Source organism: Variovorax sp. SRS16, assembly GCF_901827165.1.
Lineage (GTDB): Bacteria > Pseudomonadota > Gammaproteobacteria > Burkholderiales > Burkholderiaceae_C > Variovorax.
Genome location: NZ_LR594667.1, coordinates 56,698 through 109,872 on the forward strand (window position 1 = coordinate 56,698; position 53,175 = coordinate 109,872).

General features: G+C 61.1%; 52 protein-coding genes, 42 tRNA genes and 1 pseudogene (2 of these 95 cut by a window edge). 13 read left to right on the top strand and 82 right to left on the bottom strand.

Features of this window, described 5'->3' with window-relative positions; translation table 11 throughout:
• Positions 1-658, top strand: the 3' portion of a protein-coding gene (locus E5P2_RS28010; protein ID WP_162570717.1) for a choice-of-anchor D domain-containing protein. The gene continues 404 nt to the left of window position 1, outside the view; the window shows 658 of its 1,062 coding nt (coding positions 405-1,062); the start codon falls outside the window, past its left edge; it ends in the stop codon at positions 656-658.
• Positions 659-804: 146 nt separating this feature from the next.
• Here the strand turns inward: E5P2_RS28010 and E5P2_RS28015 are convergent, their stop codons facing one another.
• The 4 genes from E5P2_RS28015 to E5P2_RS28030 all read right to left on the bottom strand — a co-directional run bounded on the left by E5P2_RS28015 (position 805) and on the right by E5P2_RS28030 (position 2,433).
• On the bottom strand, positions 805-1,068 hold the full coding sequence (locus E5P2_RS28015; protein WP_068673485.1) for a hypothetical protein: 264 nt from the start codon (positions 1,066-1,068) through the stop codon (positions 805-807).
• 19 nt (positions 1,069-1,087) lie between these two features.
• Positions 1,088-1,531 (bottom strand): hypothetical protein, encoded by a 444-nt coding sequence (locus E5P2_RS28020; RefSeq protein ID WP_162570718.1) that lies wholly within the window; start codon positions 1,529-1,531, stop codon positions 1,088-1,090.
• A gap of 111 nt (positions 1,532-1,642) precedes the next feature.
• Positions 1,643-1,719, bottom strand: a tRNA-Met gene (locus E5P2_RS28025).
• Between the two features lie 231 nt (positions 1,720-1,950).
• Complete coding sequence (locus E5P2_RS28030) at positions 1,951-2,433, bottom strand: hypothetical protein (protein WP_162570719.1); 483 nt, start codon at positions 2,431-2,433, stop codon at positions 1,951-1,953.
• 168 nt (positions 2,434-2,601) lie between these two features.
• Here E5P2_RS28030 and E5P2_RS28035 point away from each other — a divergent pair, with 168 nt between their 5' ends.
• A complete protein-coding gene (locus E5P2_RS28035; RefSeq protein WP_197908634.1) occupies positions 2,602-3,138 on the top strand; it encodes a hypothetical protein in 537 nt (178 codons plus the stop codon).
• 590 nt (positions 3,139-3,728) lie between these two features.
• Here the strand turns inward: E5P2_RS28035 and E5P2_RS28040 are convergent.
• From E5P2_RS28040 to E5P2_RS28065, 5 genes are all read right to left on the bottom strand, one after another.
• Positions 3,729-4,160 (bottom strand): hypothetical protein, encoded by a 432-nt coding sequence (locus E5P2_RS28040; protein ID WP_162570720.1) that lies wholly within the window; start codon positions 4,158-4,160, stop codon positions 3,729-3,731.
• 136 nt (positions 4,161-4,296) lie between these two features.
• Entirely contained in the window at positions 4,297-4,740 is a 444-nt protein-coding gene (locus E5P2_RS28045; protein WP_162570721.1) for a protein-export chaperone SecB, read from the bottom strand.
• Between the two features lie 82 nt (positions 4,741-4,822).
• Complete coding sequence (locus E5P2_RS28050; protein ID WP_162571144.1) at positions 4,823-5,341, bottom strand: peptide chain release factor-like protein; 519 nt, start codon at positions 5,339-5,341, stop codon at positions 4,823-4,825.
• Positions 5,342-5,356: 15 nt separating this feature from the next.
• Positions 5,357-5,527 carry a hypothetical protein gene (locus E5P2_RS28060; protein ID WP_162570722.1) on the bottom strand — a complete coding sequence of 57 codons (171 nt, stop codon included), beginning with the start codon at positions 5,525-5,527 and terminating at the stop codon, positions 5,357-5,359.
• Positions 5,528-5,642: 115 nt separating this feature from the next.
• A complete protein-coding gene (locus E5P2_RS28065; RefSeq protein WP_162570723.1) occupies positions 5,643-6,230 on the bottom strand; it encodes a hypothetical protein in 588 nt (195 codons plus the stop codon).
• Between the two features lie 151 nt (positions 6,231-6,381).
• Between E5P2_RS28065 and E5P2_RS28070 the strand changes: the two genes are divergently transcribed.
• Positions 6,382-6,699, top strand: a complete 318-nt coding sequence (locus E5P2_RS28070; RefSeq protein WP_068673467.1) for a hypothetical protein — start codon at positions 6,382-6,384, stop codon at positions 6,697-6,699.
• 41 nt (positions 6,700-6,740) lie between these two features.
• On the opposite strand, the gene E5P2_RS28075 is transcribed toward E5P2_RS28070, so the two are convergent.
• The 33 genes from E5P2_RS28075 to E5P2_RS28235 form a co-directional block, all read right to left on the bottom strand.
• A tRNA-Leu gene (locus E5P2_RS28075) sits at positions 6,741-6,818 on the bottom strand.
• Between the two features lie 95 nt (positions 6,819-6,913).
• Positions 6,914-7,528 carry a hypothetical protein gene (locus E5P2_RS28080; protein WP_068673465.1) on the bottom strand — a complete coding sequence of 205 codons (615 nt, stop codon included), beginning with the start codon at positions 7,526-7,528 and terminating at the stop codon, positions 6,914-6,916.
• 79 nt (positions 7,529-7,607) lie between these two features.
• Positions 7,608-7,683: transfer RNA gene (locus E5P2_RS28085), tRNA-Thr, on the bottom strand.
• A gap of 13 nt (positions 7,684-7,696) precedes the next feature.
• Positions 7,697-8,194 (bottom strand): hypothetical protein, encoded by a 498-nt coding sequence (locus E5P2_RS28090; RefSeq protein ID WP_068673463.1) that lies wholly within the window; start codon positions 8,192-8,194, stop codon positions 7,697-7,699.
• A gap of 293 nt (positions 8,195-8,487) precedes the next feature.
• Positions 8,488-8,564, bottom strand: a tRNA-Arg gene (locus E5P2_RS28095).
• 38 nt (positions 8,565-8,602) lie between these two features.
• Entirely contained in the window at positions 8,603-9,166 is a 564-nt protein-coding gene (locus E5P2_RS28100; RefSeq protein ID WP_068673459.1) for an HNH endonuclease, read from the bottom strand.
• A gap of 156 nt (positions 9,167-9,322) precedes the next feature.
• Positions 9,323-9,682: a hypothetical protein gene (locus tag E5P2_RS28105; RefSeq protein ID WP_068673457.1), complete on the bottom strand. Its 360-nt coding sequence runs from the start codon at positions 9,680-9,682 to the stop codon at positions 9,323-9,325.
• Positions 9,683-9,699: 17 nt separating this feature from the next.
• Positions 9,700-9,774, bottom strand: a tRNA-Val gene (locus tag E5P2_RS28110).
• Between the two features lie 6 nt (positions 9,775-9,780).
• Positions 9,781-9,855, bottom strand: a tRNA-Thr gene (locus E5P2_RS28115).
• 60 nt (positions 9,856-9,915) lie between these two features.
• A tRNA-Arg gene (locus tag E5P2_RS28120) sits at positions 9,916-9,991 on the bottom strand.
• 7 nt (positions 9,992-9,998) lie between these two features.
• A tRNA-Lys gene (locus E5P2_RS28125) sits at positions 9,999-10,074 on the bottom strand.
• 52 nt (positions 10,075-10,126) lie between these two features.
• Positions 10,127-10,202: transfer RNA gene (locus E5P2_RS28130), tRNA-Lys, on the bottom strand.
• Between the two features lie 27 nt (positions 10,203-10,229).
• A tRNA-His gene (locus E5P2_RS28135) sits at positions 10,230-10,305 on the bottom strand.
• A 157-nt stretch (positions 10,306-10,462) separates the two neighbouring features.
• Positions 10,463-10,553: transfer RNA gene (locus E5P2_RS28140), tRNA-Ser, on the bottom strand.
• A gap of 28 nt (positions 10,554-10,581) precedes the next feature.
• Positions 10,582-10,673, bottom strand: a tRNA-Ser gene (locus tag E5P2_RS28145).
• 828 nt (positions 10,674-11,501) lie between these two features.
• Positions 11,502-11,579, bottom strand: a tRNA-Val gene (locus tag E5P2_RS28150).
• 97 nt (positions 11,580-11,676) lie between these two features.
• Positions 11,677-11,752 (bottom strand) — tRNA-Asn (locus E5P2_RS28155).
• A gap of 16 nt (positions 11,753-11,768) precedes the next feature.
• Positions 11,769-11,844, bottom strand: a tRNA-Ala gene (locus E5P2_RS28160).
• A gap of 647 nt (positions 11,845-12,491) precedes the next feature.
• Positions 12,492-12,567, bottom strand: a tRNA-Thr gene (locus E5P2_RS28165).
• Between the two features lie 44 nt (positions 12,568-12,611).
• A complete protein-coding gene (locus tag E5P2_RS28170) occupies positions 12,612-12,791 on the bottom strand; it encodes a hypothetical protein (protein ID WP_068673455.1) in 180 nt (59 codons plus the stop codon).
• Between the two features lie 12 nt (positions 12,792-12,803).
• Positions 12,804-12,968, bottom strand: a complete 165-nt coding sequence (locus E5P2_RS28175; RefSeq protein ID WP_157103365.1) for a hypothetical protein — start codon at positions 12,966-12,968, stop codon at positions 12,804-12,806.
• 41 nt (positions 12,969-13,009) lie between these two features.
• The gene (locus E5P2_RS28180) at positions 13,010-13,279 is read right to left on the bottom strand and encodes a hypothetical protein (RefSeq protein ID WP_068673453.1); all 270 of its coding nucleotides are present in this window, start codon (positions 13,277-13,279) and stop codon (positions 13,010-13,012) included.
• A 32-nt stretch (positions 13,280-13,311) separates the two neighbouring features.
• Positions 13,312-13,385 (bottom strand) — tRNA-Cys (locus E5P2_RS28185).
• A gap of 150 nt (positions 13,386-13,535) precedes the next feature.
• Positions 13,536-13,611: transfer RNA gene (locus E5P2_RS28190), tRNA-Ala, on the bottom strand.
• An 18-nt stretch (positions 13,612-13,629) separates the two neighbouring features.
• Positions 13,630-13,716, bottom strand: a tRNA-Leu gene (locus E5P2_RS28195).
• 186 nt (positions 13,717-13,902) lie between these two features.
• A tRNA-Pro gene (locus tag E5P2_RS28200) sits at positions 13,903-13,980 on the bottom strand.
• A gap of 54 nt (positions 13,981-14,034) precedes the next feature.
• Positions 14,035-14,111 (bottom strand) — tRNA-Pro (locus E5P2_RS28205).
• A 65-nt stretch (positions 14,112-14,176) separates the two neighbouring features.
• Positions 14,177-14,254, bottom strand: a tRNA-Ile gene (locus tag E5P2_RS28210).
• A gap of 104 nt (positions 14,255-14,358) precedes the next feature.
• Positions 14,359-14,444, bottom strand: a tRNA-Pro gene (locus E5P2_RS28215).
• 19 nt (positions 14,445-14,463) lie between these two features.
• Positions 14,464-14,539, bottom strand: a tRNA-Phe gene (locus tag E5P2_RS28220).
• A 330-nt stretch (positions 14,540-14,869) separates the two neighbouring features.
• A tRNA-OTHER gene (locus E5P2_RS28225) sits at positions 14,870-14,947 on the bottom strand.
• A gap of 95 nt (positions 14,948-15,042) precedes the next feature.
• A tRNA-Lys gene (locus E5P2_RS28230) sits at positions 15,043-15,119 on the bottom strand.
• 88 nt (positions 15,120-15,207) lie between these two features.
• Positions 15,208-15,287, bottom strand: a tRNA-Gln gene (locus E5P2_RS28235).
• 828 nt (positions 15,288-16,115) lie between these two features.
• Between E5P2_RS28235 and E5P2_RS28240 the strand changes: the two genes are divergently transcribed.
• Positions 16,116-16,340, top strand: a complete 225-nt coding sequence (locus E5P2_RS28240) for a hypothetical protein (RefSeq protein ID WP_162570725.1) — start codon at positions 16,116-16,118, stop codon at positions 16,338-16,340.
• Here the strand turns inward: E5P2_RS28240 and E5P2_RS28245 are convergent.
• The 16 genes from E5P2_RS28245 to E5P2_RS28320 all read right to left on the bottom strand — a co-directional run bounded on the left by E5P2_RS28245 (position 16,309) and on the right by E5P2_RS28320 (position 19,448).
• Positions 16,309-16,383 (bottom strand) — tRNA-Trp (locus tag E5P2_RS28245). The two genes, E5P2_RS28240 and E5P2_RS28245, sit on opposite strands and share 32 nt — an antisense overlap.
• Positions 16,384-16,394: 11 nt before the next feature.
• Positions 16,395-16,471: transfer RNA gene (locus E5P2_RS28250), tRNA-Phe, on the bottom strand.
• 25 nt (positions 16,472-16,496) lie between these two features.
• Positions 16,497-16,583 (bottom strand) — tRNA-Leu (locus tag E5P2_RS28255).
• Positions 16,584-16,663: 80 nt separating this feature from the next.
• Positions 16,664-16,748, bottom strand: a tRNA-Leu gene (locus tag E5P2_RS28260).
• Positions 16,749-16,776: 28 nt separating this feature from the next.
• Positions 16,777-16,852 (bottom strand) — tRNA-Trp (locus E5P2_RS28265).
• A 23-nt stretch (positions 16,853-16,875) separates the two neighbouring features.
• A tRNA-Ser gene (locus E5P2_RS28270) sits at positions 16,876-16,965 on the bottom strand.
• Positions 16,966-17,358: 393 nt separating this feature from the next.
• Positions 17,359-17,445, bottom strand: a tRNA-Leu gene (locus E5P2_RS28275).
• A gap of 15 nt (positions 17,446-17,460) precedes the next feature.
• Positions 17,461-17,536 (bottom strand) — tRNA-Gly (locus tag E5P2_RS28280).
• A gap of 102 nt (positions 17,537-17,638) precedes the next feature.
• Positions 17,639-17,715, bottom strand: a tRNA-Ile gene (locus E5P2_RS28285).
• A 36-nt stretch (positions 17,716-17,751) separates the two neighbouring features.
• A tRNA-Gln gene (locus E5P2_RS28290) sits at positions 17,752-17,829 on the bottom strand.
• A 22-nt stretch (positions 17,830-17,851) separates the two neighbouring features.
• Positions 17,852-17,935 (bottom strand) — tRNA-Tyr (locus tag E5P2_RS28295).
• A 38-nt stretch (positions 17,936-17,973) separates the two neighbouring features.
• Positions 17,974-18,062 (bottom strand) — tRNA-Ser (locus E5P2_RS28300).
• Positions 18,063-18,148: 86 nt separating this feature from the next.
• A tRNA-Gly gene (locus E5P2_RS28305) sits at positions 18,149-18,223 on the bottom strand.
• A gap of 10 nt (positions 18,224-18,233) precedes the next feature.
• Positions 18,234-18,320 (bottom strand) — tRNA-Tyr (locus tag E5P2_RS28310).
• Positions 18,321-18,408: 88 nt separating this feature from the next.
• Positions 18,409-18,484 (bottom strand) — tRNA-Gly (locus E5P2_RS28315).
• 688 nt (positions 18,485-19,172) lie between these two features.
• Positions 19,173-19,448, bottom strand: coding sequence for a hypothetical protein (locus E5P2_RS28320; protein WP_146039483.1), 276 nt, complete (start codon positions 19,446-19,448; stop codon positions 19,173-19,175).
• 211 nt (positions 19,449-19,659) lie between these two features.
• Here E5P2_RS28320 and yiaA point away from each other — a divergent pair, with 211 nt between their 5' ends.
• Positions 19,660-20,106, top strand: a complete 447-nt coding sequence (gene yiaA, locus E5P2_RS28325; RefSeq protein ID WP_068673451.1) for an inner membrane protein YiaA — start codon at positions 19,660-19,662, stop codon at positions 20,104-20,106.
• Between the two features lie 89 nt (positions 20,107-20,195).
• Here yiaA and E5P2_RS28330 read toward each other — a convergent pair whose 3' ends face one another.
• The 4 genes from E5P2_RS28330 to E5P2_RS28345 all read right to left on the bottom strand — a co-directional run bounded on the left by E5P2_RS28330 (position 20,196) and on the right by E5P2_RS28345 (position 24,305).
• Positions 20,196-21,689, bottom strand: coding sequence for a helicase HerA domain-containing protein (locus E5P2_RS28330; RefSeq protein ID WP_068679141.1), 1,494 nt, complete (start codon positions 21,687-21,689; stop codon positions 20,196-20,198).
• A 426-nt stretch (positions 21,690-22,115) separates the two neighbouring features.
• Complete coding sequence (locus tag E5P2_RS28335; protein ID WP_180988655.1) at positions 22,116-22,904, bottom strand: hypothetical protein; 789 nt, start codon at positions 22,902-22,904, stop codon at positions 22,116-22,118.
• Positions 22,905-23,281: 377 nt separating this feature from the next.
• On the bottom strand, positions 23,282-23,914 hold the full coding sequence (locus E5P2_RS28340) for a DUF6927 domain-containing protein (protein WP_068679145.1): 633 nt from the start codon (positions 23,912-23,914) through the stop codon (positions 23,282-23,284).
• Between the two features lie 133 nt (positions 23,915-24,047).
• Entirely contained in the window at positions 24,048-24,305 is a 258-nt protein-coding gene (locus E5P2_RS28345; RefSeq protein WP_068679147.1) for a hypothetical protein, read from the bottom strand.
• Between the two features lie 134 nt (positions 24,306-24,439).
• On the opposite strand from E5P2_RS28345, the gene radA reads away from it, so the two are divergent.
• Positions 24,440-25,825, top strand: coding sequence for a DNA repair protein RadA (gene radA / locus E5P2_RS28350; RefSeq protein ID WP_162570726.1), 1,386 nt, complete (start codon positions 24,440-24,442; stop codon positions 25,823-25,825).
• Between the two features lie 11 nt (positions 25,826-25,836).
• On the top strand, positions 25,837-26,403 hold the full coding sequence (locus E5P2_RS28355) for a hypothetical protein (protein ID WP_068679151.1): 567 nt from the start codon (positions 25,837-25,839) through the stop codon (positions 26,401-26,403).
• Between the two features lie 236 nt (positions 26,404-26,639).
• Here E5P2_RS28355 and E5P2_RS28360 read toward each other — a convergent pair whose 3' ends face one another.
• The 13 genes from E5P2_RS28360 to E5P2_RS28420 all read right to left on the bottom strand — a co-directional run bounded on the left by E5P2_RS28360 (position 26,640) and on the right by E5P2_RS28420 (position 40,596).
• Positions 26,640-28,871 carry a recombinase gene (locus tag E5P2_RS28360; RefSeq protein WP_146039484.1) on the bottom strand — a complete coding sequence of 744 codons (2,232 nt, stop codon included), beginning with the start codon at positions 28,869-28,871 and terminating at the stop codon, positions 26,640-26,642.
• A gap of 299 nt (positions 28,872-29,170) precedes the next feature.
• On the bottom strand, positions 29,171-29,431 hold the full coding sequence (locus tag E5P2_RS28365; RefSeq protein WP_068679154.1) for a hypothetical protein: 261 nt from the start codon (positions 29,429-29,431) through the stop codon (positions 29,171-29,173).
• Between the two features lie 2 nt (positions 29,432-29,433).
• On the bottom strand, positions 29,434-29,628 hold the full coding sequence (locus E5P2_RS37915; RefSeq protein WP_232077588.1) for a hypothetical protein: 195 nt from the start codon (positions 29,626-29,628) through the stop codon (positions 29,434-29,436).
• A gap of 145 nt (positions 29,629-29,773) precedes the next feature.
• Positions 29,774-31,507, bottom strand: coding sequence for a type IV secretory system conjugative DNA transfer family protein (locus E5P2_RS28375; RefSeq protein ID WP_083944475.1), 1,734 nt, complete (start codon positions 31,505-31,507; stop codon positions 29,774-29,776).
• Between the two features lie 138 nt (positions 31,508-31,645).
• Positions 31,646-35,122, bottom strand: coding sequence for a conjugal transfer protein TraN (traN, locus tag E5P2_RS28380; RefSeq protein ID WP_162570727.1), 3,477 nt, complete (start codon positions 35,120-35,122; stop codon positions 31,646-31,648).
• Positions 35,123-35,189: 67 nt separating this feature from the next.
• Entirely contained in the window at positions 35,190-36,167 is a 978-nt protein-coding gene (locus tag E5P2_RS28385) for a TrbC family F-type conjugative pilus assembly protein (protein WP_162487202.1), read from the bottom strand.
• A 23-nt stretch (positions 36,168-36,190) separates the two neighbouring features.
• Entirely contained in the window at positions 36,191-37,237 is a 1,047-nt protein-coding gene (locus E5P2_RS28390) for a TraU family protein (protein WP_162570728.1), read from the bottom strand.
• Positions 37,234-37,998, bottom strand: coding sequence for a hypothetical protein (locus E5P2_RS28395; RefSeq protein ID WP_068679167.1), 765 nt, complete (start codon positions 37,996-37,998; stop codon positions 37,234-37,236). Before E5P2_RS28395 ends, E5P2_RS28390 begins: the two co-directional genes overlap by 4 nt.
• 44 nt (positions 37,999-38,042) lie before the next feature.
• Entirely contained in the window at positions 38,043-38,789 is a 747-nt protein-coding gene (locus tag E5P2_RS28400) for a hypothetical protein (RefSeq protein ID WP_162570729.1), read from the bottom strand.
• 69 nt (positions 38,790-38,858) lie between these two features.
• Positions 38,859-39,299 carry a hypothetical protein gene (locus E5P2_RS28405; RefSeq protein WP_068679170.1) on the bottom strand — a complete coding sequence of 147 codons (441 nt, stop codon included), beginning with the start codon at positions 39,297-39,299 and terminating at the stop codon, positions 38,859-38,861.
• Between the two features lie 11 nt (positions 39,300-39,310).
• On the bottom strand, positions 39,311-39,532 hold the full coding sequence (locus E5P2_RS28410) for a DUF2274 domain-containing protein (RefSeq protein ID WP_068679172.1): 222 nt from the start codon (positions 39,530-39,532) through the stop codon (positions 39,311-39,313).
• A 225-nt stretch (positions 39,533-39,757) separates the two neighbouring features.
• Entirely contained in the window at positions 39,758-40,096 is a 339-nt protein-coding gene (locus E5P2_RS28415; protein ID WP_068679175.1) for a single-stranded DNA-binding protein, read from the bottom strand.
• Between the two features lie 305 nt (positions 40,097-40,401).
• Positions 40,402-40,596 (bottom strand): hypothetical protein, encoded by a 195-nt coding sequence (locus tag E5P2_RS28420; RefSeq protein WP_068679177.1) that lies wholly within the window; start codon positions 40,594-40,596, stop codon positions 40,402-40,404.
• Positions 40,597-40,824: 228 nt separating this feature from the next.
• On the opposite strand from E5P2_RS28420, the gene E5P2_RS28425 reads away from it, so the two are divergent.
• Positions 40,825-41,469 carry a hypothetical protein gene (locus E5P2_RS28425; protein WP_068679179.1) on the top strand — a complete coding sequence of 215 codons (645 nt, stop codon included), beginning with the start codon at positions 40,825-40,827 and terminating at the stop codon, positions 41,467-41,469.
• Positions 41,470-41,537: 68 nt separating this feature from the next.
• Here the strand turns inward: E5P2_RS28425 and E5P2_RS28430 are convergent, their stop codons facing one another.
• From E5P2_RS28430 to E5P2_RS28440, 3 genes are all read right to left on the bottom strand, one after another.
• The gene (locus E5P2_RS28430) at positions 41,538-42,848 is read right to left on the bottom strand and encodes a DNA topoisomerase (RefSeq protein ID WP_068679181.1); all 1,311 of its coding nucleotides are present in this window, start codon (positions 42,846-42,848) and stop codon (positions 41,538-41,540) included.
• A gap of 12 nt (positions 42,849-42,860) precedes the next feature.
• Positions 42,861-43,769 (bottom strand): hypothetical protein, encoded by a 909-nt coding sequence (locus E5P2_RS28435; protein WP_162570730.1) that lies wholly within the window; start codon positions 43,767-43,769, stop codon positions 42,861-42,863.
• A gap of 1,864 nt (positions 43,770-45,633) precedes the next feature.
• Positions 45,634-46,071, bottom strand: a complete 438-nt coding sequence (locus tag E5P2_RS28440; RefSeq protein WP_068679188.1) for a hypothetical protein — start codon at positions 46,069-46,071, stop codon at positions 45,634-45,636.
• 129 nt (positions 46,072-46,200) lie between these two features.
• Between E5P2_RS28440 and E5P2_RS28445 the strand changes: the two genes are divergently transcribed.
• The 3 genes from E5P2_RS28445 (at position 46,201) to E5P2_RS28455 (ending at position 48,588) form a co-directional block, all read left to right on the top strand.
• Positions 46,201-46,782, top strand: coding sequence for a hypothetical protein (locus E5P2_RS28445; protein ID WP_068679190.1), 582 nt, complete (start codon positions 46,201-46,203; stop codon positions 46,780-46,782).
• Between the two features lie 107 nt (positions 46,783-46,889).
• Positions 46,890-47,699 carry a hypothetical protein gene (locus E5P2_RS28450; protein WP_162570731.1) on the top strand — a complete coding sequence of 270 codons (810 nt, stop codon included), beginning with the start codon at positions 46,890-46,892 and terminating at the stop codon, positions 47,697-47,699.
• Positions 47,700-47,868: 169 nt separating this feature from the next.
• The gene (locus E5P2_RS28455) at positions 47,869-48,588 is read left to right on the top strand and encodes a hypothetical protein (protein ID WP_162570732.1); all 720 of its coding nucleotides are present in this window, start codon (positions 47,869-47,871) and stop codon (positions 48,586-48,588) included.
• 58 nt (positions 48,589-48,646) lie between these two features.
• Here E5P2_RS28455 and ygiD read toward each other — a convergent pair.
• The 3 genes and pseudogenes from ygiD to E5P2_RS28470 form a co-directional block, all read right to left on the bottom strand.
• Positions 48,647-49,551, bottom strand: a pseudogene (gene ygiD, locus E5P2_RS28460) (4,5-DOPA dioxygenase extradiol).
• Positions 49,552-49,952: 401 nt separating this feature from the next.
• Complete coding sequence (locus E5P2_RS28465; RefSeq protein WP_162570733.1) at positions 49,953-50,216, bottom strand: hypothetical protein; 264 nt, start codon at positions 50,214-50,216, stop codon at positions 49,953-49,955.
• A 94-nt stretch (positions 50,217-50,310) separates the two neighbouring features.
• Positions 50,311-50,550: a hypothetical protein gene (locus tag E5P2_RS28470; RefSeq protein WP_162570734.1), complete on the bottom strand. Its 240-nt coding sequence runs from the start codon at positions 50,548-50,550 to the stop codon at positions 50,311-50,313.
• A 349-nt stretch (positions 50,551-50,899) separates the two neighbouring features.
• Between E5P2_RS28470 and E5P2_RS28475 the strand changes: the two genes are divergently transcribed.
• The gene (locus tag E5P2_RS28475; RefSeq protein ID WP_162487203.1) at positions 50,900-51,697 is read left to right on the top strand and encodes an esterase/lipase family protein; all 798 of its coding nucleotides are present in this window, start codon (positions 50,900-50,902) and stop codon (positions 51,695-51,697) included.
• A gap of 447 nt (positions 51,698-52,144) precedes the next feature.
• On the opposite strand, the gene E5P2_RS28480 is transcribed toward E5P2_RS28475, so the two are convergent.
• Entirely contained in the window at positions 52,145-52,591 is a 447-nt protein-coding gene (locus tag E5P2_RS28480) for a hypothetical protein (protein WP_162570735.1), read from the bottom strand.
• A gap of 271 nt (positions 52,592-52,862) precedes the next feature.
• Here E5P2_RS28480 and E5P2_RS28485 point away from each other — a divergent pair, with 271 nt between their 5' ends.
• On the top strand, positions 52,863-53,175 hold the beginning of the coding sequence (locus E5P2_RS28485) for a tyrosine-type recombinase/integrase (RefSeq protein ID WP_162570736.1). The gene runs 797 nt beyond the window's last position; only the first 313 of its 1,110 coding nucleotides appear in the window; it begins with the start codon at positions 52,863-52,865; its stop codon lies beyond the right edge, outside the window.

Consider the following 53,175-nt stretch of genomic DNA (forward strand, 5'->3'; position numbering starts at 1 on the left):
GGTCTCGCTCGATATTCCCGTGACGGCCGATACCCGGCAGAACATCTGGGCCACTCGCTCGCCATACACGGCGTCTACCTTCTACGGTGTCCCGTTCTCTACGACCGTGGAGATTCACAACCCGCCGAACGGCAAGCCTCAGCCCTTGACGCTTGCCATGCTGGACGGCAATCAGGGCTGGGAGCTCGACCCGTCCCTAGGGACTTGCCCACCGAACGGGTCTGTGCTCCCAGCGCCTCATTCCTGCACCATCGGAGTCAAGTACACGGCAGGCGACCTTCCGGGGAATGACGTCCTGCAGGTGAGCTCGCTTTTCTCGATTCCTGTCAAGGGGACGCCTTTGGCCAGCCAGGTTCGAGTAACGAGCGGAGCCGTGGCTATCGGCCCCCTCGCTTTGGGGGCGTCGGGTACCGCGTCGGTCGACCTCCGCGCGGATGGCAGCATGGGTGCCACCTTCAAATCCTGGGCGTTGCCGGCAGGGCCAGGCTGGGCTCTCGACTACTACACCTGCACGTCCGCGCTTACTGGCTTTGGCGGCAGCTGCAGGTTCAAGGTCACGTACACGAACACGACCGGTGTCGCCCCCGTGAACCCGAGCATGTCCATCGTGACCAATGTCGGCAAGGTGACGATTCCCATCGCAGTGACCGTGAACTGAGGCAGCGCCGCTGGGCGACTGAGAACGCTCAAAAGGGGCGCCCTAAGGGGCGCCCTGCTCTTTTCTCGCCTCAACCTCCGAAATGGAAAAGCCCCGGCGATTGCAGCCAGGGCTTGAATGAGGCAGGGGAGCTGGAGGCTCGTTGCTCAGAAGCGAAGGAGGTTCTTTCTGACCTTCACGCCGTAGTGTTCCAAGACTGCGGCCCGGAAGCGCTCCCACTCATCCTCCCCGGCGGGCGCATGGGTGCACATGAGGCACTCCTTGGCTCCCTGCATCTGGGCGGTGGCTGAGTTGTGAACGTCGATGCCGAACTTCTTGCTGAAACGTGCAACGCATGAGCCGTCGGAGGCATTCACCCAGACCGTGTCCCGGCTGCCGGAGACCTGGGTTTCGAATTGCAATGTTGTCATGAAGATGCGTGAGTAGCTGTCAAAACAGCGTGGATTGTCCTAGCGCCGTGTCCAAGCCCGCCTCGAAGCGGCGGAAGCCTGCGACCAGGTTGCGAATGTAGCGCGACTCGAGGCCTGCGCCTTCCCATGCTCGCGCAGCCTCGCTGCGGGCCTGGGTGAAGTGCGAACAGGTCGCGAGCCACTCAGAGCCGCCGCGGGCTTCGACCTCGGCAGCGAGGGCGGGGTGCTGGCGAAATTTGGCTGCAATGATTTCAACCATCATTTCGTCCCGGTCGGGGGCAACCTGCTTTGACACCTGATAGGCCGTCTCCGCATCAGGGAAACGCCGGCCGTTGTAGTGGAGGGGGTAGGACTGCTTGAGTACACCCTTTTGACGGGCCAGCTCCGTTGGGTTCGTCAGGGCAGCGCCCAAGGGGATTTCCGCACCGGAAAAGATGTTGAGAGGAGGGGCCAGGTTGGTCATGGTCTGTTTCGGGCGAGGTGCCCTGGAGTTCCTGATGAGGCGTGTAGGGACCCCGGGGGTCGCAGAGGCAACAGAAAGGCCCCGTGAGGCGCAATGCCTGCGGGGCCGAGCTGGTTGCGGGAAAAGGACTCGAACCTCTGACCTCTGGGATATGAACCCAGCGCGCTGACCGACTGCGCCATCCCGCGAATTCTTGGAGGCTTCAAGCGTCTCCGACACTTCGTGTACGCACGGGTTTTATCCGCATATTCCACAACCTCGACGCGCTTTTGCGAGGTTTCAGGGGCCAGCCACCTTCCCGGGCAGCTCGCCGAAAATCGCGGCCGCCTACGGGTCCGAGCTCCTGGATTGTGTGCTGCCGCGCTGCGACGGCACACGTGGAAAAGAGCGCCCGAAGGCGCTCTTGAGAATCGCAGCTGCTACCGCTTACCCGCGGCCTTGTCCAGCAAGCGCATGAGGCGCAGGTTGGCGTATTCGGTACTCCGACCGTTGGCAATCGGTAGCCAAAGATTCACCGAAATCCATTCGGCCACCGCGGCGGACCTGCTGATGCCGCCATGGCAGTGCACAACCAGCTTCAACTTCTCGTCGCTGAACCTGTGCAGCGTCAGGAAGTCGAAGATTCGCTTCGCATCCGTGAGCGTTGGCACCAGCTCGCCGGCCCCCTGGCAAAAGCGCGCGTGCTCTTCTGGTGTTGGCTCGTCTGGCCAAGCTCCGGGCGCAGCCAGCTTCAACTCTTCGTACGTGTCCTCGAAATTGAGAACAAGGACGCTTCGAAACCCACCGAGTGGGGGCCTGGCGTATTCCTCCGACCTGTCAAGGATGGAGATGACCAGGGTGTCAAGCGCAGGGCGCACACGCTTCATGCCATCAAGCGACAGAAAAACCAGTTCTTCAATCATGGGGTGTCCTCCTATGTGGTGTAGCGAGTGGAGGGCAGTGCCGGCGCTGTTAGCGCTTCGTTAGTCCGCTTCTCGCTATAAATGGTGTCACACACGGAGGACAATCATTTGAGGAAAATCTATACGGGCATCGGCTCACGGGAGACGCCCTCGGAGGTCCTGCAGCTCATGGAAGAGCTCGGGGTCGCTTTCGCAAAAGCGGGCTGGACGCTCCGTTCAGGCGGGGCCGACGGCGCAGACGACGCCTTTGAGCAGGGATGTTTCGCTGTCGATGGCGCGATGACCATCTTCCTGCCCTGGAAGGGTTTCAACGGCCGTACTTCGCCGCACTATGGCGGTGACGACAGCGATGCGATGCACCTCGCGTCGACTGTTCATCCCGCATGGGACACGCTGGGCCAAGGGCCCAAGAAGATGCACAGCCGGAATGCGTACCAGGTGCTCGGCCGAGAGCTCGACGAGCCTACGGACCTTGTGATTTGCTGGACGCGTGATGGTTGTGAGTCGCGCAAGACGCGAAACCGTGGTACCGGCGGAACCGCCACGGCCATCGTCATCGCATCGGACCGCGGCATTCCCGTTTTCAACCTGCGCAACGACGACAGTCGCCATCGTTTGAACGTCTGGCTTCATTCGGCCGGCATCGACTACCAGGTGCCGACCGAGTTCAAGCGACCTTCGCCGGTTCAGGTCGGCCTGTTCTGACGCTATTCACGAGCCCCGCACTTTGCGGGGCTCTTTTTCAGCTTGAGGCAGATGAGGGCGACGACGGTCCGGACGGTACGGGGGCTGAGGGTTTCTCGTCCCAAAACCCCGTGGGCTCGGCACCGAATACCACTTGGGGCGCCATCGGCTCTACGGACTGCAGTGGCGGGGTAGGTGGTGCAGGGGCCTCCAGTGCAACCCGCTCTGGTGCCGTCGCTTTGAAGGCAGCAATGGCCGCCACACTGACCGCCAGCAAGCCGCCTAGACCAAAGGCGAGGACGGTAGCCAATTCACCCGCGCCAAGGCTAAGCCGGACCATCCAGCCCAGGAGGCCGAGGCCAATTGCAGCGAAGAAGAAGGTTGGCCCCCAAGGAATCAACACCTCGTTCAAAAAGCTCGGCTTCGGGGCTGTTGCGTCCTCTGCCATCCGCATTAAATGCATGCGAGCCCACTGGATAGTGGTGCGCGCTTCGTCTGGAAGCGCGGTGAGCCCGGAGATGGCTCGCAATGAATCCGTCGCGCTCAAAACCGCTTTCAGCTGGGCGAGTGTGAGCTTGCCTTGTGGTGCGCCCCTTTCAGTCGTGGCCACATCAGCTCCCAAACTTCGTCATGATTAGAAAAATCACCGAAAGGGCAATTGCAACCGCGTTGCAGCCGAACACTAGGACCCATCGCTGCTGTCGCGCGCTACCCTCGTGTTCCAGGTGGCGATGCGCAGCCAGGATACCGAGGTAAAAGAGAATTGAAGCTGCGGCGAGGACCGCCAGCGCGGCCAAGGTCTTTGCCATCGCCTGTGTACAGCCGTCGCGCTGCGCCTTAATAACTTCGTCGCCCAAAAAGCCGACGCAAGCCGCCACTGTCGCCAGTAGCGCGTCTGTCGCCAAGAACCAGTCCTGGCGGACCAGCAATCCCCGTGAGTTTCGGGCCAGCGTCTTCCCGAGGCCGCCGCAAAGGTAGAAAGCCAACGGAATGCCGAAGATGACGGCATGCTGAACTTGAAGTGCCGCAATCAGGTCCTCCACGTGACCTCCTTCCAGGCTGGTCGACGCAGTATCTGAGCCCGTCCCGCTGTCGTCCACCGCAGCGGCACGCTGGCGCCCGCGCCACAAGCAGGAAAGCCCCACCGCTTGGCGCGTGGGGCTTCAGAGGGGTTAGTGCTTAGTGCAGTTGCTTAGGCGAGCCAGGCAACATAGCGCGCTCTGGGATGATGGTCGGCGGCTGGAACACCACAGGGGGCAGCAGGATGGTCGGGAAGCCGCTGCGCGACGTCGAGCTGGACAGGAGCTCCCGGATGTAGGGTACGAGCTGGTTGGGCACCCAGATGGCCAGGATGTGTTGCTTCGAGGCCTCGTCATGGTCGACGATTTCCACGATGCCTTCGACGACGTACTCGCCCGTCAGGACCTCGGCGCCTTCGACACGCCCCTTCAGGGTCAACGCCACCGAGGCGGCGTACCGGTTCTTTTCGGCAAGCGCGCGCCAGGTGTTCGCAATGTTGACGTCGAACTCGAACTTTCCGACGGCCTCCTGCGGAAGCTTCTTGGTTTCAAGGCGGGACGTACGCGTGAGGATGGCGTGCAGGTTCAGGGTAGGCTGGGTCATCGCAGATTGAGGGGAAAAGGCGCCAAGCGGCGGCGCCCGTCCCCTGTGAAGCAAGTGGTTTTAGCTGGGCCCGATGGGCGACTTACCTCAGCAAGTCCAGTCTGCCGGCCTGAACTGCCTCCAGTGGCGCCTTGCGCCCAGTCCTGTGGTCAGTGACGATGCCGTGCTGCGCGCTGTATGTGCGAACTTTGTCCCCGCGTTGGCCGGTGCCGACCTGGCGCCGCTTGTCCGAGGCGGCCGCGGCCGACAGACCGGAGTCCCACAACTGCTTCAAGCGCCGGGCCATTTCCACCCGCGCCTCGCGCCGGTTGTCGGCCTGAGAGCGGGAATCGACGGTAACGGTGATGCCGGTCGCGCGGTGAGTGAGGACCACGCAGCAGTCGGACTTGTTCCGGTGCTGGCCACCTGGTCCGGTGGAGCGCTTAAACCGCTCATCGAGCTCAGCCTCGTCGAGAACGAAGGCCAGCTTGCTCGTTTGCCGAACGGCAATGGTGACAGTTGAACTGTGCACCCTTCCGCGCCTTTCCGTGGGCGGGACACGTTGCCAGCGGTGGCCGCCGGCTTCGAGGCTCAGGTCTGCTGCGAGCGCTTCGCTGACCACAACCTCGAGGTTGAGTCAGCCCTTGGCGCGGGAGACGTGATGAACCTTCCCGCCGGCGCGGACGATGTGGTTCGACAGAATGCGAGCTTGGTCTTCGACCAAGAGGGCCGCATCTTCGCCGCCTTCGGCGGCATTGAGCTCAACGTTGAGCGTCAACATGGTTTCGGTAGACGATTTCAGTTTCATGATGAGTCCATTTGAAGGAGGTGAACGGGTCCTCGCTGCTGGTTGGCTTACGAGGGACCCAAAGGGTGTAGTGACACGAGAAAGAAAAAGAGGACCCGAAGGTCCTCTGGAATGGTCAGACGCGAACGTTGGTCTCGAAGACCTTCACGAAGTAGCCGTGCTGAGCGGCCCATTCACTGACATGGTAGGCCTCCGATTCGAACTGCTGGTTGCGCTCGTCGCCGAGGCGCAGCTGGATGGTCTCGCTGGAGTCTGTGTAGACCTCGCTGTCGGTCGCGCCGGTCACAGGGTCGGCAACGACGACGCGGCAGAGGCGCACCTGCTCCGAGAAGTCGCCTTGGTCCGCAAAAAACAGGTTTTCTGCATCCTGGAGCGCCTCACCGAACGCGGTGCGAGCGGCAGTTTCGGTTGCGCGAAGCTGGCCGATGACCTGCTCGCCGTTATCGCGCAGGTTCTTGAGCCGTGCCGCCTCTGCGTACTTCTCATCGCGCACGGCAACGCGAAGGAGGCTGGTAGCCTCCTGCGTTTCGGCTCGCGCCGTCGAGGTGGCAGCAATGGCTGCGTCCACCGCGCTACGTCGCTGGGCGAGGATTTCCTGGGCCTGCTCGAGGGTGGTCGGCTTGGCGCGCTCCGGCGCCTTCGGAGGCTTGGCTGCGGCGTTGCGTGGTGCGGTCACGGGAGCGGAAGGTTTCTTTTTGGTCATGGTGTAGCGTTGTGAGTTGGCCTACGGCGTATAGGGGAGGCCTTGCAAGCAGTCCGGCCGCGCTTGCTCAGGCGCGATGTGGCGCCACGTGGGTGCGGTACGGGAGGCCGGCCAATGGCTACACGACGCAGGAAAACAAAGGAGCATCGACTTGCACATTGCGGAAAAGCAGACTTTCGAACGGATGGTCGAGATGGAGGGTGACGCCTGGCGAAAGGCTCAACTGGCCAATCCCAATCAGCGCTACGGGTTCCATGTCTTGCTGACGGCTTGGCAGGAGCTTCAAGCTCTGGACCCGCTGGAGCCCGCTGCAGGCATCCGAGACATCGTCGCCGAGCCCGTCATCTACGGTGAAGGCGGCTACCACCGGTATGTCGTGTCAGACCAAGGCGAAGTGCGCTTCTCGAAGATGCACGCGCGCCAGGTCAACGTTGAAAAGGCAGTAGCCCTGGGCTTCTCGCTCACTTGAATTCAGCCGACCCTTCCGGGTCGGCTTCTCATTGGCCGCATTGGTCTCCGCGGCCGGCTTCGAACCGGCAACCAACAAGCTTTTAAAGCGAGCGCGTCTGCCAATTGCGCCACGCGGAGGATGAAAGCCCTAGACCGGGTCGGCGGACCAGGGGAAGGCTTAGGAACGAGAAGGGCGCCCGAGGGCGGCCCGATGCAACGAACCCCGGTGGGTCTCAGCCCTTACGGAACCTGGCCTGCGCTTCAGCAACGCGGACCCGGAGCGTCTCAGCCAACGATTCTCCCTCATCCTCCAGAGGAGTATTGAGTGCCGTCAAAAGCTCAGCAAGGCGGTTCTGCCAAAAGTGCAAGGCAGCCGTGCCGAAGAAGACCTGGATGACCCAGGAGACGACCAGGAGCGTCGTCACATACAACAGGCTGGCGCGGCCTCCCAAGAATAGGATGTCGTAAACCAGGGATGGGGCGAAGCCGGTGGCGCTGGCTACGAACGCCTGACGAACCGTCAGCGTCTGGCTCGGCGCAAGTTGGCGAAATGCGAGCTGGCCAATAAGTGCGGCTAGGGGCACGCCGAGCGCGACCACGAGGATGTCACCCAGCGGAAGCGAGAGCAACGGGAAGCGCAGTAGGAAGGCGCTCAGGCCGATAGCCGCCGCGGTAGCCCAGAACGCCCGACCGGCATAGCTCGCCTTGTCAGCAGCAACGAACTCGGCGCCTTGCTTGAGGAAGGACCCGGTTCTGGCTGCAACGTCGAACACGCGGCGGCCGGCCTCGGTTGCTTGCGCGGCAGCTTGTTCGGCGGTCTCGCGCCACTGGTCGGAGTTGGATTGCATGGTGGAAGGGCTTCGAAGCGCACGGGAGGGTTTGGAGCTACGGATGAGATGGTGGACGGGCCGCGAACGGGCTGGAAGATGGTGCCACTTGTCCGATTCGAACGGACGTCCAACTCCTTACAAAGGAGCTGCTCTGGCCTCTGAGCTAAAGCGGCGGGAGAAGGTGGTCTAGTCGAGGGCTCGCTCGAGCGCGCTGATGGCAGCGAAGCCAATCAGAAACTGGGCAAATAGGACGCCGAGCAATGCGCCGGCCATCCAAACCAAGCCTTCGTCGGTAGCCAGTTCGGCTGCTTCGCTGAAGCCGAAATCCATGAGGCCCACCGCGCGAAACAGGAGACTGAGCGAAGACCAGACAAGGAGGGAGCCAAAGCCGAGGCTGCAGGCAATGAAGGTCTGCATCCAACTGTAGCTTGAAGACATGCTAAGACGTCGGTAGACGAGCAACCCGGCGCAGGCTGCACCCGGGACGGCGATGAGCCAGACCCAGAGAAGAGGAAAAGGAAGGATGCCCACGAGGAATGAAAGCATCAAGTAGGCGGCAGGGATGGCCGCTACGCTCCCCCAGTACGGCAGGCGCCAGTTGTCGTCGTTGGCCCCAGCGAAGGGACTCTTGGCCTTCGGCGGAGTCGCGGGGAGGCGGCGGGTCGATTTGGGGGAATAGGCCATAGCGAGAATATGTGAGTTCTCCCGTGTAGGCCCCCGTCTTATACCTGGCGCGCCCTGAGCAGCGCCTCAAGAATGACGTTGCTGGGAATCGCAGCAGGGTGCTTCAGCGCGTCGAGAGTCTCACTCGTGATGCGCCTGAGGTCGCGCTCAACGTGAGAGCGCAACGCAGTACTGGAGGCGCAGGGCGTTCCCGCTCGATAGGCCGCGTCGCGTCGATAGAGGGCGCTACGGGCTTGTTTTGATGGGAGGGTGACCATGGGGGCCTCCTTGCCTGTAGGTCGTGTTGCGAAAAATGGAGCGCCCTGCAGGAGTCGAACCCGCATGTTTCCCTGTAGAAGAGGGATGCCTCAGTCCATTCGGCCAAGGGCGCGCAAAAGAAAAAGCGGGGCTTCGGCCCCGCTTTTGCACTTAGGAGTGCAGCCGGCTGTGCTTCGGCACACGTGCGAGCAGGAAATCTGCTTGGCTAGCCAAGATGTTCCGGCTCTCAAGGATGAGCGACTCAAAGCGGCTCGGCCTGTACGGTAGGTAGAGCAACGGCATGCCTGCCTGTTCCGGCGTGCGGCACCCCTTGCGTTGGTTGCAGGGGTGGCACGCACTCACGAGGTTCTCCCACGAGTAGGCCCCGCCCTGCGCGTCAGGGGTGACGTGCTCTGCCTCGAGCTTGTCGTGGCTGAAGCGTTCCCCGCAGTACGCGCAGATGTGCAGGTCACGCTTGAAGAGGCGCCGGCGGTCGAGGGGCGCGTAGTTGAAGTCGGTGACGACATGCGACTTGCTGTCCACAACCAGGATGGAATGGACTTCAAGAATCGACTGCTTGCCGGTCTTCGCGTTCATGCCGCCGCGCAGTGTCATCGCGACGTCGCCGAAGGACGTCTGCACGATGCCTCGAGAGAAGAGGTTCAGGGCCTCAGCCGCTCCAATCCACCGGTCAGGCGTATATGCGCGGTCGACGGCCAGGATACGGGGTTCCATACTTGGCTCCAGGTTCAGGTGGGGAGAGATTCGCGCCCACGCCGGCTGGCGAGGACTGCGAGAAAAGTTCGGCTACCCCCTGCCTCGTCTAGCGACTGGAGCTGCGAAAAGTGGGGCTCCGGGTTAGGTTGATGAGAGGCGTCGCACGCGTGCGCCTTAGAGTTCGAAAGGCGCCGGCAGCCCATTGGTGACAAAAAGCTGCTGCAGCGCATGGATGGTCATGCCGGTCTTGCGAGCAGCAAGGCGCGCGGAGCACCAGCCGCAGTCGATAGCGCGGTGAAGCCTGACCACAGAGTCATAGTCCTGCGCCGTGGCCGGCGTCCAGCTTGTCAGCAGTCTGATGATGGAGAGGGTGCGGTCAACGCCGGCGGCAACCTTGGGGTCGCGAAGCTTGAGAGCAAATGTGGCGTAGTCGCTCTCCTTGACGTGGGCCTGGATGGCCGGGTCGGGCGTCAGTTCGCAGAACACGTTCTTTGCATGTTCGAGCTCGGCTGGGGTCAGGGTCGCTGTCGTCATGGTGTTCTCCGGTGAATTGGTACGCGACGGTGGTCTCGAACCACCGACCTCTTGGATGTCAACCAAGCGCTCTACCCCTGAGCTAGTCGCGCGAGGAATGGTGCCCACGGTCTGAATCGAACAGACGTAAGCCTGCCTACGATGCAGGAGCACTACCACTGTGCTACGGGGGCGGGTATGGGTCGTGAAGGGAGGGGGTTTAGCAGCAGCTGCTGGTTACAGCTGCCGATGTGTGGAGCGCCATGCAAGGTTTGAACTTGCGACCGAGGGTCTAGGAGGCCCTTGTTCTATCCACTGAACTAATGGCGCGCGAGGGTGGTGGGCCGCCCCGGTTTCGAACCGGGGACCTTCGGATTAAGAGTCCGTTGCTCTGCCAGCTGAGCTAGCGACCCGATGTGGTGAGACTCGAACGCGCAAGGGCGCCGTCCGAAAGAAATGTTGGTGTGGTGGGCCGCCCCGGGCTCGAACCGGGGACCTACGGAGTAAGAGTCCGCCGCTCTTCCAGCTGAGCTAGCGACCCACGAAATTTGGAAGCAAGAGAGTGCTTTGGGTTGAACGACGAGATTCGAACTCGCGATGGAAGGGTCACAGCCTTCAGCCTTGGACCGCTAGGCGACGTCCAACCCAAAAAACTCTCGAACGGGGAGGGGAGGCCAGCGCGACGGTGCGCTGACAGCAAATTGGTGGGAGGGAATCGGGCGTCTTACCCTTCCGCTTGTTCGCTTTTCAGACCACCCTCCCGGCGGCCTCGCGGCGGTCGTTTCTCTTGCGCAAGATTGATGGCGGAGAGCCAGGGAGTCGAACCCTGTCGCCTATTCATCACAGACGCCTGCTTTCCAAGCAGGTGCATTGACCGTCCTGCCCGCTCTCCGTGTGGTGTAAGGGCGCTACCCCTGAATTGGCGGAAGTGGAGGGATTCGAACCCCCGGGCCGTCTTGCGACGGCCAGCTGTTTAGCAAACAGCCCTCATAGGCCTCTCGAGCACACTTCCAAAAACATGTTCTAGCCTGGCCGACGGTTGTGTCGGTGCGGGCTGACCCAGCCAGGCCGGTGCGCCTTTGTTGGGGCGGCGGCAAGGGCCGTGGGATTTTCGGCACCGACTGGAGACAAGGTCGATGCCAGGAGCATCGCTCGAAGTTCAGGGAGCCTGTCGCGCGGCGTCAGAACTGAACTGTTGAAGCACCACACGCCGGCAACTTGGTGAAGGTGCCTCAGCTGATGGTGCAGAAGGCAGAGCACCTCAAGATTCTCCTTTTCGTTGTGCCTGCGGTTGCCGTCAATATGGTGTACGTGCAGTACCGGCCGGAACGCGCACCCGCAGTCCGCGCATTTCGCTCCTGGGGTTTTCGCCAGGTCTCCGTATCGCGACTTCGCGGTGCCGTAATGAGAAGGCTTTACCTGAGGCACCGCTCCACCAATCTTCTTGGCGGCTGACAGGCATCGGTGCGAGCAGAACACCAGGCCAGACTTCGCCGCATCAATTCGGCTTTTCGTGGCGCTCACGGTCGTGCCGCAGACTGGGCAGGGGACACTGAAGCGGCTTCTTGCGAGGCCCGCGGCGGTCGAACACGCCAGCGAACAAAACGCTTGCTTCGGCCGACTTGCCGACACCGTCAAGCGGCGCACGAAACTCTTTGAGCAGTGTTCACACTCGTGCCATTCGCCCGGTCGGGACCTTCCGCTCTTCTCGACGAAGCGAGGCGGACCGGGCAGGGATAGTGGTGGCTTGCGAGACACCCATCGTGAAGCGTGTCGATTTAGCCGCCGGTGAACGGCAAGGATGCGCCTGGGCTCAACAATGGCGCGGACTTCGGAACGGTGGTACCCGGTGTCTGATTCGAACAGACGACCCCCCGCATGTAAGGCGGGTGCTGCTAACCAACTGAGCTAACCGGGCGTTGCAGGGAATCAAAGCTGCCCAAGCCCGTCAGGACGACAAGGCTGACTTCAATTGCCAGGTGTGGGACCTCCACGGGCCTGGGCAGGTTGATGTATGGCTCCAAGGGAGGGCATCGAACCCCCGACCACGCGAGTAACAGTCGCATGCTCTACCAGCTGAGCTACCTTGGAATGGAAACGTTGTGGATGGTGGAGCTGACCGGAGTTGAACCGACGACCTCATCGCTGCCGGCGATGCGCTCTTCCAGTTGAGCTACAGCCCCGTGAGAGGGGGGAGATAGGGCCCGTCTTGTTAGCACGGGGGATGGGTAACCTTCATTGCCTGTTTCCAGGCACCAGGCGGTATCGCGAATCCCCCCTGGCTGAGTACCCTCCGGGTGTCGCTGGCGTTGCCGACAACGTCTCTCCGGAGCTACGTATGAAGTCTCGGCGCGGCGCGGTACTCACCCTGCTCCCTACAGTCTCAGCGTGTGCATCTGAGCGGAAGCGGGCTTTCCCGCGGCTTACATCACCTCAACCACGCCTTCTGAGCCAAGAGTTCAACTTGGGACCTCCGGACTTGTCCGGTGCTCTGAGCTTCCTTGAGCTATCTCAATGCGTGGAGGTCGTGACTTACGGACGACCTGTCGACAACTCCCCCGCCGACTGGGTTAACTGATGCTGCAAGCAGGGCTCGCACCTGCGTCCTGGGCCAATCGCCCCGCTCTGACCATCCGGCAAGGTTTGCCGAACTTGTCCGCGCACACCGCGGCCGTGATTGAGCTATTGCGCATCAGAGGCCTCGCGGCCTCCCGTGGACACTCACCCTAAGGTGCACCTGCCATCGGGTCAGGTGTGAGACGCGGGCCTGCTTGTCGGGGAAGGCTCTTGCGAGCGTTCGGCGAATCGGCGATTCCGGCTTCTCAAAACTTGGTGCTGACGAAGGGCTTCGAACCCCTGACCTCTCCCATACCAAGGGAGTGCTCTACCAACTGAGCCACATCAGCGTTTGCCGCTCTTGCGAGCAGCGAGCAACCTATAGGGCGCCGTTTTATACGCGGGCAGCGTCTCCGCGAGGCTGGCCGGAGCCGGCCGCGCAGGCCTGGAAGATTCCGGTGAACTGCTCGACGAGCTTGTCGGCAACCATGTTCATCCGCTTGATGAGCGCCACGCACTCGGCCCGGGTGGTGGGCCGGTGCGCCGGCGCGGTGCTGAGGTCAAAGTCTTGCATCGTGTGCTCCTGTCATTGGCGCTTCTTGTCCTGCTCGGCCTGGCAGGCCTCGAAGACAGCGTCAAGTTGTTCGTTCACCTGCTGGATGAGGCTGAGCGCCTCGTCGAGGAGGGCGATGTAGTCAGCCTTGGTCTTGGGCTTCACCATCGCGTAGATGTCGAATCCGAGGTCCATCATGTTGTGCTCCGGGGTCTATGCCCGCGCAGCACCTGCGCGGGTCAATGAAGGGGACGGGGCAGGGTCAGTGTGGCCAAGAAGGCCTTGACGCTTGCCGGCAGTTCGGACTGAGCGCGGGGAGCGGCGACGACATGGCCTAAGGCCAGTGCAGCTTCTGCTCGCAGGAGCTCGTCGATAACAACGACCGGGGAGACGTCAGCCTTGGCGGCGACGGTGAGATGGATGCTTTGGAGGCCCTGGGCGTGCTCTTTGGAGAGCCAGGCCGCGAAGGCATGCGATGTAGCTTCGGGAAGCTGCGCCGATGTGGTCATGGTGCGGTCCGTTCAAGAGACGTGGGCTGAGATGGAGGCGGCACCCGGAGTCGAACCGGGCTACACGGATTTGCAATCCGCTCCCTAACCGCTCGGGCATGCCGCCATCGAGGGATTCAATAGGCCGGTGGGGTATCCGTCACCCGGCTTCCACCAGGCTCCTTCCCATCCTCCGTTTGCGCAGCGTGCACATTAACACCCGTGCGGGGATTCTGACCGCTGCGCCCCTGTCGGGCTTGCCTTACCTATCGAAATCTGGTGGAGGTGACAAGAATCGAACTTGCGACAATCTGCTTGCAAAGCAGGCGCTCTACCAATTGAGCTACACCCCCGAAATCCGTTGAAACATGTGGTGCGCGTGAAGGGAATCGAACCCCCACGCCCTTGCGGGCATCAGGACCTAAACCTGGTGCGTCTACCAATTCCGCCACACGCGCATTTCCGTTCCAAATAGCTGAACACCAGAACGCGTCCGCTACCTCGGTCCACGCCACCCCCGGTATGAGGGGACACCCCTCAGGAAGCCGGGTCCGGCTAGCGACGGGCACTGGTGCACAGCTATTTGGAGTCTCTCTTCGAGACGTTGTTGATGGTTTAGAAGCCGGTTTTATCCGTTGCTGAGATGGTCGGCGCGGCCGGATTCGAACCGGCGGTCTCCTCGTCCCGAACGAGGCGGATTGACCAGACTTTCCCACGCGCCGTGGTTGTTGGGCCGGACCGGGGTCCGGGTCGTGGTGCCTTGGTGAGAGGCGAATTGGTCGGCCTGAGAGGGTTCGAACCTCTGACCCCCTGCACCCCATGCAGGTGCGCTACCAGGCTGCGCTACAGGCCGATTGAGTGGTTGCCCAAGGGAGGGATGAGGCCGCGCGCTGCGGGGTGTGCCGCGGCGGCCGGTGATGGTAGAGAGTGACGGATTCGAACCGACGTACCCTGGCTTATGAGGCCAGCGCTTGAAACCAACTCAGCTAACTCTCCGTGTTCTTGGTGTCAGCCCTGAGGGCTGAGGCCGAAATGCTTGGCCGCCTTGGCCAGGATGTCGTCGATGACTTGTTCCATGATGTCCTTGTTGTGGTTGATGTTGGTCGGGGAGACAGGATTTGAACCTGCAAGGCTTTCGCACCGCGTCCCAAACGCGGCCCGCTACCAGGTTACGGTCTACACCCCGAGAGTTGATGATTAAGAAGTGGCCCAACCAGAACGATTCGAACGTCCGTCTGCGGGGTTTCAAGCCGCTGCTATGCCTCTCTCAGCTATGGTTGGATGGGTATTGTTGTTAAATCCGGCGCGCGTGCCTCAGGACGAGCTGCCGTGCGAGTGGTCGAGCCGGCGGGATTCGAACCCGCCTTACGGGGCTACCCGGGAACTACTCCGGGCGCAGACTTGTGTTGGATGACGCGCTTCCCTTGCTTGTTGAAGGCCACCTTGTTGCCAAGGCCGCTATAGGTGCTTCTGCAACCGTGCCACGTATCTGCCTTGCGAGCTCGCCGTACCGTGTTACCGGGCCTCGTTCCGTTCTACGAGGGCACCTTCCGTCAGTGCATCGGCCCGAAGCTGGTACTCCGCGGCGCCGGCGCGCCGATGGATGATTGTTGGGGGTGCGTGAACGATTCGAACGTCCGGCCACCGGTCCCAAATGACCGGTGCTCTACCAGGCTGAGCTAACGCACCCGTAATGGGTAGCCCGCCGGAGGCGAGCTTGTTGGCAATGGTGTCCCATTGCGCTGTACGAAGAAGCCGTCTTCTGGCTGCTTGGCACAGGACACTGGTGGAGGCGTAGGGAATCGAACCCTCGTCGTCCGGGTAAAAGCCGGATGCTCTGAACCTGCTGAGCTACGCCTCCTCGTGTTTTCGTGCTTTCGGTTTTCGTGCCGAGCCACGTTTTCGCTTGTTGGACATTTCGTCTCCTTGTGAGCGGTTGATGATGACGGTGGCAGGGGAGGTCAGATTCGAACTGACGAACATCCTGGCTCAGAACCAGGCGGCTTAGACCACTTGCACACACTCCCCGACAGAACTCTGCGCCCTGACTTGTGGCCAACACGACTTGCAGGCACGACCTGCCGCTTAAACTTGGCTCTCTATGCTCCCTATGCCAGAAGTCTTCGTGCATTGCTTTGAGTGCCGCCGTCACTTTGGAACGCTCAGCGCCCTGAATGGACACCTGAGGGTTCATCTTCCTAGCCATGAAGCCTTCCTCGTGAACTCAGCGAGGGCCAACAGGCATAGGGCAGCGTTGCGGTTCGAAGCGGAAGAAATTGCGCATCAGGCGAACCCGAAGCGCTGCCTCCAGTGCTCTGAAGTGCTTCCGTACAAGGTGATTCGGGACGAACCTTCGACGCGGTTCTGCGGCAGGTCCTGCGCTGCAAAGTGCACCAACAGCGCACGTGGTAGCCGAAGCCAGGAGACGCGGCACAAGATTGCGGCCGCCGTTTCAGCTTATCGGCGCGCCAAATCGCCTCCGAGACTACCCGTCGCTTCGAAGCGCCGCCGCGTAACCATTGAGCGCTCTGCGCCAAAGACCGTGCCGGCTAAGGCAGTAAGGCGGTTAGTTCGGCTCGACCGCCTCAACAAAGCCTTGGTCGCCGGTCCATACAGCCAGCTGTTCCACTGCTCGTGCTCACATTGCGGCAAGGTCACCGTAGGCCGCTGTAAGTCTAAGTTTTGCGTGGAACATGTCGGTTTGTACGGAAGGGAAGGTCGCTACCGCTACGCCTTCACGTTCAATCCCTTCTCGCTTCCTGAGGTGTTCGGCGAGACAACGCTGCGCAGCTTGGCCGAAAAAGGGTTCTGGTCTCCCGCGAATCCTGAGGGTCTTACAAGGGACCATCGAGTATCCGTGAACGAGGCCATCAGACGAAACCTTGACCCGTTCTATATCGCCCACCCAATCAACTGCGAGCTCATGACGTGGCATGCAAACAACCGGAAGAAGACAAAGAGCAGCATGGCCTACGATGAGCTTGTGGCCATGGTAGACCGCTTCGAAGCGAGGAGGCTTTGCTCAGTGGGTGCAGCAGTCGACCAGACAATGGCAGGCGGTGAAGGATTCGAACCTTCCTAAGCTGGGTTTGGAGTCCAGTGCACGGCCACTGTACCAACCGCCCGTACGAAGAGATGGTGCCAAGGGCAGGAATCGAACCTGCGACGCACGGATTTTCAATCCGCCGCTACTACCAGCTGAGCTACCGAGGCGAGAGTTGTTTGGGGTGAGTTGAGATGGTGCCCCAGACGGGACTCGAACCCGTATGCCTTGCGGCGCTGGTTCCTGAAACCAGTGTGTCTACCAGTGTTCCACCACCGGGGCGTGACGTTGACGGCGCTCGAGGCCTTTGAGCCGAGCTGCCAGAGTTGAGGGCCGCGTTCAGAGAACGGGTTCTCGTGTGTTGGTGCGCTCGGCGAGGGTCGAACTCGCCTGCCTTGCGGCGCCTGATTTTGAGTCAGGTGTGTCTACCGAATCCACCACGAGCGCGGGGTTGTGAAGCGCGATGTCAACCTGTTGGCAGGGGCAGTAGGAATCGAACCTACAACCTTCGGCTTTGGAGGCCGCTGCGCTGCCAGTTGCGCCATACCCCTACAGGGATGACATCGATGATGTTTGGAGGAGGGCATCGGATTCGAACCGATGGAGGATTCTCACCCTCGCCAGTGTTCAAGACTGGAGCCTTAAGCCGCTCGGCCAGCCCTCCGGAAAAGGTGTTTTATGAGCCGACCGGATTGTGGGATTGCGGCCCCGTGCACCGGTTTTCGGACCTGGAATCAGAATCCGCGGAGCATGGGACGTCGAACCCCCATGCCTGCATCCGACGCTCCCCCTTCGACCTCCAAAGGAACGCACGTTCATACCGTGGTGCGGCTCATAGAACACTTCTGTTCATGCAGCAGCGCTCGTGAGCTGAGCACTCCTGCATGAAGCCCCTTCAGGGCGTCACGCACCCGGTCTTCCCCGGGTGCCCGCGGCTTGTCGCCACTGAGAGGTCTCGTCGCCCTGCGCGTCCGCAGGGTTAGCCTGTAAATCCAGGCGAGGTGTTGCGCTGTATCGCACGGCCCGTTGGAGCCATGCGAGCGTTCCGAGACTATTCTGGTGCCCGAGGCGGGACTCGAACCCGCACGGCCTTACGGCCACTACCCCCTCAAGATAGCGTGTCTACCAGTTCCACCACCCGGGCAAATGGGAATCGTATTGGAGCGGGCGACGAGATTCGAACTCGCGACAACCAGCTTGGGAGGCTGGAGCTCTACCAGCTGAGCTACACCCGCATTACGATGCGGACGAGTGAAGTGCAGCGGGATGACCCCGGCCCCGTACTTCCAAGTCCTTCTTTTCACGTGTATCAAGAGCGTTTATCGCTCCCGAAGTGTTGGTGGTCAGCCCCAGACTCGAACTGGGGACCTATCGCTTATCAAGCGATTGCTCTAACCGACTGAGCTAGCCGACCGTGTTGACAGGCTCGCCGCAGTGCGACGAGACGAATTGGCAGAGGAGGCAGGATTCGAACCTGCGGATGCCTGAATCAAAATCAGGTGCCTTGGACCAGCTTGGCGACTCCCCTAGAAAACCTCGAAAGCACTTTGTGGGCAGTGATGGATTCGAACCACCGCGTCCTTTGGGGAAGCAGGGTTACAGCCTGCCGCAATCAGCCACTCTGCCAACTGCCCACAAAGTACTCTCGATGCGTCTTGCGACGACTTGTATGTGGCGGAAGATGAGGGATTCGAACCCCGGTCCCCTCGCAGAGCCGCCTGTTTTCGAAACAGGCGCCATAGTCCACTCGACCAATCTTCCAGGTGCCTTTGACGCTGGCGGGCGGCCTGGTGACGTGGCGTGGAGCCAACCTGCACAGGCTTCGGTCTCGAGCTACTCGAGCAATCTGGAGCGGATAGAGGGAATCGAACCCTACGTCTTAAGCTTGGAAGGCTTCAGCTCTGCCATTGAGCTACATCCGCGTGTTGATGATGGTGGGTGTCCAGGGGTTCGAACCCCGTGTGCCGTAAGGCGTCGAATTTACAGTCCGATGCAGTCAACCCATGCTGCTCGACACCCGCGTTTTTCGCTCCGGTTACGGTTCCGGATGCCACCTTGTCTACATGGCCGGTTTAGCAGTCGCCAGCTACTGCCGGCGACCAGGTTGTGGAGCGGATGAGGGGGTTCGAACCCCTGGCCTCGACCATGGCAAGGTCGCGCTCTACCAACTGAGCTACATCCGCGTGATTTTCGAACTACCGGGCGCCAAACTGTGCCCGCCAGTATCGGAAGTTCCTCTCGTAGCAGCGCTCCATCTGTTTCACGGTGAAAACTCACCAACCGTCCAGGGTGCGGGCCTGGTGCGGAGCTATAAACCCGATGGATGGGCCCCTTGAGCGCCCGTTCCTGTTACCAGGTGCACTTCGCCTTGGGATTTTTGCATGCGCTGCTACGAAAGGGCTCTTGCGAACCCTTCCGGGGACCACCTCCTGCGGTGTGCAGGCTCGACATCCGTTATAGATGCCAGGCCGGTCCCTTGTGTTGCTTGGGGAATGTTCGCATCGTCCTATCTGGTGTGGCATCCAGTCGCGACCGCTTTCTGTCGAAAGTTGCGGCTGGAGGGGCACGCCACGGCACCACGCCCTCGAAGCATGATGTGTTTCCGCAGCTACGGCAGGTCACCGTACCAGGACTCCGCGGGTAATTCCCGCAATGAATTTTTAAAGAGCGCGGCTGTTAGGCCGGATGTCGACGATGCGACTGACCTTTCGGTCACGAAGCAATGAAGCTTCGGGCTGAACCTCTTCGGTTCTGCCGGTCGGGATACGCTCTTCGGGGATTCCGCCCGCTGGGGGCTGGTGTGAAACCTGGAATCAACTCTTTGCGGGTCCCGCCGGTGCTAACCTGACGGGACTGCTGGAGTCTTATTCGTCAGGTAAGCCGGTTGTTGCTGTTAAACCATCCCTGGATGCTGTTGCCAATCGAGGCGACTGCGAGGACGGAGCACTTGGGCGTTGAGGGAAGCGACGGTTGCTGATAACCGCCTGGCAGCGCCCTGGGGGCGTGCGCAACCACGCTGTGCAAGGAGCACATCGCGGTTGTCAGGTTGGTCATCTGCGTTTTCATGGCTGAAAAGTCGTCGTTCGTTGAAAGAGTTTGGTTGTGCAGCTTTCGCTGCGGTTTCCGTTTTAAGGCGGTGATGAGCATTATAGCTCACTGGGTTTATACGTCAACAACTTCTTACAAAATTATCAGTCGGTGACGTGGATGGCGAGTGTAGCCGCATGTTTTATCCGTCGCAACCATTTTTGCGTAGGTAGAAACCCGCATTCATCCGCAATGTTGTGTTTTAGGTGCGTTAGGCGCCCGCCAGCAGGCTCGGGCAGCTATCCCTATAGAGGGCACCACAAGGAAACTCATGACAATCCTCACGCACCACAAACCGACCTCGGCCTTCATCGGCGCCTCATGGGCTGCCCTCCTCATCGGCATACTCGCATACCTGGTCGGGCTCTGGAACAGCGAACTGCAGGTCAACGAGAAGGGATACTACTTCGCGATTCTGATGTTCGGCTTGTTCTCGGCCGTGTCGCTCCAGAAGAGCGTGCGCGACCGAGCAGAAGGTATTCCGGTGACCGACCTGTACTTTGGAATTTGTTGGTTTGCCATCGTTTGCTCCCTCACGCTGCTGGCAGTGGGACTGTTCAACGCGAACTTCCAGCGCTCGGAGAAGGGCTTCTATGCGATGGGGTACGTGCTCAGCCTGTCCGCTGCGGTGACCGTGCAGAAGAACGTGCGCGACTCGGGACCCAAGGAGAAGCGCAATGTGCCAGATGACGTTACCGGCCTGCATGACAGCGTGTAACCCTGAGGTGCGGTAGCCTACCCGCCCTTATTGAAGAAAGCCCCCGCCTCGTGAGAGTGCGGGGGCTTCTTGCATGGCTGTGCCGCGGCCTAGCTGATGGCCGTCCACCACCACTTGGTCTTGGTCGAGCCCTTCTCCTTGAGCTGTACAGCCATCGTGTGGTGGGGCTGGATGAAGTTCAAGAGCTTCGCGTCCATCCGAAGCTTCTTCACCATGTCTGGCCAGTACATCTCGTCGACACCCAGGACCACCTTAGTCCCGACAGAGCTGATGAGACTGTCCGGTACGTTCTCGGTCGATTGATTGGCGGCCCATAGTGCTAGGCCGAATTTGCGCGCCTCACGAGCAATGGTTCCGATGACGCCGTCACCACGCTCGTCCGCCCCGCTGACGTAAGTTCCGAGCTCGTCGAGGACGCAAATTTCAAGCACGTCGGACTGCTCGCCACGCTGCACCGACTTGTAGAAGATGTCGAGCAGCAGGAAGAGGACGAGCATCTTCTTTTCTTCCAGGCTGAGAGCGTTCAGCTTGTATCGCCACACCGGCAGGGTCTCGTCGAACGGCGGGGGCGTGTTCTTGAAGATGCCGGTTGAGTTCAGGTTGTTCAGGCGGTCTACCACCGACTTGAGCACCTCGGGGCTGTCGTACTTGATGAGGTTTTCGAGCTCGAGCCCGGTTTGAATCGAATTGGCATAGTCGGTGAACGCATCGATAGCGCTTTCCTTTGCTGCCTCCAGGGCAACCTCTTCGTCCTCGTCGAATACGCTTTCGTCGTGGCGCTTGCGTTTGACGGAGTCGAGCATCTTGCGTTGCATGGTCCGCGCGGTCTTGTTGAGGTAACCAAGCGCCCGGATGGCCTTTTGGTCCGAGCCGAGGAACTTTTCAAGGTGAATCTGCTTGGCGTAGGCCAGGATGTCGGCAAGGGTGGGGTAGTCACGCTCCTTGAACGCCGGCGGGAACTCGGTGATGCCGCCCTTGTAGTTCTGGGTGTGGACGTACCAAAGCTTGCGCTCTCCACAGAACCGCGCGCCGAAGCCGCGGGCCCTGTCCTTGTCGACAAAGGGCACGTTCAGGTAGATGCGGTTGTCCGAGCCCCCTGAAATCAGGCGCGACTCGTAAGCGTTGAGCGACCAGGTCGAGGGGTCATCCTTTTGAAAGCCGAACTCGCGGTAGACGTCCAGCGCGAGTTCGCGGATGACGGCTTCCTGCTTCAGGCCGAGCGGCGTCCGCGATGCCTGGTCGACCGTACGGATGAAAGCTTGAATCGCCTTGCGTACGCCGCCGAACTCGAAGGACGGGTTGACACGGAAGGGGTTGAGGCCGAAGGGGGCCTGTTCGGAGAACTGGACAACGCTCGCCCCTTCAATCTCAAGGTCGCCATGGACGTCGAACACGTGGAAGCGAACCTTGGTGCCAGCCTTCATCGCCTGCGCGATGAGGCGCCGGATGGTGTGCGACTTCCCAACGCCGCTCGAGCCGAGGATGAGCATGTGGCCGTTGATGAGGCGCTTTGTGTTGAGTTGGACAGGGGTCTTCCGCCCTTCACGGGCGCCGAAGTAGTCCACCCCGAAGTTGAGCTCCATAGAGAAATCGCGGGATTTTGATGACGAAGCCCCGTATAGGCAGGGGACTTAGCCACGTTCACCGAAACTTCTTGAACGTTCGGTGTGCACGGGTTTTCCTTGCGCGAAGGACTTGGGGGAATGGTCGGGACTTCGGCTGTCCGAAAGGTGCACGCTGGAACGGGGCGTATGGGCAGCGTCGCAGCGCACCTACCCGAGCGCCGTACGTGTGTTCTTTGACTCCCTGCTGCGCGAATTAGCGACCCGGCGTCAGCACGACATGACAGCAGGTCGGCGCTTGACAGCGGGCCTGCTACGCGCCAGCTCAAGTTGCTGCAGGTGTTGCCTCAAGAGCGCAGCGGTACCCTCGCCTGTCCGATACCAGCAGCGCCGGCGAAGCACACGCTGGTCCAACCCCGTAGAGGCGAAGTTCGGAACAACATTGCGCTAGCGCCCCAATACGCCAGTGATTTCGCCAGCCGTGTGTTGTACCCAGTGCCGATGCAGGTCACCCCATTCCTTGTCCGAATTCCCAAGAGCCCGTGCCTGTCGCGGATGCGTTAACGGTAGCAACTGCAGATGGCGGCCGCGAATGCTGAACGGGTGACGTTTGCCGTATTGGCCCGGCTGCGTCCCGTACATTCTGAGCTTGGGGTGCCCGAGAGACAGTGCAGCGACGAACTCCCGCAGGGGCGCGTCGCCCAAGGTGATGAGGGTATTGGCGCCAGAAGTGAGAAGCTCCTCCAGGACGGCCTCGACCCGCAGGTGGTCAGCGTACCCGGTGGAAACCAGGGGGACATTAGCCGCAGGCAGGCCCAGCGCCTTTGCAACTGGGGCGTAGTCACTGAGGACCCGGGCGGCCTGCCCTTTGTTCATCCGACTTTCTGGGAGCAAGTCGCATAGCCAAGCGTCGTCGCGCACAAGGCCCAACGGAGCAAGATAGTCTTCATCCAGAGACTTACCCGACGGGCCGTTGAAACGCTGGTCCGCTTCGACCAACCTGCCGGCTTCTGGCGGAATGTGGATTGCGTCGATGATGGCCCCCGCTCCCTCGCCTCGCCAGAAGATATAGGGCTCTGAGGCCACAGCAAGTGCCGCGGCACGCTGCTTTCCGTCGCGGCCTAGCCAGCGTGCATGCACGGCACTTGAGTAGACGCCCAAAACGAATACACGGGCACTTGTATGAGGCACCTGCTCGACTCTCTGCAGAGGCTGCCCAAAAGGAAATTGATACATAAAGACGATTCTGACTTGTTCTGTCCCGCATGCACGTGTCCGTTGCATTGGCCCGACACAGAGGCCATTGCCTGCCGATGCGGGAGAGCCTGCGCCCTGTTTAAGCGCCGAAGCTCGAAGGAGAATGTCGGCGAATCATGTAGTGAGCACGCGCTTCGCGGGCCCGGCCCTGAGTCGTGAATCCTGCCAAGCTTCTCAGCTCGAGCCCTTCCCATCCTTGTCCGTCACCGGCTGCTTCCGATGGACAGCTCTATGGACAACCCCATTGGATTGCCGCCAGACCTGACCACAGGACTCTAGCCTAATTCACAAGCTTGGGCCGCTAGTGACCCAGACCCTATGAAAAAGGAAAGCCGCATGAAGCGGCTTTCGGAAAATCACGGCGTTGCGGCCGCGGTGCTCTGTGGATTTATCTTGAACGGTTCACTCAGCGCTCGCCGCGAAAGCCTGGCGACAAAGCTGCCACCCGTCGGGTTGAGCGCAAGGAAGCGCTTTCGCCGGCCCCAGCTCTCGACGCGCAGTTGGCTAACCGCTACGCTTCCAGAGGGGAGGTTGAACCTTAGCGGACTGGTGAACTCGAGGACGTCGCCGACATTTACCACAAGGGAGGCTGGCGCTGACCGTGCGAGGACACGCGCCCGCCACTCTCGTGCATTCTCGATGCTGGACTCGCTACAGTCGAGTTCGGCCACCGGAGTCAGCTTGGAAAGCATGCCCTTGGGCATTCCGCAGATGACGGGGCCTTCCTGCTCAGTCATCGACTTCCAGGCGAAATCCGTGCGGCCTCGCGAAACAGCGATGACCAGCGCACAGCGCGTCGTCTTCTCCGACCTGGCGTCGATTTTCGCAAGAATGCCATAGGCGCCACCGGCACCGCTGACCATCCTCTCGATGTGGTAGGTGACGCCCTCGCTGCCGTCCCACTTGGCGCCTTCGCGGTACGAGGTGTGGTCTCGCAGCATCTCAAGCGTCGATTTGCCACGTTGGTTGGAAACGCTGCTCCATCCCATTTGATGCTCCTGTGTAGTTGACCTGACAGGTGTAGGGAGCGGGCGCGGTGCGCTTGAGATTTAGCGCTGAGGCGCGCAAAAAGAGGCCGCCGGGGTTGCCGGCGGCCGTTTCCCTCTGCAGGCGCCTAACGCTTCAGCGTCGTGCTTTCAGGCGCTCGCGCTCGGTGAAGTCGTCTGCACAGTCCTTGTCGCAGAAGAGTTTCTCGTCGATGGCTACGCCGCGCTCGTCGACGTCTCGGCCTTGGGCATCCTTGCCCAAAGCCACGAAGTGGGTGTCGCAGTTGTAGCAACTGCCACGGGGGAGCAACTTGGGGCCGGTAGCCCGATTTGCCAGGGATTGGCGCAGGAACAGTTCAGCCTGTTCATTGGCCATGTCGATTTCGTCTGCCATTGAGTTCTCCTGTGATGCAGAGGGGGTAACCGTGCATGTAGGATTTGAGTTTTAGCCTTTTAGGCACAGGACTGCGATTTAGCTTGGACCTAAATCGTATGTATGCTAAAATGCAACTAAGATGGAGCACTCCAATGGTTAAGAAGAAGTCGAGCTACGCATGCAACGCATGCGGGCAAAAGGCTGTGGTTTGGGGTGGCAAATGCTCCGGCTGCAACGCCTGGAACACGATGGAAGAGGTCGTCGAGCGCGAGGAGCCGGCCAACAGCCACCGCTACTCGAACTGGTCGGGCACGAAGGCAACGCTCGTTGACCTCCGCAATGCCAAGACGGTCACCCACGTGCGTTGGGACACCGGCCTGACCGAGTTCAACCGCGTCCTGGGAGGCGGGCTGGTCAAGGGCTCCGTGGTGCTCGTCGGTGGCGACCCTGGCATTGGCAAGTCGACCCTGTTGATGCAGGTGGTTGGGCATCTGAGCCCCCGCGCGAAGACGCTCTATGTCTCCGGCGAGGAGTCGCCCGACCAGCTGAGAATGCGCACTGAGCGCCTCGGGCTCGGTGAGGCATCCATCCAGGTGTTTCCCGAGACGGAGCTGGAGGAGATTCTGGCCATGATGGATGAGCAGCGCCCAGACATCATGGTTGTGGACTCGATTCAAACCGTGTTCTCGAGCCAGCTCACGTCGGCGCCGGGCAACGTCGCGCAGGTTAAGGAATGCGCTGCGCAGCTGAACAAGAAGGCCAAGAGCATGGGCATTGCCCTGTTCCTGGTCGGGCACGTGACGAAGGAAGGCAACCTGGCCGGCCCGCGCGTCCTGGAGCACATCGTGGACGCGGTCCTCTACTTCGAGGGCGAGTCGGGTTCCGCGTTCCGCATGGTTCGGGCGTTCAAGAACCGGTTCGGCTCCGTGAACGAGCTCGGCGTGTTCGCGATGGGAGAGAAGGGCTTGGAGGAGGTCAGCAACCCGTCATCGCTGTTCCTCACGGCGCACGAGCATCCGGTCCCGGGTACGTGCATCCTTGCTGCGCTTGAGGGCAATCGACCGTTCCTGGTTGAAGTCCAGGCGCTGGTGGAGGACGCTCCGACGCCGAATCCGAAGCGCTTCGCCGCCGGCGTGGATACGAACCGGCTGCAGATGCTGTTGGCAGTGCTCAACAAGCACGCGAGCGTCGTTGCGTTCGACCAGAACGTCTATGTCAAGATTGTGGGGGGCGTGCGGCTCACGGAGCCAGCGGCGGACCTGCCGTTGATGCTTGCGGCACATTCGTCCCTCGTGGACCGGCCGCTGCCCAAGGGGATGGTCGCTTTCGGGGAGGTAGGCCTGGCCGGAGAGATTCGGCCCGTAACTGATGCTCTGACCAGGCTGAAGGAAGCCGCGAAGCTGGGCTTCACCCAGGCGATGGTGCCACTGGCGTGCAAGCACAACAATTTGGCATCGGTAAAGGGAATCGACGTGACGTACGTGTCACGCGTCGACCAAGCAATCGGGCTGCTGCGAGAATTGAAGGCAGCTGCCTGAGGAGAAATGTCATGAAGCAAAAAGTTGTCAACAAGAAGTTCAAGTGGGTTTGGGTGGTGGCGGCCTTCCGTCGGATGGGGGAGTTCAACGGGCACTTGTTCGCTGGGGTATCGTGCGGGTTTTTCCTGCTGCTCGGACTGAAGTTCCCCGCCCTGAGCTCCGTAGCGGTTGCCGTCGCTGTGCTGTATGTCGCAAGCCTCGTCTGGCTCGTCACGCTTGCCCGCAAAGACGAGAAGGCGCGCCATTTCGGCTTCGTGAAGGACTGGATTGCTTCCGCGCCATCCGACAGGGTGCGGGCGGACCGCCAGCAGTTGCTGCGAAATCAAGGCATGGAGGGCGCGGTCTACGCAGCGAGCCTTGCCGCGGTACAAAACTCCGCAACTGCACCTCTGGTCAACGTCGACGGCACGCCGATGATGCCCGGTGGCCTGACGGACATCAACGGCAACCCGTACGGCGTGTTTGGCGGCGGTGCAGGCGGCCTGTTCAACGAGCAGACGGGTGGGTTCGTCGCAGAAAACAACGCCTACGTCGCCCCCATGGGGTTGGATTCGGACCCTCACAATCCGATGTCTTGAGCCCGGCGAAGCAGTGACCTGGAAGCCAGAGGCACAGCCTCTGGCTTTTTTGGTTGGGTCCTGTCTTGGCGGCTGTGAGCCCCGCGCCCTCGCTCCCTTGAAGCTCCCGCGATGGCAGCCCGCTTGAAACGGCCCGGCGAACCGCCACATCCGCTAAGTGGGCCACGGCAGGAGCCCGCCCAATAAAAAACCCCGGGGATTGCTCCTCGGGGTTTGGGAATTACGCTGACGCGGGGCTAGTTGAAGCTAACTTCGCACATGCCGCCGGCGCAGGCCTGCGAGCCGAGGGTGTTGATGTCCACCTGACGGACTTCCGACAGAACCGACGCGAAGTCGATGTCTTGCAAAGAGGTCTGGATGCCCACCCACTTGTGCAGGTTGTAGCAGTCCTTCAGACAGAAGGAGGCCTTCTGCATGTCGCCGTCGAAGTGCTTCGCGAACTTCTTGAAGCGACGCACCCAGTCACGCTTGAGCAGGTCCTTGGAATCCTCGTCCGACAGTTGCAGACCCTTGCCCATTGCGGTGTCGCATGCCATCCACAGGTTGTCGTTGAAGGCGTGCAGCCCGTCGACAATGAGACCTGAGGCGAACATGCTGGCCTCGCCGTAGAGTCCGACGATTTGTTCGGCCGACGTCACTTCCGTGAACGGAGCTTGCGGGTATGCCTTGTCGCCTTCGCCTGCCAGCAACGAGATGCCGGCGAACCACTGGCGATTGTCGAAAATGTACTGCTCGACCGCGCTCCAGTCATCCACCCCGATGGTGTTCGAGATGTTGTGACGCAGCTTTGGATGCACGCACAGTTCCACATTGGTGCCGTTTTCGACCCAGTGCTGCTGTGCCTTCTTCACGAACTCCAGCTGGCGAACGCCCATGAGGTCCTGCTTGAAGATGGACGTGTCCTTCGAGACGACCGGGAAGCTGACAACGATGTCGCTGCCGTTTGCCGACCATACGGACTTCTCCACCATTTTCGGGTTGCGCTGCAGGATGAGCTTGGCCACTTCGTCATCGGCGTTCATCTGAACGTTGCGGAAGTACATCGGCGAGTGCTCGCCGTGGATTCCCGAGGCAGTGCCCAGCAGGACCGACGCGTTGCCCGAGGGCTTCGCACAGGTCGTGCGCGCGGCCGGATTGACCCCGATGAGCATCGCCACTTCACGGTTGACCCGCTTGACGATTTCAGCGCCCTCCTTGAGGATGGCTTCGTCGAACAGGATGTGCGGATTGTTCATCCAGCCCGTGATGCTCACGCCGATGAGGCTTTCGCGCTCGGTGATTCGGCGGGTGGCTTCGGACACATACTTGAAGTTCGTGTAGCCTGCTTGGAGCGTGCCCAGAATGGCGCCGGCCTCGCAAGCGGCGAAGAACAGCTCCTTGTTCACGCACTTGCCGCCGTTGATTTCGGTCAGGTTGCAGAACTGGAACCCCGACACGCCGTCGATGGTGACCGGACGCATGCCGATTTCCACGCACGGGTTGTAAGCGAACTCCTTGTCGTCGACAAAGATGAAGCCCGGCTCGCCGAAGTCGCGCACGGAGGTCATGATTTGCGCCCACTCTTCGCGGGTCAGCTCGTCGCGAAGCAGCACAACGGAGTTGTTGCTGCGGCCGCGCTGCGGGTTGTCGACAAACCAGTCGCCAGTCTTCGCCTTCATCATCTCCTGGTCGTCCTTGTCGAACAGGCAAATCGTCGCGGAGCGACGAACGCCGCCGGCCAGAACTGCGTCGGACATGTGCATGACGAAGTCGTATGCGACGATGGGACGCACGGCGACCGATTCAGCAGCTCCGAGAGCCTTCTGCAACAGCGCCTCGCACTTGATGAGTGCCTGGCGCAGGGGGTCCGGGCCCGGGGCCTTGAAGCCGCCCGAGATTTCCGAACCCTTCGCGCGGATTAGGCTGAAGTCGAAATGAACCTGGTGGCCCTGATATTCCGGGAACGTGCCTTCGCCATCGAAGTACGAGCTCAAGAGGACGCCAAACGCGTCGGCCCAGCCCTCGATGCTGTCGGGAATCTGGAAGACCTTGATTTTCTCGCTCGACGGACGAGCGATTGGGGGCAGCTTGGCCACGTGGTGCTTCTGCACCGAGAAGCCGACGCCGCAGCCGCACAAAAGCAGGTACATCGCTTCCTGGAAGAAAGCCGCACGGTCGCAGTGGCTGACCGAGCAGTTGTACATGCGGGCCTCGTGTTTGCGCAGCTGTTCGCCACCGAACTGCAAGGCACGTTGAGCACCCAGCACCAGTTGGCTTTCGTATGCCACTTCAGCCTTGGCGAAATACTTCTCGAGCTCCGGCGTCATGCGTTCCGCGTACTTGTCGCGGTGCATGTCCATGACGCGTGCTACGGCTTCGTCCCAGGTCTCGTAGGAGCCCCGGGCATCTACCCAGCGGGAGTAGCCCATGAAGAACTTCGACTCGGAGAGCATCTTTTGGCCAAGGGGAGACATCAGAGCGTTTTTCATCTGTTTCTTTCGTAGATTCCGAGGCCCCTGGGGCCTCGATGTTGAAGTTGGTCCGCACGCGTAGCAGGCTTGAAGCCAGTCGCAAGCGGGTTGGTTGTCCTCTCCGCGTATAGCGAGAGGCAATTGACCATCTAAAGGACGACAGCGCCTGCGCCTGGGGGCGCAACGCTGTGCTGGAGGGGTACGCAACCTATAGCTAGCCCGGTCTGGAGGCCTGCTTTAAGGGTGCCAACAGGAGGAGCCGTTAAACGAAAAAGCCACCCCGGATGGGGTGGCCTGCGGGCCGGGGCGCGATTCGGTCAGGCCTCGTTGTCGCGCACTGCCATCGAGGGGTCGATGGCCTCAGCGGAGAGGAACAGATGTCGAATGAGGTCCGTGTGCGAGGCCAGCAGGAGCTTCGTGAGCCAGATGGCCCAGTAGGAGCCGCTGGCAGCGCCGACCTTTACGCCGGTGAAGACGAGGTCGATGAGAGGCTTGACGAGGTGCTCGAGCCCGGGAATCTTGGACAAGACCACCAGGCAGAGAACGCCACAGGCGAGGATGAAGAGGACGGTGCTCATGGTCAGTGTAGAGAGAGCGCGACGCGCTCTGGGAGCAGCTTCGCTTCGATAGCGCGTTGGAGCGCGGCTTCCGCCATTTGCAGCTCGCGCATCGCCCTGGGACAGCTCTCAGCCGCCGCAAACGACCGGGTGAACGACAGCAGCATGGCGAGGGGAACGGCTTCATGCCCGTCCGCTGCCCTGACCGCGGTCGACACGACGCTTCCTTCGCCGTAGCCGACACATGCCAGGACCGCGACAGCTTGGGGCCCCGCACTTGCCTGATGGTCCCGAAGCAACGCGATGGCCTGTTGCACCAGCTTGTCGTACGTACCCGTGGGAGCGTGTTCGCCGCTCAAGGGATTAAGCGCCGGCGGTGGTGAAGCTGCTTTCAGCCGAGGCGGCTCGGCTCTCGTCAGACCCCACCATCAGGAACTGCTCGTACTCGTCGGTAAGGTCAAGGCCCAGCTCATCAGGCGGCATCGTGACCTTGTGCCTGGTCACCTTGAACTCCGGAATAGGCTCCGGGAAGTTGAGCATCGGCGTGTTGATGTGGAACACGCGGGAGCCCGACAGCAGGACCGCCTCTCCGAGGCCCAGGGACTTCAGATGCTCGGGGCTGACGCGATACTCCTCGGATTCCTTCCAGGACTCGGACATGCCGGCGCCGTCCGACGCGTTGCCCTGGGGAGTCGTTCGGATGTTGGAGGAGGATTCGCCCTCGTTCTTGCTCAGCGAGAGGGACTTCGCGAACTTCTTGGTCTTGCCGATGATGTCAGCGGCCGTCTCGGGAGAGTCCTTGGATGCGAACTTGAAACAGACCTTGTTCCAGGTGTTGCCAATGATGATGTCTTCGAAGTCGGGACCGACCGTGCGCAGGTTCGCAAAGGTCTGGAAGGCTGGAATCATGCAGATGCCTGCGCTTCGAGCTTGCTCGAAAAGTCGTGCGATACCGCTCATGACGTAGCTGCCCATTTCGTCAGCAAAGACGAGGAACGGGGGCTTCGGGCGCTTGTCCTTGTGCACGCCCTGCACGTTGTAGACCGCAGTGCGGAGGTCGGAAAGAATGATTTTCCCGAGGTTCAGCGCTGCCGTATCCTTCCCCATGGTCGGAAGCATGACGTACAGACACTTGTTGTTCATCACGATGTCCGTGAGGTCAATTTCCGGCGTGTAGGTGTTGAAGACCTCGCCGAACTTTCCTTGCGCGAAGAGTGCAATTCGCCCGGAGATGCCACCCAGCAAATCCTTGACCATCTTGATGTCAATTCCAACGCCGTTCTTGTCTTTCTTGCGAAACTGATTGAGGAACATCTCCAGGGTCATGCGTTCCTCATCGCCCAAGCGCAACCGCAGCAGCGATTCCAGCGCCCGGTCCGATTGCAAGAGGATGGCGAGGTCGCTGAAGTTGTAGCGGCGCTTGGCTGACTTCAGCGCGCCTGTGAGCACTGTTAAGGCATAGTTCGCCTGCTGGCGGAAGTAGTCGGCGCCTGGCGAGTTTTCCGTTCCCGGAATCAGGTTGAGGAGCCGGCTGGCCACCTCATCGGCGTCGCCCTTGAGGATGGGGTTGTAGGTGTTGCTGTTGTGCGGTTGGTCGACGTTGAGGACGTAGAACTCATCCCCGCGGCCGCAGAGCTGCATCATCATGTTCAACTTGTCGCGCGTCGCCGCATCGAGCTTAGCGTCGATGAAGATGAAGCCGCCACCGCGGATAGCCTGCTGCCAAAGAAGGAACTCGCCCAGAGTGGTCTTGCCGACACCTGACTGGCCGATGATGGCGGTATGCCGAGTCAGGAAGTTGTCGCTGATATCGACGGGCATACCGTTGTCACGCGTGTAGCCGAACCGAATTCCCTCCTTGGTCGACATGAGGTCGCCAAACGTCTCATCCGACGGAAGAACGAAGTTTTCGCGACTGACCGTGTCCGTTCGGTCGAGCCACTCCCGTGCTCGCTTAAACGCGAACCACCCGGCGCCCACAGCGGGCCCCACCAATGCGGGGAGTACATAGGGGTTGCCCGCAACCCAAGGGCTTGACGCCGCGACGCCTGCACCAATCCCCATCAACGCCCAAGCGTCTTTTCGACCTACCAGCATGTAAAACGTCTCCCTTTATGCTGGTTCGTCTAGGAACCAGTCATTTATATGGGCTGGTTGGTCAGGATTCACAAAGAAAAGCGGCAAGACCGAGGTCCTGCCGCTTTACGTCCCGCTTGCGCAGGGCCTGTCAGTGCCTCATTTCGGCATCGTGCCTTGGCTCGCCGGGACGGTCACCGTTACTGGGACGTTATCGTTGCGACCGCCGCTGCCGCCCGGGAACTTGTTGTATGCGTTCTCGACCGTGACTGTGCGCTTCTGCACGCCGCTCTTGGTGGTGTGCACAGTCATCGTGACGGTTTGGGTCACGTTGCCTTCGCGCTTGCCGCAGGCCAGCTCGTTAGGAGCCTTGAAGACGTGGATTCCGTAGTAGCCCGAGCCGGGCTCGGAGAGGGACAGCGGTTGAAGGGTTTCGGTCATCGTGCAGTCCCCCCAGTCCACTTCTACCGCGGTCACGCGGTCCACGTCCTTGGCCTTGTCGCCTGTCGTCTCAGGCCAGTATCCGCTCGCGATGAGTCGCGTGTGGAACGGTCCGAAGCCTTGCGATGGGCTGATGCGGGCGTAGTGCGCCGCAGATGGCGCGGTAACCGTGATGGTGCCCTTACCATCCGCATACTGGCTGTTGAACTGCTGGAACTGCTCAGCAGCCGCCCGGCCGATTTCGCTCGGGCTGCCGGCCGAAGCCGCGACCTTGTCCATGACCGACGTCAACCATTCGGACAGGTCCATCTTGCCGAAGTCCATGGCAGACAGTTGACCCGGCGTGAAGCCCGTGCAGTCGGGGAACTGAGGGAATCCCCACAGCTTGAGGGCAACGGCCGAGGTCGCAGTCACCCGAAAGCTGCACAGGTTCGTCAGGGCATCGCAACGGCCCGTGAGGCGCGTGTCAGAGTTCGGAAAGGTGAACTCCGAGGTGCGCAGGTCGGTTGGGACTTGCACGGTTTTCCAAGTCTGGCCGCCATCCTGGCTGTAGTCGATGCGGATGCGTTCCGGCACGGTCTTTCCGTCCGAGGCGCCCTTTACGGACCAGGTGCGGAACACCAGGTCGGCGATGTTCGACATCTGGTTCAACGCGCCGGCGGAGCGGCCTTCTGACTCTTCGTTCGAGTAAAGGTGCCATGACAGGTCACGGGTGACGATAGCCTTGCCACCCTGACCCATCGGCCATCCTCGTGCTTCATAGGTGCAATTGCCCGATTCGGGCGAGCATGCGCCCTTCACGGCGGTGTAACGGCTGACACCCCGGGACTCGTTGACCAGCGGGTCGAGTTCCACCAGGTTCCACGAATTCGGGCCGAACTCAGGTGCCTTTGGCATTTCGGCGCACCCGTTCGAGTTATCGCAGCTGGCAATGATGGTCCGAACGACGCCAGGGCATTCGAACGATTCCGGGTCCGTCGCAAAAATTTCGCCGGCCTTGACGGGGTCCGCGCAGTAGCTGGGCCACTGCCACGCAGCGACCTTGACGCCGTTGACGTCCACCGGCGACGTCCACCGCCCGTTGCCCTGGTCGAGATAGGTGAAGTTCAGATTCTGGCTGACGATGTCCGCGCCTTGCCCGGACATGGCCATCTGCAGCAGCTGGCCGCGGCCCTGCTCGTGGATGACGCGCGGCAGAATGCCGTTGAATGAGCAGTAGGTCTGGGTGTATTCCAGGCAGGACTTCAGCGGCCACTTAGCCCTGTTGGAGCAGTACTCGCCAATGTAGACGGTGTATTTCGAGCGCCGGGCTGCGGCGAGCTCGACCGTGGGCATTTCGCAGCCGTCACGCATCATCTGTCCTGACTTCGGGCGCTCCATGTCCATCCGGCAGCAGTTCCGCCCGAACAACTGGCCGATGCCGCCTGTCGCCCGCTTGCAGCGCATATCCTTGCCCGTGAAAATCTTCGGGATGGTCGGGTTGTCGCTCATGTCGTCAATGCCTTCGCCCGCAGCGTCCGCAATCGCGGCCGAGACCAGGGCGGCGTTCATCTTCTCGACGTCGACGGTTTGGTCTTGCTTCACGGCATTGCCGAACGTGATGTCGTCCGTGTTCAGGCAGGCGTTGTCTTCGGAACTCTTGGACCACTCGACGCAGATATCCTGAGCGTGCGTGCATTGGTAGGTCTCGTTCTGGGACATGACGAGGCCGCCGTTGCCGCCGGTGTAGGAGGCTGGCTCGGCAGAGGTCATGCTGCAGTGCGCCAGGTCAACGCTCTTGCAGGAATCGAGGTCGTCGGTCGCGCTGGGCTGCCCGTAGCAGACGACACCGGTGGTCGGCGTCGTGTAGATGCCACAACCCGCTTTCTCAGCGTTGGTGAGCTGCAGGACAACACCCGTCGGGAAGCCAGTAGCCTCATCGACGGCCGCGACTAGGCATTGGGCGTCGTCTAGCGTGCGGCCGAACCACTCGCCGCCTTGGTAGGTGTTGTACCGGCTTTCTGAGAGAGGGCTCAAGTCGCAGGCGCCAGCGACCGGCGAGGGCGATGCCTCCACCGACAGGACGGCGGGGTCGCTCGTGGCGAAGTACTCGGTCCAGCTCTGGTCCAGGCACGTCGTGCCGTCCTCTGCGAGCTGCGAGCAGACCTTGGCGGTCTCGCCAATCTTCGACTTGTCCTTGCGCAGGTCTACGCCTTCCGAGGTGAGGCATGTGTCCGTGGTCGCCACCTTGCCGTCCTTGTCGATTTTGACCTTGATGTCGCATTGTGCGGTCTCGAGCTTGTACTTCGTGATGCGCTCAGTGAGGGGGAACGTGCGCGTGCAGCTCGTGGTGAACTTCTGCGAAGTCGTGCTCCATTTCGTGCAGCTGCGCGGGCCGGAGCACTGAGCATCCGCCTGGGTGAGCTTGGTCTCGGTTCCTCCTTCGGCGGCTTGGGCCGGATTTGCCCGCAGGTGCTCGCCGGTCTCCCTGGTCTTGTCGGCGTAGCTGCCGTTTTCGACGTTGGTGCGGAGGTCCGAAATCAGTGTGCTGTTGGAAGCAATCTGTTGGCCGGTGACCTTCAGAGTGGCGTCGCTGCCGCCAATGACCGACGTCCCGCGGACCGAGATGCGGCAGCTGTCGGTGCTGTTGCAGCCAGCCCCGACCTGAACTCCGCTCACCGTGGTGAAGGAGCCGACGGGCACGGAAATCTCTTGCGAGAAGTCGCTATCAGCCGCGCACTGCCCCAGTCGCTGCTGGTTGTCACAAACCTTGAAGAGCAGCGATTGAACCGGAGCGCCCTCGCACGCGACTGCCCGGAACGTGAGGTTGCCACCCGAGCGGATTTCACCTTCGACCTTGGCGCGGCAGTTGAGGTCGAACTTCGCCGTGGCAGTGACGACGGCGATGCCTGCCTGTTGCTTCTGGCCGGGGGAGGCAACTTGCTCGAGGCCCTCCAGTCCGGTGATGCTTTTGAAGTAGTCGAGGCCTGCGGCCTGGGTAAAAGACGACCTCGGCGCCAGCTGCGCCGTTCCGTCCTCGTTCAGGATTGTGTCTCCCCCCGCATCCCGGTTCACGCTGACGCTGCGCATCTGGGTTGCAGCTTGGGTGGCTACTTTCTTCGCCTGCGCAATCTCCTCCGCGGTAGGGGCTTGCGCCGCTGTGGTGAACGTGAAAAGGGCGCACATGGCGCCCAGAAGGTAGTTTGCGACACGCATTGGGTAGTCTCCGGCCTATAGGTTGCTCCAACGTATAGGTACAGAGACCCCACTTAGCCTTTGCGCATCATTTCTGGGGTGGAAGTGCTGAGGCGTTCTGCAGCGCCTTCGCGGCGAGGGCATCAGCCATGGCCTTGCGGATGCCTTCCTCTTCCTTCAAGCGCTCCGATGGCGACTTAAAGTCTTCCCATTTGCCCGTGAACGGCTTTTGCTCTTTTGCAGGAGTATCGCCCAGGGCGAATCCGCGCGCCAGAGCTTTGATGTAGGGCGTTGCATCCTCCATGCCGTCGTCGAGGAACTGTTGGAGGGCATAGTTTGCAGTGACGGCACCCGAAACCTTCGAGTATTTGGCCGGGTCCAGCGGCGGGCAGGTGTTGTACTGCAGGTCCTGCCCGCGGTATTTGAACTTGCGCGGCTCGATTCCGGTGCACTGCATCTCCACGCGATAGGTGGTCAGCACGATGGTCGGAACCGTGGTGACCTGGTAGGCGTCGTACATGCGCGGGTCAATCGAAATATTGGCTGACGCACCCTTGCCGTAGTTCAGCTTCGTGAGGTCTTCGCTCACAAAGTCTCCGAGGCTTCGCCCCGGAGGCGCGCCCCGGAAAATCAGCGTGCCGCCAGACCACATGGCCTCGACGGCGTAAGACCGCAGCATTTCCAGCGGCATTGACCAAGACACGAAGTAGTAAAGGTTGGACCTCCGCTTGGGGCTGATGCCCAGGAACTCCAGAACCTTGTCACGCTCGCCAGCGATTGACTGGTCCGCGATGTCGTCGGCATTCTTCTTACCGCGGGCCACTCGCTCGGCGAACTCCGGGTCGGGAACAGCCTTCTCATATGCGGTGAGCAGGTCAACAGCCAGGGTCTCGCCGAGCTTTCGGGCCGCCTCAACCTGTTGGGGGTCCGCGTCCTTGAGGTTGCCGTATGGCACGTAGAGGGCTCCGGCATCTTGCTTCTCGGCGGGCGCTTCGGTTCCGTCGGCAGTGTCTTGGGCGCGGGCCTGCTGGGCGCTCAGGGCGAAGGCCACGATGGCTGCAGCCATCGATACGGTCAAGCACTTGTTCATCACGGTACGCGGTAGCAGCATTGTTTGCCTTGCCAAATCATGTTGATGGTGTGCTCCTGGGTAGGGGCGTTCGACGTCGGCGGATATTGGAATTCGGCCATATCGCCGAAGACCACTGCTCGGCCGGTACGGTTGATAGGGCCAACCTGGTTGAACCGGTACTGACCCTTAACGACCATGGGATTCGGATGTGACGCGCAGATAGCCGAGGGACCGATGGTGGTGAACAGCAATCCCAGACGGCTGAAGCGTGCGATGAACTTGGCCGCAATGAGGTTGTTCTCTGCAAAGTCCTGGCCGGCATGGGACGTGTTGCCGGATAAGGGGTACAGATTTCCCCATGCTCCGGCACACCAGAACAGGGCATCAATGGTGTGGCCGAGGGTCGAGGCCGCGGCGTCGACCGCGCATGCGGCGTGAGCGGTGAGCCCCGTAAAGATGGAAGCTTCTGGGGTGAAGATGCCGCTCCAGGTATCGTCCTGCCACATTGGGTCGACCTCGGTCATGTACGTGACGTCCACGCCCGAGGGGTTCTTGCAGTACGCGAGAAGCTCCTGGTCAATCATGTCCAGCACGGGGTAGGTGATGAAGTGGACGTTCATGCGGTTGGCTTGCCGCTTTTCCAGGCCTTCACCCGTCGACTTCTCGGAGCCCTGGTTCGCATAGGTCTTGAGAACCTGCATGCCGCCCATTGAGGGCATGCACCCGGGGCGGCGTTCCACCTCCACCAGGTACATCGGCTCCCAGTAAGTGAGGCCCTCGCCCATGGTCGGGTACCCGTAGGTCATGACGGAAGGGCAGTAGCAGATGGGGGGCATCGCCTGCATCAACACCGGGTTCTCGTTGTAGCCGGACCCGTTGATTTGCATGCCGACAATCGTGATGGGGTACAGGTTGTTCCAGTCGATGTTCATCGGATTGAACATCTCGCCCGTGCAGATGGCAGCCTGCGCCTCGCCCGTAACCCCAGATTCATCCTGCTGCGCAGAAGCGCCGAAGGCGCAGCACATCAGAACAGCGGCAAAAAGCTTCTTGAAGACGTTCATTGGGTCACTCCAGAGGAAGATGGCGCGGAGGCAGGCACGGAAACGGCCAACGCCCCTGCCGACAGCTCTGACTGCTTCGGCTTGAGCTCATCCCAGGCGTGCAGGACCTCGTCGGTCTGAAATGGCTGGCCGAAGGAAGTAACCGCGATGTATTTGGAGTTCACGCCCGTGCCCGGGTAGACCAGGGCAGGCAGATACTTCACTTGGAAGCGGCTGATGAGCGCGTCACTCGCGTGAAAGATGGGGCGCTTGAAGATGTCACCAAGGTCCTTCACGTCGCCACTGCCGGCTTCGATGGGGACGATTCGGTCCTGCTCAGCGGCAAAGACCTTCTTGACAAGCTCCCGCTGGTCCTCCTGAGACCCGTCGAAGAAGAAGAGGGCGGTGACCGGGTGGTATGAGTCAAGCGGGTTCACCTTGGTGCCCTTGGCAGCAAGGACTTCCCACTTGTAGCTGCCATCGCTTTGCTTCACAGGAGCTTGGATGTCCGAAGTGAGGACCAGGGACGGGTCGAAGTACGCTGTACCGGTCTCGTTGGCTTGGGGCAGCTGGCGTTTCGGCAGGTTCGACAGGAACTTCTTGCCGCTTTCAACCACCTGCTTGTTCACCTTGTTCCAGTCCGTACGAGACGCGGACTCGAGCATCGTTTGGCGCATGTCTACTTCGATGATGGGCCAGACGTTCCCTTGGACGCCGTGGTCCTTGGCATGGGCCAGGCCGACCATGGCCAGGAGCGCGGTGGCGAACAGGGCTAGTTTCATCGTGGAATTTCGGTAGAGGGTTGTGCAACCTATAGCCAAATGGCTCAGTCCAGGACGCCGACGATGGAGCTGATGATGGCAACCTCACGCATGAGCACGCCGTTCTTGATGCCATGCTCTTTCATGACGTCGTCGAACGAACTGCCGCCAATCAGGCTGCCCATGATGGTGAACTGCCGCGGCGTCAGGTCGTCACGGTGCCGCTCGAGGAGCTCCTGGCGCTCGTCGCGCATCGCCTGGTCTTCGTCCTCTTCGATGGCGGGCTCGCCGTCGGCAGCCATGAGTGGGTTCAGGCCGAGGCCGTCAGGCAGGCCTTCGGGGGCCATTCCGCTGTCCGCACCCTCGCCGCCGTCGGTCTGAAACCAGCCCTCGAGCTTGTCCCACTCCAGGGCTGCGGCGAGCACGCCGGGGGTCACGTAGGAGCTGCCGTCCTTGCGCTTGCGGAACGCCGAGCCCGGCAGGCGCACCGACGAGCCGAGTTCGCGCCGAAGACGCAGTGCTGCGTGCCCAGCCATCCGGTGAGCGTAGGCCGCAATCTGGCCGGGCTTGTACTTCGCCGTATCAGGGCTCAGGGTGAACCACATCATGCGGATTTCCTGCGCCGCCTCCTTCTTGAGCTCGGGCGGCACTTGGTTCTGGGAGCAGGCGATGTCGATAATCTTCTGGTCCAGCGGCGGCTGGCACTGCGACAGGTAGTCGAACAGCGACATGTCCGAGGTCAGGTTCTCCGGGGGGACCACGTCCTTGCGTTGGCGGGTAGGCTTAGCAGTTTTGACAGCGACTTCAGACATTCGAGGCTCCAGTTTCCAAGTGATTGAGAGGCGGGCTGGGCGGCGGCCGCCTCAATCCAAAAATACGTTTTAGGTGGTCAGTTCGTAAATCTGAACCAAGGTGCGTCCGGCACCTCTTTTCGCCGGCAACTGCCGCACGAACGGGGGGAAAGGCATGGCTTTGGGGTTGTCATCCAGAATCAGGCCGAGACCGTCGGGGTTCTTGTCGGAGGGCGCTACCAGGCAGTCAAGCATTGGCTTCATCCCTCCGTACGCGTTGTCCCAGTCCAGTCCGCCGCCGGCGCACTCTCTTGTCACCACCAGGAAGCTCCGTTCGACGGGGGCTTCTGGCTTTTGGCCCTTGAGGGCCGCCTTTACCATCATTCGCCATTGGCGCCGCAAATCCTTGTATGCGTGAAAGTGAAGGCCCTTGATGACGTTGTTCGAGGGTGTTTCGACAGGGAGGGAGAGTTCGTACTTAAGCTCTCCTCGCTGTTTCCAGATTTCAAGCCCTGCTACGGGGCTCTCCATCCAGCCGCCGGTCAGGCGCCGGCCTTGCTCGCTTCGTACTTCTTCATGAAGTCCTTGTCGGAGGTGATGAACTCCTTGAGGATGGTCTCCACGAGGGCGCTGGTCTCAATCTCGACGCCGTGCGCGGCCTTGTACTCCTGGCGATAGGCCTCGACCAGGTCCGCGGTGGACTTCTTGACACTGACGGCCAGGCGTTCGACGGGTTCGCGCAGGGTGATTTTCTTGAGCTTCATGGTGACAGGTACCGAAAGTTGTGTTGGTGATAGTTGTTAGCGACCAGCGCTTAAACGACAGTGAAAGTATAGCTTCAGTAACACCAACTGTCAAAGAATAAACAGTGCCAGTATCAGTTTAGACGCGATTTAGGTTCTAGTGCGCCAGGTGAGACGCACTGGCGTGGTTAGCCCCCAAAGAAAAACCCCGGCCCATGTGGCGCCGGGGTTTCGAATGACGGAGAGTTAGCCTTGGCTGTCGTCGCCGCCATCCTGCTGGGGACGGGGCTTCGGCTCGTAGGGCTCGACCTTGAAGGCACGGATTTTCAGGGCCGACGTCCAGGTCGAGTCGCTCTTGCGTTGGTAGGTCTCGGCATTCAGGACGCCCATCACCTTGACCAGCATGCCCTTGTTCAGCATGTCGGCTTCCATCTCGGAGATGAAGGCGACGACGTCGTACCAGGTGGTCGTCCTGTTGGCGTCCTTGCCTTGATTTTCCGCAAGGCGGAGCGTGTAGTATTCTTTCCCGGACTCGCGGGCAGTTTTCTTTTCGGGCTGCGCAGCGATGTTACCGAAGACAATCATGGGGAACTCCTAATCTAGAACAGTGGCGCCTCATCGTCCGCATGTGCGGGGAAGAACGAATCGGCAAAATAAATGGCTTGTAAGTGGTGCGTCGCCCCCACGAGCACCTCTTCATATAGGTAGCGCAGGAAACCCGGTGGCCACCCCTAAAGCGGTTCTGCTCGCTCCTGCTTACGGTTTTAGGGTCGGCGCATGGCGGCCGCCCGGCGTACCGCCGTCTTAGGGTTGGAGGACGACAGGGCCGGCGGACGCCAAAGAAAAAGAGCTCCATGAAGGAGCTCTTGAATCAGGGCAGAACGAACGCGTCAGAAGGCGCGGGCGTTTTGACGTGACCTGGAGGCAGCGACCATTGCTGCAACCTCCTTGGCACGCTGTTGCTGCCGGGACGCAGCGCGAGCATTCAGAACCTTGCGCACCTGCCAGCCGACGAAGCAGAGGAATCCGCCGAGTGCGACCAGCTGGAACAGGAAGCCCAGAAAACCGAAGATGTTTGCAGCCATGATGACCTCATGAAGAAAAAGTTGAACTGCTTGGTGTAGGTACAAGGCGCAAACGGCTACCAGTATTGGTGTCAGGTCATCCTCTGGTATAAAATGAACGGTCAGTTTCAAGCCGGTAGCTTTACGTAGTAGGAAAATGTTGCAGTGCGCGTCAGCGCCTTATCAAGCGGCGAGTTCCGAAAGGCATCCCAATAACAAGGTGGCGCCCTCGCGCGCCAAGAGGTATCTATGACCAAGAATGATGTGACGACTGTGGTTCCGCTCGATTCGAAGCGCGCTTCCCGCGCCGCTCCGTCGAATGCGCCTGTGGAGGTTCCCCCATGGAATGGTGAGTTTGACGAGAACTCACTGCTGCGCCCGGGTGCCTACCTGGTCGCGGCGTTGAAGCGCCGTGCGGACTACCTAGGTCACACGGGGGTAGAGATGGCCAAGGACCACCTGGGCGTCACCTACGGGTACATCACCCAGCTGAGGAACGGAACACGCCCGACAAAGGCGATTTCAGAAGAGTTCTCCGTCAAGTGCGCGGAGTACCTTGGTATTCCGCGGCTTACGGTTCTGCTGATGGCAGGCCGTATCACCGTGTCCGACCTGTATGCGAGCCCATCGCAGCTGGAGAGGGAGGTTCCCCGTGTGCTCGAGTTCATCACCCAGGACAGCGAGTGGGGCCACCTGATAACGCCCGACGTCCTGCACGGGACGCTTGAGACGAAGTACTTGGTAGCCCGTTTGTACGAAAAGGCGACTCAGCGCCGGTTGCTGCCCGAGCAACTGAGCTTGGACCGCATTGCAGAAGCGTTTAAGGGCCTCGAACAGGAACGTGCGAAGCGGTTGAGCGAAGCGTCGTCCCTGGAAGGCGGTGCTGATGAATGACTACTGGCGTCGGTATGACGCGCTTTTGATTTTAAAGGGCCCTGCTTTGCGGGGCCCTTTTTCTTGCCTTAGGCGTCAGCGAGGGCCTGCCAACCCGGCGACGAAATCACCCGGTCTGCAGCCTTGAATTCGACGCCGTTGGCGTTCATCGACACCTTCGTTTGGTCGTAGCGCATGTCTTGGCCGAGCGCCTGGAGATATCGCAGGCTGATGAGGTTATAGAGCTGCTGCTCGTCGGGGGCCAAGTCGACGAGCATGTAGGTCGGGATGATGCCGTGGTGGTCCGAGAGCTTGGAGTCGTCGAAGGTGGTCGAGCGCATGACGATTCCCTGGCGGAGGAGCTCATCGACCTTGGAGGGCGCCGTGAGCCGCACGCAGTCGAGCACCTCCTTTACCTGGGCTTTCTGGTTCTCCGCCAGGTATTCACAGTCTGTCCGAGGATAGCTCGTAACCTTCTTTTCATACAGCTTTTGGGCAAGCTCGAGTGTTCGAGCTGCCGAAAAGCCGAGTACCCGGTTGGCATCGCGCTGCAACGTGGGCAGCGAATAGGGAAGCGGGGGACGTTCCGAACCGGGCTCCCGGGTCACTCGCAGCGGAGCGGTGGCGCCTTCGGCCTGCCTCATCATCTTCTCGGCGTCCGCCTTTTCGGTGATGCGCTTGTCTTCCGCCGGTGCGTGCCACATCTTGAAGGCTTTCCCGCTCGCAGTGGTCAAGCTCGCCTCCAGCTCGTAATACGACGACGACTTGAAGTCAGCGATAGCCTTGTCGCGGTGCACGATGAGGGCCAGGGTGGGGGTCTGGACCCGTCCGAGCGGAAAGTAGTCGCCGCGGACGTTCGCCGCCAGGGACACCGCACGCGTCCCCGTGATGCCGTACATCCAGTCGGCGTGCTGCCGCGCCTTGGCCGCCTCGTAGAGCGGGTCCTTGGACGAGCCAGGCAGCAGTGTCCCCAAGGCCTTCTTGATGCCCGCAGGTGTCATTTCGCTGGCCCAGAATCGCTCCAGCGGGCCACGGTACTTGCAATGGTCCAGGATGAGGCGGCCGATGAGTTCGCCTTCCCGTCCCGCGTCGGTCGCCAGGACCACCTTAGTGGCGGTTTTGAGCAGTGCTGCGATGGCCTTCACCTGGTCGCCGGAGCCGCGCACCACGCTGTACTTCCAGTTCTCAGGAATCATGGGAAGTTGCGCCCACTTCCAGTAGCCGCCCCAGTCCTTGGAGTAGACCTCCGGGTCGACGAGCTCGAGCAAGTGGCCACGGGCCCAGGTGATGAGGGTTCCGTCCTTGGCCTCGATGTGGAAGCGCGACTTCGACTTCACGCCCATGATTGCAGCGATATCGTTGGCGACAGAGGACTTTTCGGTAAGGATAACGGTAGGCATTTGTGGTCTGGTTCAGAGGTCGGGTTGGGAAGGGGCGGTATCAGCGGCGGGTGCGTCGAGTGAATCGGTTTCGAGGTCTCCGGCGGCGCGCATGAGGTCCAGCGCAGTGGTCTCCTCCACGCCATGCCAACTGAAAGGCACGTCCACGAAGCAGCGGGCGAGGATGATTTCGGCGAGCACGAGCTCCGGAGTCAGGCCGGGGTATTCCTTCAGGAACTTCGCGATGTAGCGAAGCAGCTGCTTGTCGTGCTTGTGCCGGGAGTCGTAGACGAAGACGAGCTTGTTTAGCAGCAGTCCTCCGCTCTTCGTCAGTTGCGAGTCGCGGGTCAGGAGCTCCAGCGCCTTCTTGACCTCCTCGTACGGCTTGAAGGCCGACTCGACCTCAACCCAGTCGGCAACCCGAGTACCGTCGGTGAACCCAGCGGTCGCGCCGGAATAAACGATGAGCCCGTCAGGAATCTTGCGAAAGCGCTCACGCACGTATTCCTTGTCCACGGGCGACCACCCCTTCAGGAGAGCGTATTCGCCGAAAATTTCGTCGCCGGCGCGAGCTCGCTCGATGAGGTAGTTCGTTCCGAGAGTTCGGTGGAAGAACTGAGGCCCGTTGAAGGCCAGCTCATAGCCTTCCTGCGCGACAATGTCGAAATCCTTGAGGCGGGCGACACCCTTCGAGGCGAGGACGAGCGAATAGCCGCCAAGCGTATTGGCCTTCTCGAGGAGCATGCCTTTGCTTAGCATGCGTTTGACGGTTCGCCCAGCCATGACATAGGCGCTGGTTCCCGACGACCGTGGCCAGACGGCGGAAGCGACCTCCTGACGGCGAAGATGCCCAAAGTGGCGCAGGGCCTTCAAGATGCGCAGCTCATTCTCGTCGGCAACGGCGCGACCATCTTTGGTGGTCGGCGTATAGGGTTGAGGCATACGGGTTCGATGGAGCGATGAAAGGGAAACACCGCTTGCTTGCTTCGGGCCCGTTTAGACGACGCAAACAGGGGGTGAAACAGGCAAGCGGCTACCCAACGAATAGGTACAGCGTGTTTAAACGCCGAATCCAAGCGCTAAGTGGTTGACGGAAAAGACTTTTTCAGTGGAAACCTCGTGGCCTACGACGTGCTGGCTAGCCGTCAGGTCCGGGCACGTTCGTCCGCCACCATCCAGGGGCAACCCTGCTTGCGCGGAGGACTCTGCCTCTTGCCCCCTCGTGCAGGGAGGGCCCTCCACGCCAGCTTCCCTCGGGCTGGTTTTGCATAAAAAGGTTTGCTACCTAAAGTCTTTCTCTAGATTGAGAGTTCTTCTAAAACCCTCAATCAAGAAGAGAGTCTCGCGCATGGCGCGCCCGCGAGCTCGTGCTTGTGCCCGCGCGCATGCGAGAGGCAAGCCGGCCACCGGCAAGGGCCACACTGCTCGAAGCTTTGGCGCGCTGCTCAGTTGTCTGTACCTCCCGGTGCCTTCTAGGCTCCGGATTTGGCCAATGACCCCTAGGAACCCTCGCCCTCGATATAAATCGCGTCCCCTATATCGACGTGGCTCTCGGGTTCGAGGGCCAAAGCTTTTGGACCTTCGATGCTGCACAAACTATCCTTCCACGTCGAACCTGCGGCCGCCGCCGTACCAGGAGAAACGGAACCACTTAGCGTAGCCGTGCACCCCCTGGTTAACGGTCAGCGCCTCGACCCGAGTGGCCGATACTTCTTCGACGTAGGGTTGGTTCTTGCGCTGAGGGCGCATAACGCCGCTCCGGTGGACTTTTTCACGTGCTCCTGCGGTGTCGCAGGGTGCATCGGCATCTATGAGCCGAGCGAACTGCGAGCCACGGCGGACACCCTCTCCTGGCTGATTCCGACCGGGAAGCACGGCGTCGAGCTCGTAAGACTTCCAGGCGCTGGCCCTTTGCTTCAGTTCACCTTTGACAGGTCCGAGTACGAGTTGGTTCTCGACGACCTGGTTCGCCAGCTCGAGAGGGTATCGAGCAGCCACGGGGGCCGCGGCGTCGATATCTGGGCATGCTCGGAGGGTGATGGGAGCCTCCCCTCGCTTGGGGCTCGCATCGCGGAGGAGCGCGAACGTGCCGTCGCCTCTACGACCGAGAGGCCTGGCGCCGGCAGGTGTTCGGGGACCTCTTGTTCTCCGAACTAGAGTTCACGCATCCAAACGGCTACATCGGATGTCTTCCCCTGGAGAACGTCGCCTATACGCTCTCCTCGGCTGACCATTTCCACCTGAGCGAGACGGCAATGGCGCACATCGAGAGCGTAATCGTCCCGTCATTTCGGATGGGCATCGAGAGGGTGACCGAGATGGCCCGTACACTGGCTTGGACCGCGTTCGTGCACCAGGCTTTTCGCTCCGAGCGAAGCCCTGTCGGCCACGCGCTGGGCCACCTGAAAAGCGCACCTGAGTGGCCAGCTGTCTCGTTTGCGCTGGTAAGCGACTCGCGCACGTTCGCCCCCTAGGGCTGCGGGCGTCCGCAGAGGCCCAGAACGGGCCCCTGTGGGCTTGCTCCGCGGCAAAAGAAAGAACCCTCGAAGCTTGCGCTTTGAGGGTTCGAATTGGTAGTGGTCTAGTGCCAGACGCGAACGGCCAGCTTGTTCTCAGCGACGATGGACAGGTGGACGCGGGAGACGATGTTACGCGGGACAAGCAACAGACGCACGTACTGCGTAAGGTCGTAGGGGGTCGGCTTGGGCTTGACGAGCTGGGGGTGGCCTCCTCGTCAAGCGACGCTTTGCCGTGTAGTGGGGCGCCTTCGGCACCACCTTGAGGGGCCCAGTCTGCTGCGTCGGCATCAACTGGCAGGCCGCTGACGCAGCTCCACCAGTCGGGCTTCGAGCCAGCTCACGTACGACGGTCGAGGGGTGGGCAGTGCGCTGAACTCTGCGAGCAGCACCTGCGCTCCGCCATCCAGTAGTTGCACGTACCCCGAGATGTCCTGAGTAGGGTCGACGTAGACTGTGTCAATGACCTTGTAGTCACCGTACTCGCGAGCCGTGATGGGCTTTCCTCCCGGGCCGTTGTAGTTGGCGCTTTCGAGAGGGCGGTTGAATTCTTCGAACGCCGTGAAATCCACCTGCAGCTTGCCAACATCGTCGTGCTGGACGGTTCCACCTGTCACGTGCATTCGCATGCCGCGTTCGGGGTAGGCTTCCCAGTCCTCAGCCAGGGGGAGGCATTCGACGGCGACGGGGCGGAAGCGAGCCAGCTCCATCAATTCTTTGAAGTTCATTGTGTTTCCTTTGAGGTCTGCCTGTCGGCATTCCTTGTATAGGCGCTGCTGCGGTCTCTGACGGCGTGGTGCGTGGCGGCTGGATTTAAGGAGGAGGGCCTACACGAGGGATTGTCAGCCAGCCACCCTATGTTCAAGCAGCTTCTATTCGTCGTCTCGATTGTGGCGGCGCAAGCGTCGACAGCTCAGAACCTGCCGCCTGTGCCCACCGAGAAGAGTGCAGAGTATGTGTTTTCTGTACACGTTTGCCGGCGTGTCGAGAAGGTCGAAGACGCGTTCCACCCCTGCGTGACGACCGCAACCAGTCGCTTGGCGAGCCAGACGGGCGACACGGCGAGCACATCCAACTTTCGGCAGGTGACCTACCTCGCCTCGAGCCCCGCAGGGCCGGCTCGGTCTGCCGAGCACGTTGCCACAGCGCCCGCGCTTTCGCCGCAGGCGGTAAAGGTCGGCTATGAGCTCTCCCTCAAGCCGCTGTATGAGTCAGATGGTCTCGCGTACGTCCAGTACGACCTTTCCGCGGCTCAGATTGCCCGATGGGTGGCCGTGGAGGGGGAGGGCGTGGCCATACGCCTCCATGTTCCGGAGCTCCAGGAGACCAAATTGAGTGGGACCGACAAGGTGCGTCCGGGGCAGAGCTTCCGGATTGACCGCAGCGGGTACGTGTTCGAGGTCCGACTCCTCAGCGCCGCGCCGCCGACCTCCTACTGACGGCCAGATTCACCTGTGAAGGGCGCGACCTTACGCGATTCTCAAGCGCTAAGGTTCCGGCCCGCGGCCCGCATGGGTTGGCTACACGGTGGAGGAAAACCAACACCATGAAAGATATTGAAATGAGGACCCTTCACTTTTCTGCCCGTTGCTTTACGACTATCCAATCGCTCCTTTCGCAGGTACTCAACGGCCTGCGCGACTACGATGGCCGACCGAAGGTGTGCCTGGCGCCCCTTCGAGGCGCCCTTGCCGAGGTCTGCTTGCGGGACGAGCCTCAATGCGTTTTCAAAGTCGCGCCTCAGAGTGCGGCTGGCGAGGCAAGAGAGCGGCTGCTTCTGCAGGCCTATTTCCACCACATTCACGCCGCAGGACGGGACGAAGGCGTCGAGCACGACATCCGTCCGCTGCCACTGAGCCTGGAAGGCTCGGCTTGCAAACAGTTTGCGGACCTGTTCGGCGACGAGCAGTTCCACGAGGCGGTGCCGACCCCGGAAGGCCCTGGCACCTCTGTGAAATACGCATTCGCATTGGCGCGGCACAACCGCCGCATCAACGCGAGCCGAGTCGCCACTCTGGACTTTCTGGCGTCGCTTGCGCCGCTGACGCACTTCCCCGAAGCGGGGGCGTGCGCTAGCGAAGCTCGGGGCGTGCTCTATGGGCGCAATCGCCAGTTCACCTTGGACATGCTCAAGTTTGCCGTGGTCCTGGGCGATGCGCAGACGCTGCATCAGGTGCGCGAAGAGGTCTGCCGACCCTCGTTCTCGGAGCGGATGTCGGTCATCGAGTACCTGCAGGTCGACGGCCGGATTCCTGGCAAGTGGCTCGCCGGCGAGGAGCAAAACTTCCGTTCTGAAATCTCCGCGAGGATGGCCCTGACCGCCCTGCAACAGACGACTGAAGCCAAGCTGGCCTGAGTCCATCCAGCGTCAGGGCTCTTGCCTTTGATTTCCACCCGACGACCGCTCTCGAGCGGTCGTTTCCTTTTGGGCGGTGGCGGTGGCCGGAACGGTAGTAGTAGATTTGCCGGATTGCGCGGACCTGAGGCGGCTGGCTACACCAAGAAGGGCAACTCTATGAGCAACTATGTGGCAACCACTGACACCTGAAGAGGCGCTCGTCGTCCTTCCGACTGGCGGAAAGCGAACGATTTCGCAGACCGTACTTTCCGGCCGGCTGGCTATGGAGCCGGTGCCGCCGGCTGACACTAAAAGCTGGACCTCGCAGTTTCGGCGGGACGGAGCCGCACCCGGCTCAATCGCTTCGCTCAACGGCACGCGCTCGCAGGTCTTTGCCCAAGCCGTCAAAGCCACTTCCATGTGGCTGCAGGCACAAGGGTTCGGTAGCTTCAGCTGCAGAGCATCCTTGCTGGCTTGTGCCGGCGCGCAGTACCACCACGATGCGACGTACTTCCCAAATGACGTGTTCTGCGTGCTATGGCTGTCTGACAAGACCCCGTGGGACGTTTACTTCCCGTTCCTGGAACGAAGAATTCCACTGGAACTCGGCACCGTGCTGGCATTCGACTCAGCGCAGCCTCACGGCGTGGTCGCCCGGGATTGCGTCGAGTTCCATCCCGATTCGTTCCGAGGGGCTCCCGGGTTCTTCTGCTCGCAGGAAATCGGGTTGACGGCAGCGGTGCGGCGTCGGATGGCAATTAGGAAGCTGTCGGAGCGCGGTCGGAGAGGATGCATAGGCATCGGTGACAAACCGACGCGGACAGTGTGGATGGACGAGATTGACGGGGTGAGCGGTGCTTGGAAAGCTCAACCCGCTCAGCTCCCGTCTACGGCCTACTCCCGCTGACATTCGAAAGGCCGACGTTTCACGACGTCGGCCCTTTTTTTGCCTTGGTGGGCCAGGCTTAACCGAACTGAACGCAACGCATGCTGAGCGTCCCGGATTGAAAGCCTTCGTAGATGGTTTGCGCGCGCTCACCGCCGCCTGCGGCTCCGAGCGGGTACATGAAGGGGTAGTAGTGGTCGGGCGTCGCTACGGCAACCGATGCCCCGTCGAGCTTGCTGAAATTGATGAGGGCCTTGTCGTCCCTTCCGGCGAGTGCAGCCTTCACGGCGTCATCGAACGACTGCGCCCAGGGCCGGCTCGCCGTGAGCGCGTCCGCGACCCCTCGGTCCGTGGCACGAAGGTTGTGCACCACGTTGCCGCTTCCGAGATGAGAACGCCCTTGTCCCGAAGGGCGGCCAGCTCACGGCCGACTGTGTAATGAAACGAAGCCGGCTTCTCGTAGTCGACGGAGACCTGGAAGACCGGCACGTCCGCCTTGGGGTATAGGTGCTTGAGGACTGTCCACGTGCCATGGTCCAGGCCCCACTGCTGCGTTGGGACCACGCGCCCCTGCTTGACCAAGCCAGCAGCAAGATGAGCCAAGACAGGGTGGCCTGGCACGGGATACTCCATGTCGAAGAGTGCCTGGGGGAAGCCCCCGAAGTCGTGGATGGTCTTTGGACGCTCTTGAACGCCTACGCCCGTGGCGCCTTGGGTGAGCCAGTGCGCGGAGACGCTGAGGATGGCAGTGGGTGTCGGCAGAGCTCGGCCCCACGCAAACATCCGGAGGGTGAACTCGTTGTCGCGAATGGCGTTCATCGGGCTGCCATGCCCAATGAAAACTGTGGGCATGCGAGCAACGGATTTGCCGCGCTTCTCCGCCGCCGCATGGGCGAGGCTCGAGAGCGATGCAAGGGCGGCCGTCGCGCCATGCGCAGACGTTTGGAGCAGAAAGCCGCGGCGGCTTGAGTCGGCAGAGAACATGTTTTCAGGAGACTTGCTCGAAGCAGAGCAGCAGGCGAAGGGGCTCGGAACGGGACGGAATTCGTATAGCCGGACGCTTTGTATGGGCCCGGCCGCCCGCGGGGACAGGGCCGAGGCCCTCCCGCCGATTGTAGGTGCGGACCTGGACTCGCAAGGCCGCGCTTTTTCTTGGGAAGGAAGAAGCCCCGCATCCACGAAGGAATGCGGGGCTCACGAATCAGCTGCTTAGAGCGGTCGGACGGAAAGGACGAACCAGCTCTCAATCCCACCACCGTCGTGCTCGAAAGCCCACGACGTAGCCAGGTCATTTGCCCTTGCCCAGGTTGCGAAGCCTTCCAGATTGGGAAATAGGCATGAGCTGGTGCTTCAACCCCGGCCCTTTCTATCTCCGGGCGTAGGCCTCAAGGGGCGAGCACGCGGTGCGGTTTCGACCCTTGCCGGGGCTGGGCCGCGGGCACGACTTCGAGGTCTTTGACGGAGACCTCGAAGAGACGCATCTCCTTGCGGCGACCATCCTTCGGGAAGCTGACGATGGGGGCGACAGCGCCCATGCGGTAGCCAGTGACCTCGCCGGTGCGACCTGAGTAGCGCTTGGACTCCGACGGTCCCTTACGAACTAGGGCTTCAGCCGTGAAGCGCACCTTCGTGCCTTTTTCAAAAAACATGTATTGCTCCTTTGTCCTCTGACGTGTAGCTCGTCATGCCCGCTCAGGCGAAAACGAAGGCGCTATACGAGCGCCTTCGGTGCCGTAATGGCAATCAGCTGATGCGCTTGATTCCAAGCGCGTGGTACAGGTCCGGACGATTGGTCTCCAGCCAGTTGAGGGCTTGAGGGACGTCTAGCCGAAAATCGACGCCGCAGGCAAGGCCCGGTTTACGCTTCCTTGCCAGAAAGTGCTGCTCGTGCGCCGCAGGGGCGTCTGCCTGGCCTCCATCGAGGAGAGACTTCAGCACGAAGGCAGCGGCCTCGCCCTGCATCCCATTTCCGACAAGTTCCATGATGGCCTCGTCTCCGGCCTTGACGAACCACGAGGCGGGCGTCTACGTTCACGTCCTGGCTGCCCGGAGTGCCCGGAACTGTGAGGTACCCATTGACGGCAAGGGGAGCGTCCTGGGGAGAAGCGGTGAGCACCGGAATGTCTCGCGCCGCTGCGCAGTCCCATCCTCCTTCGTCATCAACTCCCCGGCCACGCAGCTCCGTAACGAGCTGAGGGAGCAGGTCGGCGAAGCCCTGTCCCCTCTGCAGAGTCATGATTTCCCGAGGGGCATAGCCCATCTCGAGGTCCCGCTGGGCGGTCGCATAGGCGACGTTCCTACAGAGAGCAGGTCAACTCTCTTAGGAAATGCCATGAAATGGCTTGCTCTCGTTCTCTCTTTTGTTTTTTCGCATCTTCATGCTGCCGAGGTAGTCGACATCGCTCTCGATGCACGTTTCGACGTGTCCGTGGCGGAGGTCGGCTCCGTCAAGCCCCAGGAATTCAAGCACTTTGGGGTCTACATGGGCCAGCCGGTCGATGTCAGCAAGGAAGTCGTGCTCTTCGTGCACGGGTCCTCTGGCTCACCTCGAGATTTTGTGGACGTTGCAGGCAAGCTGGACACATCCAAACAGCAAGCCTGGTATGCCTACTACGCAAGTGGTGACGCTGTCGCAGTGAGTGGCGGACGCCTTGCAAAGGAAGTCCTTCGCTTGATGGACGAAGCGGGCATGCAACGTATCCGAGTTGTTGCTCACAGCATGGGCGGCCTTGTGGCTTGGCATCTTGTCAAGGCGCTGGAGCAGCACATGCATGTCGACCAACTCGTCACGGTGGCCACCCCTTGGGGCGGTCACTGGGGCGCGGGTATCGGCTCAATGATGTCGTTTTTGACGCCCTGCCGTGATAGCTGGCACGACCTCTCGCCCGGGAGTCGGACGCTGCAATCCATCTACGGCAGTCAGCTCGAAACGCACTTCACGCTGGTTTACGCAGTTACAGAGGACAGCGCTGAGTCCGACGGCGACGGCACCATCAGCCGTCAAAGTCAGCTTGCGCCTGGCATGCGGCTTCAAGCCGAGCAGGTCATCAGAACTGTCGCGACGCACGCATCCGTTCTTACCGGCTTGCCGGCTGAACGTATCGCATCGTTGCTCAAGGATAAGGCCTAGGCCTCAATCCTCATTCTAGAAGCCCGACCGCATCCGCGGTTGGGCTTTCTTTTGCCTTGGAGAAACGTTTTAGGCTGGTCGCATTCAAGTACCGTATTTTCTATACAGCCTTGTAGGTCAACTCAGGAACAATCAAGATGCAAAACAAAGCTGGCACGCCTCCCACGAGGTCGCCATCCGAGGATGGCTCCACTCTTGAAGTGCGCGTGTATGAGGGACGTTTGCTGCCCCAAATCGTGTGTGTTGTTGCCCATCAGGCAGAGCCTAGGACGCAGGGCGTCAAGGTGACAGGTCTTCGCTACGCGGACCGTCGATTGCGCGGCCCGGGACACGGACGTCCGTGATTCCTCTCAAGCCCCTCACCGGATTCGTTGAGGGGCTTTCTTTTGAGCTCAAGCTTCGCTGCCAAGGCAAAAAAGGGCCCACGAGGGAATCGTGGGCCGAGAATCAGTCCTTGCGCGGGATGGTTTGCATTGCGTAAACGACGCTGACCCCGCCGCGCGTCACCACCTTGAAGTAGTCATCCGCACCGCCCTTAGTGGGGCGGATATCGCAGAGCTGGAACGACTGTTCGCTGCTTCCTGCCAGGAAGGGAACTCCTTCGCCGGTGGAGGCAGCCAGCGCTTCGGTCGCGGCGATAGCCTGGTCGAGGGTGAGCATCGCCGTCGGTTCCGACGAGCGGAGCGCAACGATGACAGGACGCCCGCCCCGGCTGACCCCCTGAAAGGGGTTGACCATCGCAGCTCTGAGCTCCACGATGGTGCAAGCCTGCATTCGGCCGAAGACGGCCGCCTGAACGAGAAATGGGCGTGCGCCATCGACTGCGCTCCGGACCTGGTTCATGCGCTTGAGCGCCTCCGCGGCGGAGAGCCACGGCTCGTTCTTCTTGGACATTGGTCTTTCCTGGTTGTTTACCTTGTGCGTATAGCGCTCCGACCCCACAACGTTCGCCGAAATTTCTCCAACGTTCGCTTCTGGCGGAATTCCGAGGCGCGACAGGCACTTAGCGAAAAATCGCGGGACAGGGGAGGTCCCGGAGGCGCACGCCATGCGCCGGCGCGCGCAGGTGTAATGGATTTCGTATCCGAAACCGCTTGCCGGGCGTGCGCGGCTTCCTAAAATCGCGGCCAATGTCCCTATAGCGCGCACCAAGCGCCCATTGTCCATGCGAACTAACACAGATACTAGCAGAATCTACGATGACAGTGCCAGTGTCGAGTTCATACCTTGGGCCAAGCCAAAGGAGCGCGCACTGCTCGAGCGGCTATTCACCGCCTATCGGGCCTACCGAGGCAGCCGCCGTCACAAGGTGAAGACCATCAAAGGCGACGAGAACCTCGTCCTGCTCTTTCTCAACCATGCGAGGGCACTGCCTGGTCAGCTGCGCCCGGAGCACTTCGAGCGATGGAGCAACCACCTCTATCTTGAGCGCGGCGTCGTGGCTTCGTCCCAAAGGACCTACCAGACCGCCGTGCGCG

Bases quoted from the DNA above. Each gene is read 5' to 3' on its own strand.
- E5P2_RS28015 (WP_068673485.1), bottom strand. From the start codon at position 1,068: ATGACAACATTGCAATTCGAAACCCAGGTCTCCGGCAGCCGGGACACG.
- E5P2_RS28020 (WP_162570718.1), bottom strand. From the start codon at position 1,531: ATGACCAACCTGGCCCCTCCTCTCAACATCTTTTCCGGTGCGGAAATC.
- E5P2_RS28030 (WP_162570719.1), bottom strand. From the start codon at position 2,433: ATGATTGAAGAACTGGTTTTTCTGTCGCTTGATGGCATGAAGCGTGTG.
- E5P2_RS28035 (WP_197908634.1), top strand. From the start codon at position 2,602: ATGGAAGAGCTCGGGGTCGCTTTCGCAAAAGCGGGCTGGACGCTCCGT.
- E5P2_RS28045 (WP_162570721.1), bottom strand. From the start codon at position 4,740: ATGACCCAGCCTACCCTGAACCTGCACGCCATCCTCACGCGTACGTCC.
- E5P2_RS28060 (WP_162570722.1), bottom strand. From the start codon at position 5,527: ATGAAACTGAAATCGTCTACCGAAACCATGTTGACGCTCAACGTTGAG.
- E5P2_RS28065 (WP_162570723.1), bottom strand. From the start codon at position 6,230: ATGACCAAAAAGAAACCTTCCGCTCCCGTGACCGCACCACGCAACGCC.
- E5P2_RS28080 (WP_068673465.1), bottom strand. From the start codon at position 7,528: ATGCAATCCAACTCCGACCAGTGGCGCGAGACCGCCGAACAAGCTGCC.
- E5P2_RS28090 (WP_068673463.1), bottom strand. From the start codon at position 8,194: ATGGCCTATTCCCCCAAATCGACCCGCCGCCTCCCCGCGACTCCGCCG.
- E5P2_RS28100 (WP_068673459.1), bottom strand. From the start codon at position 9,166: ATGGAACCCCGTATCCTGGCCGTCGACCGCGCATATACGCCTGACCGG.
- E5P2_RS28105 (WP_068673457.1), bottom strand. From the start codon at position 9,682: ATGACGACAGCGACCCTGACCCCAGCCGAGCTCGAACATGCAAAGAAC.
- E5P2_RS28170 (WP_068673455.1), bottom strand. From the start codon at position 12,791: ATGCAAGACTTTGACCTCAGCACCGCGCCGGCGCACCGGCCCACCACC.
- E5P2_RS28175 (WP_157103365.1), bottom strand. From the start codon at position 12,968: ATGATGGACCTCGGATTCGACATCTACGCGATGGTGAAGCCCAAGACC.
- E5P2_RS28180 (WP_068673453.1), bottom strand. From the start codon at position 13,279: ATGACCACATCGGCGCAGCTTCCCGAAGCTACATCGCATGCCTTCGCG.
- E5P2_RS28320 (WP_146039483.1), bottom strand. From the start codon at position 19,448: ATGCTCATCACCGCCTTAAAACGGAAACCGCAGCGAAAGCTGCACAAC.
- yiaA (WP_068673451.1), top strand. From the start codon at position 19,660: ATGACAATCCTCACGCACCACAAACCGACCTCGGCCTTCATCGGCGCC.
- E5P2_RS28330 (WP_068679141.1), bottom strand. From the start codon at position 21,689: ATGGAGCTCAACTTCGGGGTGGACTACTTCGGCGCCCGTGAAGGGCGG.
- E5P2_RS28335 (WP_180988655.1), bottom strand. From the start codon at position 22,904: ATGTATCAATTTCCTTTTGGGCAGCCTCTGCAGAGAGTCGAGCAGGTG.
- E5P2_RS28340 (WP_068679145.1), bottom strand. From the start codon at position 23,914: ATGGGATGGAGCAGCGTTTCCAACCAACGTGGCAAATCGACGCTTGAG.
- E5P2_RS28345 (WP_068679147.1), bottom strand. From the start codon at position 24,305: ATGGCAGACGAAATCGACATGGCCAATGAACAGGCTGAACTGTTCCTG.
- radA (WP_162570726.1), top strand. From the start codon at position 24,440: ATGGTTAAGAAGAAGTCGAGCTACGCATGCAACGCATGCGGGCAAAAG.
- E5P2_RS28355 (WP_068679151.1), top strand. From the start codon at position 25,837: ATGAAGCAAAAAGTTGTCAACAAGAAGTTCAAGTGGGTTTGGGTGGTG.
- E5P2_RS28360 (WP_146039484.1), bottom strand. From the start codon at position 28,871: ATGAAAAACGCTCTGATGTCTCCCCTTGGCCAAAAGATGCTCTCCGAG.
- E5P2_RS28365 (WP_068679154.1), bottom strand. From the start codon at position 29,431: ATGAGCACCGTCCTCTTCATCCTCGCCTGTGGCGTTCTCTGCCTGGTG.
- E5P2_RS28375 (WP_083944475.1), bottom strand. From the start codon at position 31,507: ATGCTGGTAGGTCGAAAAGACGCTTGGGCGTTGATGGGGATTGGTGCA.
- traN (WP_162570727.1), bottom strand. From the start codon at position 35,122: ATGCGTGTCGCAAACTACCTTCTGGGCGCCATGTGCGCCCTTTTCACG.
- E5P2_RS28385 (WP_162487202.1), bottom strand. From the start codon at position 36,167: ATGGCTGCAGCCATCGTGGCCTTCGCCCTGAGCGCCCAGCAGGCCCGC.
- E5P2_RS28390 (WP_162570728.1), bottom strand. From the start codon at position 37,237: ATGAACGTCTTCAAGAAGCTTTTTGCCGCTGTTCTGATGTGCTGCGCC.
- E5P2_RS28395 (WP_068679167.1), bottom strand. From the start codon at position 37,998: ATGAAACTAGCCCTGTTCGCCACCGCGCTCCTGGCCATGGTCGGCCTG.
- E5P2_RS28400 (WP_162570729.1), bottom strand. From the start codon at position 38,789: ATGTCTGAAGTCGCTGTCAAAACTGCTAAGCCTACCCGCCAACGCAAG.
- E5P2_RS28405 (WP_068679170.1), bottom strand. From the start codon at position 39,299: ATGGAGAGCCCCGTAGCAGGGCTTGAAATCTGGAAACAGCGAGGAGAG.
- E5P2_RS28410 (WP_068679172.1), bottom strand. From the start codon at position 39,532: ATGAAGCTCAAGAAAATCACCCTGCGCGAACCCGTCGAACGCCTGGCC.
- E5P2_RS28415 (WP_068679175.1), bottom strand. From the start codon at position 40,096: ATGATTGTCTTCGGTAACATCGCTGCGCAGCCCGAAAAGAAAACTGCC.
- E5P2_RS28420 (WP_068679177.1), bottom strand. From the start codon at position 40,596: ATGGCTGCAAACATCTTCGGTTTTCTGGGCTTCCTGTTCCAGCTGGTC.
- E5P2_RS28425 (WP_068679179.1), top strand. From the start codon at position 40,825: ATGACCAAGAATGATGTGACGACTGTGGTTCCGCTCGATTCGAAGCGC.
- E5P2_RS28430 (WP_068679181.1), bottom strand. From the start codon at position 42,848: ATGCCTACCGTTATCCTTACCGAAAAGTCCTCTGTCGCCAACGATATC.
- E5P2_RS28435 (WP_162570730.1), bottom strand. From the start codon at position 43,769: ATGCCTCAACCCTATACGCCGACCACCAAAGATGGTCGCGCCGTTGCC.
- E5P2_RS28440 (WP_068679188.1), bottom strand. From the start codon at position 46,071: ATGAACTTCAAAGAATTGATGGAGCTGGCTCGCTTCCGCCCCGTCGCC.
- E5P2_RS28445 (WP_068679190.1), top strand. From the start codon at position 46,201: ATGTTCAAGCAGCTTCTATTCGTCGTCTCGATTGTGGCGGCGCAAGCG.
- E5P2_RS28450 (WP_162570731.1), top strand. From the start codon at position 46,890: ATGAAAGATATTGAAATGAGGACCCTTCACTTTTCTGCCCGTTGCTTT.
- E5P2_RS28455 (WP_162570732.1), top strand. From the start codon at position 47,869: ATGTGGCAACCACTGACACCTGAAGAGGCGCTCGTCGTCCTTCCGACT.
- E5P2_RS28465 (WP_162570733.1), bottom strand. From the start codon at position 50,216: ATGTTTTTTGAAAAAGGCACGAAGGTGCGCTTCACGGCTGAAGCCCTA.
- E5P2_RS28470 (WP_162570734.1), bottom strand. From the start codon at position 50,550: ATGGAACTTGTCGGAAATGGGATGCAGGGCGAGGCCGCTGCCTTCGTG.
- E5P2_RS28475 (WP_162487203.1), top strand. From the start codon at position 50,900: ATGAAATGGCTTGCTCTCGTTCTCTCTTTTGTTTTTTCGCATCTTCAT.
- E5P2_RS28480 (WP_162570735.1), bottom strand. From the start codon at position 52,591: ATGTCCAAGAAGAACGAGCCGTGGCTCTCCGCCGCGGAGGCGCTCAAG.